This is a genomic window from Streptomyces sp. DSM 118878 (assembly GCF_052936595.1).
This window is the reverse complement of the sequence record NZ_CP193622.1, coordinates 7,189,191-7,246,861: the sequence shown is the minus strand read 5'-3', so window position 1 is coordinate 7,246,861 and position 57,671 is coordinate 7,189,191. Positions and strand designations below refer to the sequence as shown.

The following is a 57,671-nucleotide window of genomic DNA, read 5'->3' as shown; positions in this document are numbered from 1 at the left end:
GAACAGCCGCATCGCGACGTCCGGCGCGGCCTCCGGATCGAATTCCTTCCTCCGTGCCGTACCGGCACGCTCACCCTTTTGGGATCGATCAGTCAATGACATGGTGGGCGCTGCCCGGGGGCAGCGCCCACCATCACCGCCTCACCCGGCGGGCGCTCCTCTGCCGGACCCGTGGGCGCATCGCCTTGCGGGCGTCGATGGCCACTACCTCGAAGTTGTCCACCGTACGGTTCACCCGGCCGAAGAGGTTGTCCGGACCCGCGATGCAGACCTTGGTGATGCCTTGCGCTTGCATCGTTTCCACCATGTCCGGCCAGCGGATCGGGCGGTCGAAGGTGTCGAGCAGCATGGTGCGCACACCGTCCGCGTCGGTCAGCAGCTCACCGTTCTGGTCGGCGACGACCGGCAGCTTGGGGTCGGCCACCTCGAAGGTGCCGAGGACCTCCTCCTCCGCCTTGCGGCGCAGGTCGCCGAATGCCGGGGCGTGCACGGGCGGCCACATGGTGTACATGTTGTATCCCCCGAGCTCGCCGATCCGCTTCTTGAACCGGTCGAGCACGGGCTCGCGCAGGGATACGAGGTAGAAGCCCCGGTCGATGTAGCCGGAGACGTCGTGCCACTCCCCCTCGGCGTCCAGTTCGGCCAGCGCCTCCTGAAGCCGCTCCTCGGGGGTGTGGATCACGCAGTGCGTGACCGCCTCACGGTGCTCCTGGCGGAAGTACTCCTCCTCGCAGCGCGCCAGCTCGGCGGTGAGCCGCACGGTCTCCTCGAACGGCAGGGACCCCGCGTAGGTCACCGCGGCCCGCTGGCCGAAGCTCGGTCCCGCGCACAGCTCGGGCCGCACTCCCAGCGTCTCCTCCGCCCAGTCGGCGAGGGAGAGACAGACCGTCAGGAAGGCGATCTGGGTGTGCGCGCTGTACTGCTCCTCCTCGTCGGCGTCCGACTGACGGTACCGGTCGAACACGGAGTACCCCACCACCTCGTCGGCGATCGCGAGCCGACGCCGCGCATGGGGGTTGGTCAGCAGGAACTCGCCCACATCGGTGAAGCGGAAGGGCCCCATCCCGGGGAAGACCATCGCCGTACGGCTGGTCTCCGGATCGGATGTCCGCTCCTCTGTGGCCTGCGGCCCGGTGATCTGCTGCTCCGTCATGCCTTCGCTCGCGGTGCCAGGTCGAGAGCGAGCTGCTCAAGCTGTCGTTTGTCGGGCTTGCCGTTGCGGTTCAGGGGGAATCGCTCCAGGACGTGAATGCGGTTGGGGTGCTCGATGTCGGGCAGCAGGGAGGTGATCGGCTCTCGCCAGTGCCGCGGCTCGCGCTGCTGCTCGTCCTCCACGAAGAAGAAGAGCTGGCAGCCGCGCTGTTCGTCGGGGATCGGGACGACCTTGACCAGGCAGCCGGCCGCGGCCAGCTTGTGCTCGATGATCTCGGGATAGAGCGTGTGGCCGTTGCGGTGCGCCGCGGCCTTCCTGCCGAGGACGAAGAGGTTGTCCCCGCCGTCCAGATAGCCGAAGTCGCCGGTGGGGTACCAGTCGCTCCTTGCGGGGTCGATGGGGGTGACCGTGCCGTCCTCCGCCAGGTAGCCCTCCATCAGGTCGGGCGAGTGGATCTGGATCTCCCCGACCTCGCCGGAGGTGAGGACGGCGCCCTCGTCGTCGACGATCCGCAGGTTCAGGCCCTCGACGGCCCGCCCGCAGGCGACCGCGTTGTCCTCGGTCGCGAAGGCCACGTTCCCGGCCTCGGTGCTGCCGTAGCTGTCCAGCAGGGGCAGTCCGAACCGCTCGACGTAGTCGGCGACCAGGCCGGGGTCCAGCGGAGCCGCCCCGCTGCAGAACATCCGGACACCGGACAGCGTGTCCGCCAGGGCGGGCTTGCGGCCGATCATGTTGAGCATGCTGCGGTAGCTGGCCGGGGTGGCGTCGACCACCGTGGCCCCGCAGGTGCCCGCCATGGTCATCGCCCGGTCGAGCCGCCGGTAGGGCGCGATGACCAGCGAGCACTTGACCAGCCAGGCTATGAGCACCATGGACAGCCCGTACTGGTGGGAGAAGGGCAGCAGCGGCAGCAGGACGTCATCGGGGCGATGGCCCACCTGCTGGGCGTTGCGCTCCAGGTTCTTCAGGAACTTCGCCCCGGTCTTGACGATGCCCTTGGGCTCCCCGGTGGAGCCGGAGGACCACATGATCAGGCCGTCGGGCAGCTCGCACCAGGTGTCGAGGGACAGCCGCGGCTCGGCGGCGGTCTGCTCCATGGACGCCGTGAGCAGCTCGTAGACGGTGACCTGGGCCGGGCTGTTCGCGGGCATCGGCGTGTCGTCGTCGACCACGCAGATCTTGACTCCGGCCAGGTCGCAGATGCGCTGGGTGGCCTCCGCCCGCTCCTGGTGGTCGACCATGACGATCGACGCGCCGGTGTGCATCAGGGCGAGGAGGACTCCGACGAAGCCGGCGGAGTTGCCGGCCTTCAGCATGACCCGGGTGCCTTCGCCGACCCCGCGCTCGCGGAGCGCTTCGGCGATGGTCAGGGCCCTCTGTTCGAACTCGGGAAGCGAATGCACCGCTTCCGTCGCAAAGACCTTTGCGGTCATCGGGTTTCACTGAGCCTTTCTTCTTCGTGAAGTCTCTTGGGGTGGGAGCCACCCACGACGGCGAGGCTCCGCGAGCCGTGGGCCGGGACCGCGAGTCCCCCCGGAGGTCTCCGGGGGGACTCGCGGGTCATCAGGTGTCGAGGTCGCCGAGCATCATGTCGATCAGGTCGTCGTCGTCCATCGCGTCGATGGAATCCGTCTCCTTCTCCTCGGTCTCCTTCTCGGCCTGGTCCTTGCCGCTCGCCAGCTCGGTGAGCGTGTCGAGCAGACCCGCGCGGCGCAGCCGCTCCAGCGGGATCGACGCCAAGAGGGCACGGACCCTGGCCTCGTCCGGATCGACGTCCGGCTCGGCCGGGCCGTCCGTCGCCACCCGGCCGCGCAGATACTCGGCGAGCACCGCGGGCGTGGGGTTGTCGAAGATCAGCGTGGAGGGGAGGCGGAGCCCGGTGGCCGAGTTCAGCCGGTTGCGGAACTCCACGCCCGCCAGGGAGTCGAAGCCGAGGTTCTGGAAGGAGCGGTCGGGCTCGATGGACTGGGCGCCGCTGTGCCCAAGGACCATCGCCGCGCTGCCGCGCACCAGGTCGAGCAGCGCCCGCTCGAGTTCGGCCCCGGCCAGACCGGCCAGCCGGACCTTGGCCGATTCGGGAGCGGTCGCCTTCCCGCCGGCCGCCGCCTTGCTCCGCGCCCGGACCACACCTCGCAGCAGAGTGGGGATGTCGGTCTGGCCGCTGAGCGCGGAGGTCTCCAGCCGCATCGGTACGAGCAGGGCGTCCTCGCTCAGGGCGCCGGCGTCCAGCAGACGCAGACCGCCCGCGATGGACAGGGCCGCCATGCCCTCGCGCGCCATGCGCACCATGTCCGCCTGGCTGAGGGTGCCGGTCATGCCGCCGGCCTGCTCCCACGGGCCCCAGGCCAGTGAGACCGCCGGGAGGCCGAGGCCGCGCCGGTGTGCGGCGAGCGCGTCCAGGAACGAGTTGGCGGCGGCGTAGTTGCCCTGTCCCGGGCTGCCGAACACGCCGGCGACGGAGGAGAACATCACGAACTCCGCCAGGTCCGTCTCCCGGGTCAGCTCGTGCAGGTTCCACGCCGCGTCGACCTTCGGCTCGAAGACCGCGTCGATCCGCTTCGGCGACAGGGTGTCGATGACACCGTCGTCGAGTACGCCCGCCGCGTGCACGACCGCGGTCAGCGGGTGGTCGGCGGGTATGCCGGACAGCACCCGCTCCAGCGAGGCACGGTCGGCCACGTCACAGGCCGCCAGTGTCACCGACGCGCCCGCCTCGGTCAGTTCGGCCGCGAGGTCGGCGGCGCCCTCCGCGTCCGGCCCGCGCCGGGAGACAAGCACCAGGTTGCGCACCCCGCGCTCGGCCACCAGATGGCGTGCCACCTCGCGGCCCAGGCCGCCGGTGCCGCCGGTCACCAGTACCGAGCCCTCGGGGTCGAGGGTCCGGGGCATGGTGAACACGTTCTTGCCGATGTGCCGGGCCTGGCTGATGTACCGCACCGCGTCCGGGGCCCGCCGCACGTCCCACGCCGTCACCGGGATGGGGTGCAGCGCACCGCTGTCGAAGAGCTCGGCCAGCTCGACCAGCATCCGCTGGACCCAGTCGTAGTCGGCCGCGACCAGGTCGTACGCCGTGTACTTCACTCCGGGGTGGTCCTGGGCGACGACCTCGGGGTCGCGTACGTCGATCTTGCCCATCTCCAGGAACCGCCCGCCCCTGGGCAGCAGCCGCAGGGAGGCGTCGACGAACTCGCGGGCGAGCGAGTCAAGGACCACGTCCATGCCCCGGCCGCCGGTCGCCTCCATGAAGCGCGGCTCGAAGTCCAGGTCACGGGAGGAGGCGATGTGCTTCTCGTCGAATCCCATCGCCCGCAGGGTGTCCCACTTGCCGGGGCTGGCCGTGGCGTACACCTCGGCGCCGAGGTGGCGTGCGAGCTGTACGGCCGCCATGCCCACACCGCCGGTGGCGGTGTGCACCAGGATGGACTCGCCCGCCTGTAGCTTGCCGAGTTCCACCAGGCCGATGTAGGCGGTCAGGAAGACCACCGGTACGGAGGCGCCCTGCGCGAACGTCCAGCCGCTCGGCATGCGGACGATCTGCCGCCGGTCGGCGATCGCGATGGGCCCGAACGAGGCGTTGATCATGCCCATGACCCGGTCGCCGGGGGCCAGGTCGGTCACGCCCGGGCCGACCTCCAGGACCACACCGGCGCCCTCGCCGCCCATGGTGGCGTCGTCCTCGGGGTACATGCCGATGGCGATCAGCGCGTCACGGAAGTTCAGACCGGCGGCACGCACCGCGATGCGGACATATCCGGGAGCCAGCGGCGCCTCGGCCGCGGGGTCGGGCAGCAGCGAGAGGTTGTCCAGGGTGCCGCCGCCCGTGGTGCCGAGCTTCCACGCCGAGGTGCCGGCGGGGGCTTCGAGCACCCGCCCGGAGGCGTTCCTGGCGAGCCGGGGGACCAGCCCCTGGCCGGTGCGGACGGCCACCTGGTGCTCGCCCGCCGCCATCGCGGTCGTCACCACACCGGCGGCCGCGGCGGCCGATTCGGCGTGGCGGTCGAGGTCCACCAGCAGGAGCCGGCCGGGGTTCTCCGTGGCCGCCGAGCGCATCAGTCCCCACACGGCGGCGTTGGACAGTCCGGCGACGCCGTCGCCGGGTGCCGCGGCGACCGCGTCGCGGGTCACCACGACCAGCCGGGATCCGTCGAACCGGTCCTCGGCGAGCCAGGACTGCACCAGGGCCAGCGCCCGGTGGGTGGCCTTCCGGGTGGCGTCGGCGAGATCGTCGGCGTCCGGCTCCGCGCCGCACCAGGCCCAGACCACGTCGGGCACCGCGGCGCCCTCGTCGAGGGCGGTGACGAGCGCGTCCACTCCGGTGTACTCGGCGTGCCCGACACCGGAGGCGGTGAGCAGTTCGCCCACCCGCGCCCGGTCGGCGCCGACCACGGCCGTGGACACACCGGCCGCGGTCCGGTCGCCGCCGCGGGCGTCGGCGAGCACATCCCAGTGGGCCCGGAAGAGCGTTCCGTCGCCGCCGGTGGAGCGCGGCCCGGACGCGAACCGCTCGGCCGCGACCTCCCGCACCACCAGCGACTCCACCGAGGCGACGAGCGCACCCGTGGCGTCGGTCACCAGCAGCGCGACCGTGTCCTTGCCCTGCGGGCGCAGCCGCACCCGCACCCGTCCTGCGCCCACGGCGTGCAGGGTCACCCCGGTGAAGGAGAACGGCAGGGTCACGCGTCCGCTCTCGCCGCCGAAGTCGCCCATCTCCATGGCGTGCAGAGCGGCGTCGAGCAGGGCGGGGTGCAGACCGAACCGTCCGGCTTCCTGGGCGGCCGAGTCCGGCAGCGCCACCTCGGCGTAGACGTCGCCGTCCAGCCGCCAGACCGACTCCAGGCCCTGGAAGACCGGTCCGTATCCGTAGCCGGCCTGGGCCAGGCCCTCGTAGAAGCCCTCCATCGGCACCTGCTCGGCGCCCGGGACGGGCCACTGAAGCAGGCTGTCGGTGGCCGCTGCGCCGCTGTCCGCGTCGAGGACGCCCTGGGCGTGCCGCACCCACTCCTCCCCCGGCTCGTCGCTGTCGGAGCGCGAATACACGCCCAGCGGCCGTGAGCCGGACTCGTCGGCGGGGCCGACCACGAGCTGGACGCGGACGCCGCCCTGCTCCGGCAGGAGGAGCGGGGTCTCCAGGGTGAGTTCGCCGAGCCGTCCCGCGCCGGTCTCGGTGCCCGCGAGCAGGCCGAGCTCCACGAATCCGGTGCCGGGGAAGAGCACTCCGCCGGCCACGGCATGGTCGGCGAGCCACGGGTGGGTCTGCAGCGACAGGCGTCCGGTCAGCACCGTACGGTCGCCCTCGGCCAGTTCGGTGAGGCCGCCGAGCAGCGGGTGGTCGACCCTGCCGAGGCCGACGCTCCGGGCGTCGCCGGTCACGGCGCCGCCCGCCTCGAGCCAGTACCGCTTGTGCTGGAAGGCGTAGGTCGGCAGGGCGACGCGGCGTGCGCCGCGCCCGGAGTACACCGCGTCCCAGTCCACGCCGACGCCGTTCGCGTACAGGGTGGCGACCGCCTCCGCCAGCGTCTGGGCCTCGGCGCGCCCGGAGCGGGCCAGGGGCACGAAGGCCGCGTCGGCGCCGACGGCGTCCAGGCAGTCCTGGCCCATCGCGGTCAGCACGGCGTCGGGGCCGAGCTCCACGCACGTCGTCACGCCCTGGTCGGCGAGGCGGCGCATGCCGTCGTCGAAGCGGACCGCTTCCCGCACATGGCGGACCCAGTACTCCGGGGTGGCCAGTTCGGCGCCCGCGACATCGCCGGTGACGTTGGAGATGACCGGGATGGCCGGGGACGAGTACGCCAGGCAGGCGGCGATCTGGCCGAACTCCTCCAGCATGGCGTCCATCCGGGGGGAGTGGAACGCGTGGCTGACCCGCAGCCGCTTGGTCTTGCGGCCCTTGGCCTCCCAGTGGCCGGCGAGTTCGAGTACCGCGTCCTCGTCGCCGGAGAGCACCACCGAGGTGGGGCCGTTGAGCGCGGCCAGCGACACCTGGTCCTCGCGGCCCTTCAGGCTCTCGGCCACTTCCTGCTCCGATGCCTGGACGGCCACCATGGCGCCGCCCTCGGGCAGTTCCTGCATCAGCCGTCCGCGGGCCGCCACCAGGGCGCACGCGTCCTCCAGGGACAGCACCCCGGCGACGTGGGCCGCGGCGATCTCGCCCACCGAGTGCCCCATCAGGAAGTCGGGGCGCACGCCCCAGGACTCCAGCAGGCGGAACAGGGCCACCTCGAAGGCGAAAAGACCGGCCTGGGTGAACATCGTCCGGTTGAGGTCGTCACCGGTCGCGGCGGCGTCGTCCTCGGGGCCGAAGACCACGTCGAGCACGGAGGTCCCGAGGCGCACATCCAGGTAGTCGCACGCTTCGTCGAACACGTCGGCGAAGAGCGGGTAGGTCTCATAGAGTTCACGGCCCATGCCCAGCCGCTGGGCGCCCTGGCCGGTGAACAGGAACGCCACCCGCTGGGCCGTGGACCTGCCAAGGACCAGGCCCGGCGCGTCGGTCTCCTCGGCGAGCGCCGCGAGGCCGCGCAGCAGCCCCTCACGGTCGGACGCCACCACCACGCCACGGTGTTCGAGCGCGGCGCGGGACACGGCAGTGGACCATCCGACGTCGACCGGCCGCGCGTCGGGGTGGCGCACCACGTGCTCGCGCAGCCGCGCGGCCTGCGCCCGCAGCGCCTCCTCGCTCCTGGCGGACACCAGCCAGGACACGGGCTGGGAGGCCGTGTCCGCGTCGGTGTCGGCGTCCGTGGTGGGGGCCGGCTCCTGCGGCGGGGCCTGTTCGATGATGGCGTGCGCGTTGGTGCCGCTCATGCCGAACGAGGAGATACCGGCCCGGAACGGCCGCCCGGTCTCCGGCCAGGCGCGCTGCTCGGCGAGCAGCGCCACACCGCCCGACGACCAGTCCACGTGCGGGGTCGGTTCCTCCACATGCAGCGTCTTGGGCAGGATGCCGTGGCGCATGGCCATCACCATCTTGATGACGGCACCCACACCGGCCGCCGCCTGGGTGTGGCCGATGTTCGACTTGAGGGAGCCCAGCCATACCGGCTGCCCCTCCGGGCGGCTCTGGCCGTAGGTGGCGATCAGCGCCTGCGCCTCGATGGGGTCACCGAGCGAGGTTCCGGTGCCGTGCGCCTCGATCACGTCGATCTGGTCCGCGGTCAGCTCGGCGTTGGCCAGCGCCTGCCGGATGACGCGCTGCTGGGAGCGGCCGTTGGGGGCCGTCAGACCGTTGCTGGCACCGTCCTGGTTGACGGCGGAGCCACGCACGATCGCCAGGACCTCGTGGCCGTTGCGCCGGGCGTCCGAGAGCCGCTCCAGCAGGAGGACGCCGACGCCCTCGGCCCATGACGTGCCGTCGGCCTCGGCGCCGAACGCCTTGCAGCGGCCGTTGGAGGAGAGCCCTCGCTGGCGGCTGAAGAGGATGAAGTCACCCGGGGTCGGCATGGTGGCGACACCGGTGGCGAGCGCAAGATCGCATTCGCCCTGGCGCAGCGAGTGCGCCCCCTGGTGCAGGGAGACCAGCGACGAGGAGCACGCGGTGTCCACGGTCCACGCCGGGCCCTCGAAGCCGAAGGTGTAGGAGATGCGCCCGGAGGCGACGCTGCCCGCGATGCCGGTCAGCGCGTAGCCCTCCAGGCCGCTCTTGGTGCTCTGGAGGTGGGGCCCGTAGTCGTGGTGCTCCGCGCCGGTGAAGACGGCGGTGCGGCTCCCCCGCAGCTTGGTCACGTCGATGCCGGCCCGCTCGAAGACCTCCCAGCTGGTCTCGAGGAGCAGCCGCTGCTGCGGGTCCATGGCGAGCGCCTCACGCGGCGATATGCCGAAGAACTCCGCGTCGAACTCGGGCGCGTCGTGGATGAACCCGCCGTGGGTCGCGTAGCTGGTGCCGGGGCGGTCCGGGTCCGGGCTGTAGAGCGCCTCCAGGTCCCAGCCGCGGTCGGTGGGGAACGGCGTGATGGCGTCCACGCCCTCGGAGACGACCTTCCACAGGTCCTCGGGGCTGTTGACGCCGCCGGGGAAACGGCAGCTCATCCCGACGATCGCGATGGGGTCGTCCGAGCCCACGACGGCACGCGCGGGAGCGGCGTCGTCCGTGGCCACGGGGAAGATCAGCCGGTGGAGGTGGTCCACGAGCTGGCGGGGCGTCGGATACTCGAAGGCGAGCGACACTTCGAGGGTGAGCCCGGTGGCGGCGACAAGACCTCGGTGCAGGTTGACCGCCGCGAGCGAGTCCAGCCCCAGGTCGAGAAACGAGCTCTCCGCGTCGAGCGTGCGCGGTGACTCGGACCGCAGCGCCGCGGCGACGTGGGCGCGTACCAGGTCGAACAGGACCCTGCGCTGTTCGTGGTCCGGCAGTTCGTGGAAGTCCGGACCGAGTGAGGGCGGTTCAGGGCTCTCGTCCGGTCCAGCCTGCGCGATGGAATCTCCCGAGTCACTGGACCCGTTCAACATGGTGCTCACCTAACTCCTGCCTTGGGTAAAACCGTGCGTCGAAGCTGTGTGCCGCGCCGGCCTCGGCTGCGGCGTGGGGCGCCCGCCCGCGGGCCGTCGGTGCGGGCGGGCGCGTGCTGCGCTAGAGGCTGGCCACCCAGTCCTCGATGGCCTGTGCGGTGGTGCCCGCCTGCTTCTCCATCATCGTGAAGTGGGTTCCGGGTACGTCGATCACGGAGTCGGCCGGCCAGTCCGACTGCCAGCCCGCCGGGTCCGGGCCCACCTCTCCCATCGGTTCCGCCGCACGGACGAGGAGGCTGGGAACCGCGCTCTCCGGCGGCTTCCACCCCTCGAACAGATGCAGATACCAGCCCATGGCCGACATCCGGACACCCTCCATGGAGACGAGGGTGTCCCGCTCGTACATCTCGTCGAGCATGGTGTTCTCGAACTGGCCGATGCTCGCGCTGTCCGGAAGGTAGGTGTCCAGCAGGACGACTCCCGCGGGCGGTGTGCCCTGGCTCTCCAGAGCGGCGGCCACCGAGTGGGCGACCATTCCGCCGGCCGACGAACCGACCAGGACGACCGGGGCGCCGTCGGCGTACTCCGAGACGATCCGCGCCTGGAGGTGGAACAGCGCCTCCGGGGTGGCCGGAAGGCTCTCGCCCTGGACGAACCCCACGGCGGGCAGGGCCGCGACGTCCCGGCTGCCCCGGAACGGGGCGGCGAGCTGCGCGTACTGGTGGACGCCGCCCAGCGCCATGTAGGAGGAGCAGCACATCAGCCGGGGATGCTCGGCACCCCGGGAGAGCCGCACGGGCCTGAGAGTCCCCTCGAAGTCGGCCGGGTCCTCGAAGGTGGGACGCAGCCGCGCGGCGTTCACCAGCAGATCCATGCCGACCTTGGTCTTGCCCTGCGCCGCCGCCTCCCGGAACAGGGAGCCGAGGGTGTCGGGCGCGTCCGCCTGCGGCGCCGGAGGCGCGGTCGCGGGCGTCGGCGTGGCGGCCTGGGCCGATGTCGGCTCGGTCTGACGGTCGGCGGCAGCGGACGCCGTCGCGGCCGCGAGCCGGGGCCGCAGATGGGACACCAGCTCCAGGGGGCGCGGGTGGTCGAAGACGACCGTGGTGTCCAGCCGGAGGCCGGTGATCGCGGCGAGCTGGTTACGGAACTCCACCGCCGTAAGGGAGTTGAAGCCCATCTCCATGAACTCGTGGCTGGTGTCGACCCCGTCGGGTGACGTGTAGCCGAGCACCGCGGCGGCGAGCGTACGCACCAGTTCGAGCAGTGCCTCCTCGGTCTCGGTCTCCGACAGTCCGGCGAGCTGCTGCCGCAGCTGGGTGGGCTGGTCGCCGGCCTCGGACTCGACCGCCCGGGCCGTACGCCGGGCTGCGGACTCCGGGACGATGGCACGGAACACGGCGGGCATCGCGGCGCCCTGGGCGCGCAGCGCACCCAGGTCCACCCTGGTGGGGATCACCACGGCCTGGCCGGAGGTGACGCCCTCGTCGAACAGCTCCAGGCCCTCCTTGGAGGAGAGCGGCACCAGGCCCGAACGCGACACCCTGCGCAGGTCCCCCTGCCCGAGGTGGCCGGTCATGCCGCTGGCCTGTTCCCACAGGCCCCACGCCAGTGAGACACCCGGCAGCCCCTGAGTCCGCCGCCATGACGCGAGGCCGTCCAGGAACACGTTGGCCGCGGCGTAGTTGCTCTGTCCGGCCGAGCCGAGCACGCCGGCGGCCGACGAGAAGAGCACGAAGGCCGACAGGTCCATGCCCGCGGTCAGCTCGTGCAGGTTCCACGCGGCGTCCACCTTCGCCCGCAGCACCGGCTCGACCCGCTCGCGCGTCATGGAGGCGAACAGCCCGTCGTCCAGCACCCCGGTCGCGTGCACCACGGCGCTCAGCGCGAACTCCTCGGGCAGCCCCGACAACACCGCGGCGAGCGCCTCACGGTCCGAGGCGTCACACGCCGCGATCATCACCTCGGCGCCCGCGGCCTCCAGTTCGGCCCGCAACTCGGCCGCGCCGTCCGCGTTCACGCCACGGCGGGACAGCAGCACCAGCTTCCCGACGCCGTGCCGGGTCACCAGGTGCCGGGCCACCAGACCGCCCAGCACACCCATGCCGCCGGTCACCAGCACCGCGCCGGAGCCGAACGTCGCCGACTCGGGAGCGTCGCCCGAGGGCAGCGCCCGGGCCAGGCGCGGCACGCGGACCTCACCGGAGCGCACCACGACCTGCTCCTCACCGGAGGCCGCCACACCCGCGAGGAGTCCCGCCGACTTCTCGACATCGTCGGTGTCGACCAGCACCACCCGGCCCGGGTTCTCCGACTGCGCCGAGCGCACCAGTCCCCATACGGCCGCGCCCGCCAGGTCCGTGACACCGTCACCGGTGTCCACGGCGCCGTGCGTCACCAGCACCAGCCGGGTCGCCGCGAACCGCTCGTCCGCCAGCCACGACTGGACGGTCTCCAGCGCCTCGGCGACCCGCGCATGCACCTCGTCCACCACGGCCGCGCCGCCCGGGGCCACCGGCAGCACCACCATGCCGGGCATGAGCGTGCCCGACGACACGGCGTCGCCGAGCGCCACCGGGTCCGTGTACACGTCGACGGTGACGCCCGACATCTCCAGCGCGGCGCCCACGCCGAGGAGGTCGTCGCCCAGTACCGCCGCCCAGCCCTGCGCCACGCTCTCGGTGGGCTTGACCGCGTCCGCCGTCCACTCCATGTGGAACAGCGCGTCACCGTTCGTCCGGCCCGCGTTCCGCAACGCCTGGGCCTGGATCGGCCGCAGGACGAGGGAGTCGACCGAGGCCACCGGGCGGCCCGAGGTGTCGGCTATCGCCAGGGACACCGCCTGCCGCCCGTCCGGGACCATCCGGACCCGGAGGGCTCCCGCGCCGACGGCTTCGAGGGAGAAGCCCTTCCAGGAGAACGGCAGCAGAGTGCCCGCGCTCGGCGCGTCATCGCCTCCGCGCATCGCCTTGCTCACGCCGATCGCGTGGAGGGCCGCGTCGAACAGGGCCGGGTGCAGGCCGAAGTACTTCGCGGTGCCGAGCTGCTCCTCGGGCAGTTCCACATCGGCGAACACCGCGTCGCCGCGCCGCCAGGCGCGCCGCAGCCCCTGGAACGCGGGGCCGTAGCGCAGCCCGTGCTCGGCGGCGTGCTCGTACCCGCCGGAGATGTCGACGGGCTTGGACCCGGAGGGCGGCCACTTCTTGAAGTCGAAGGAGGCCGCCGGGCCGGGCGGGGTGAGCACACCGTGTGCGTGCCGCACCCATGGATTGCCCAGGTCGGCCCGCTCCTCGTCGGACTCGATCCGCGAGAAGACGCTCACCTCGCGGTGGCCCGCGGCGTCGACGTCCCCCACCTCGACCTGGATCTGCACCCCGCCGCGCTCGGGCACCACCAGGGGCGCCTCGAGCACCAGCTCCTCGACGCGGGCGCATCCCACCTGGTCCCCCGCCTGTACGGCCATCTCCATGAAGGCCGTGCCGGGCACCAGCGCCATGCCTTCCACCGAGTGGTCGGCGAGCCAGGCGTGCGTGGCCATCGACAACCGTCCGCTGAGCAGCACCCCGCCGCCGCCGGCCAGCGAGACCACGGCACCCAGCAGGGGGTGCCACACCGGTCCGAGGCCCACCGAGCCCGCGTCGCCGACGCCCGCCGTCGTGTCGAGCCAGTAGCGCTGGCGCTGGAAGGCGTAGGTCGGCAGCTCCACCCGGCGGGCGTCACGCCCCTGGAACACCTTCTCCCAGTCGACGACGGCCCCGCTGATGTGCAGCTCGGCGGCCGAGGTCAGGAACCGCTCCGGGCCGCCCTCGTCGCGCCGCAGCGTGCCCACGACCACCGCCCGCGCCTCGGCGGCCTCCACCGTCTGCTGCACGGGCAGGGTGAGCACCGGATGCGGGCTCACCTCGACGAGCACCGTGAGGCCGTCCTTGAGCAGGGTGCGGGTGGTGGCCTCCAGCTCTACGGTCTGCCGCAGGTTCCGGTACCAGTACTCGGCGTCCAGACCGGCGGTGTCCACCACTGCACCGGAGACCGTCGAATAGAACGGCACCTCCGAGGAACGCGGCTCGATGTCGACCAGGGCCTTCAGTAGCTCCTCGCGGATCTCCTCCACGTGGGCGGAGTGCGAGGCGTAGTCCACCGGAACCCGGCGGACCCGGACCTCCTCGCCCTCAAGCTGGGCCACCATCTCGTCCAGCGCACCGGGATCACCGGAGACGACGACCGAGCCGGGGCCGTTGACCGCGGCGACCGAAATGGCGCCGTCCCAGGCGGCGATGCGCTCCTTGACCTGGTCGACCGGCAGCCCGACCGACACCATCCCACCACGGCCCGCCAGACCGGCGGCGATGGCCTGCGACCGCAGCGCCACCACCTTGGCGGCGTCCTCCAGCGACAGCGCGCCGGCCACACAGGCCGCCGCGATCTCACCCTGGCTGTGACCCATCACCGCGTCCGGCTCGACGCCCACCGAACGCCACAGCTTCGCCAGCGACACCATCACCGCGAACAACACCGGCTGAACGACGTCCACCCGGTCGAAACCGGGAGCGCCCTCGGTACCGCGCAGTACGTCCGTCAGCGACCAGTCCACATGAGCCGACAGGGCCGCCTCGCACTCGCTGATCGCCTCGGCGAACACCGGCGAGGAGTCCAGCAGCCCCACCGCCATCCCCGCCCACTGGGCGCCCTGCCCCGGGAACACGAAGGCGGTCCTGCGTCCCTTCGCCGCCTGCCCCCTGACCACGCCCGGGGTCACCTCGCCCTGAGCCACGGCCAGCAGGCCCCGCAGAAGGCTCTCGCGGTCGTCGCCGATCACCGCCGCGCGGTGCTCGAACGCCGACCGGGACACGGCCAGGGAGTAGCCGATGTCCGCCACCGACGCCCCCGCGAGTTCGTCGTCCTGGGCGGAGCCCTGGGCCGTCAGACGGGCGTGCAGCCGCTCGGCCTGCGCCCGCAACGCGGCCTCGCCCTTGCCGGAGACCAGCCAGGGCACGACGGGGGCGGCGACCGGGGCGGGGGCCTCGGCTCCCGGGCCCTCCTGCGGATCGGCCGGTGCCGGCTCCTCGGCTTCGGGGGCCTGCTCGATGACGGTGTGCGCGTTGGTGCCGCTGATCGCGAAGGAGGAGATCGCCGCCCGGCGGGGCCGGCCCGTCTCCGGCCAGGGCCGTGCCTCGGTCAGCAGTTCCACGGCCCCCGCCGACCAGTCCACGTGCGGGGTCGGCTCGTCGACGTGCAGCGTCTTCGGCAGGACGCCGTGCCGCATCGCCATCACCATCTTGATGATCCCCGCGACACCCGCCGCCGCCTGCGCGTGACCGATGTTCGACTTGATGGATCCCAGCCACAGCGGCCGGTCCGCCGGCCGGTCCTGGCCGTAGGACGCGATCAGTGCCTGCGCCTCGATCGGGTCACCCAGCGTGGTACCCGTACCGTGCGCCTCCACCACGTCGACGTCATCCGGGGTGAGTCCCGCGCTGTCGAGCGCCTGCCGGATCACCCTGCGCTGCGACGGGCCGTGGGGGGCCGTCAGGCCGTTGCTCGCGCCGTCCTGGTTCACCGCGGAGCCGCGCATCACCGCCAGCACGGGGTGGCCGTGGCGGCGGGCGTCGGACAGCCGCTCCACCAGGAGCACGCCGACGCCCTCGGACCAGTTGGTGCCGTCCGCGGCGGCCGCGAAGGGCTTGCAGCGGCCGTCGGAGGCGAGCCCCCGCTGACGGCTGAACTCGGTGAACGTTCCGGGTCCTGCCATGACGGTGATGCCGCCGGCCAGGGCGAAGTCGCACTCGCCCTGGCGCAGCGCCTGCGCGGCCAGATGCAGCGTCACCAGGGACGACGAACACGCCGTGTCCACCGTCACCGCGGGGCCTTCGAGGCCGAGGACGTAGGAGATCCGGCCGGAGGCGACGGCGGGCGTCTGCCCCGTCATCAGATGGCCTTCGACCTCTTCGGCCTCGATCGGGCCGGCCGCGCCGTACCCCTGGAAGGCGGCGCCCATGAACACGCCGCCGGTGGTGCCCCTGACGGACAGCGGGTCGATGCCCGCCCGCTCCAGGACCTCCCAGGACACTTCGAGCAGCAGCCGCTGCTGGGGGTCCATCGCCAGCGCCTCACGCGGGGAGATGCCGAAGAACACGGGGTCGAACTGCGCGGCGTCGTGCAGGAACCCGCCCTCGTTCACATAGCTCGTGCCCTGGCTGTCGGGGTCCGGGTTGTACACCTCCTCGTGCCAGCCGCGGTCCGTCGGGAAGGGTGAGAGTCCGTCGGCGCCGTCCGCGACCATCTTCCACAGCTCCTCGGGAGAGCTGATCCCGCCGGGGAAGCGGCAGCTCATCGCGACGATCGCGATGGGCTCACGCTGCTTCGCCTCCACCTCCTGAAGGCGCTGCCGGGTGCGGTGCAGATCGGTCGTCACCTTGTTGAGGTAGTCGCGGAGCTTCGTCTCGCTCACTGTGTGCCGTCGCTTTCTTTAAAGTCAGGGGGGTCAGAGGGCGCTGGACGCCGGTTCAGGACAGCCCGAGTTCGTTGTCGATGAAGGCGAACAGTTCGTCGTTGGACGACGATCCGATCCGTTCGACCACCTCGGCGGAGCCGGAGTCGTCGGAAGCCTCGGCCAGCTTCTCCAGGAGCTCCTTCAGCCGTCCGGCCACCTTCGTGCGCGCCTCGCCGTCGTCCATCACGTGGGAGAGCAAGGGCTCCAGCCTGTCGAGCTCGGCGAAGACCAGGGGCTCGCCCGTGCCGCCGTCCGGCAGGAGTTCCTCCCGCAGGTGGTCCACCAGCGCCGTGGGGGTCGGGTGGTCGAAGACCAGCACCGCCGACAGCCGAAGACCGGTCTCCGCGTTGAGCCGGTTGCGCAGTTCCACCGTGGTCAGCGAGTCGAAGCCCATCTCCTTGAAGGCCATGTCGGGCTCCACCGCCTCCGCCGAGCCATGGCCGAGGACGGTGGCCACCTGCACCCGCACCAGGTCAAGGAGCGCCCGGTGTTGGTCGGCCGCGGAGAGACCGGCCAGGCGGTCCCGCAGCGACCCGGTGCCGGTGTGCGTGGTCTCCGACGCCGCGGCCCGGCGCCGGGGCACCCGCACCAGGCCGCGCAGCAGCGCGGGGACGTCGCCGGTCTGGGCCTGGACGCGCAGGGCGGCGAGGTCCACGTGGGTCGGCACGAGCACGGTCTCGTCGGTCCTGAGCGCGTCGTCGAACAGCGCGAGGCCCTCCCGTGAGCTGAGCGCGTTCAGTCCGGCTCGCGCGATGCGCTGGAGGTCCGCCTCGCCGAGGTCCCCGGTCATCTCACTGCGCTGCTCCCACATGCCCCAGGCCAGGGAGACCGCGGGGAGGCCGAGCCCGCGCCGCTGGTGTGCCAGGGCGTCCAGGAAGGCGTTGGCCGCGGCGTAGTTGGCCTGGCCGCCGCCACCGAAGTTGGAGGAGGCCGAGGAGAACACCACGAACGCGGAGAGGTCGAGGTCGCGGGTCAGCTCGTGCAGGTGCAGCGCCGCGTCCACCTTCGGACGCAGCACCCTGTCCACCCGCTCCGGCGTCAGCGACTCCACCACACCGTCGTCCAGCACACCCGCCGCATGCACCACGGCCGACAACGGATACTCCGACCCGATCCCGGCCAGCAGACCCTCCACCGCCGCACGATCGGCGACATCACACGCCACCGCCCGCGCCTCGGCACCCAGCCCCGCCAGCTCCGCCACCAACTCCACCGCACCCGGCGCCTCCGCGCCACGACGACTCGTCAGCACCAGAGAACGCACACCGTGCTCCACCACCAGGTGACGGGCCAGCAACGCACCCAGACCACCCGTACCACCCGTGATCAGCACCGTGCCACCGCCGTCGAACGGCGGGGTCCCCGGTTCGGGCAGGTCCTCGGCCGGGACCACGCGGGCGAGACGCGCCGCGAGCACCCGTCCGTCCCGCACGGCCACCTGCGGCTCCTCGGCGGTCAGCGCCGCCCGTAGCGCCGATGACACGTCGCCGTGGTCCTCCGGGTCCAGGTCCACCAGCAGGAACTTCCCGGGGTGCTCGGTCTGCGCGGAGCGCAGCAGGCCCCACACGGCGGCCTCGGCCGGGGTGCGCACCTCACCGGAGGACCGGGCACCCATCGCACCGCGGGTCACGAACACCAGGTAGGAGTCGCCGAACCGCTCGTCGGTGACCCACGACCGCACCAGTTCCAGCGCGCGGTACGTGGCACCACGTACCCGTCCCGCCAGATCCGCCCCGTCGTCGATGCCGGCCGCCTCCGCGGCGCCCGCCACCATGACGACGTCCGGCGGCGTGGCCCCGGAGTCGACCGCCTCGCGCAGCGCGGCCAGATCCGCGTACGACACCACGTCGGCACCCGCGCCCTCCAGACCGGAGCGCACCCCCAGGCCGTCCGTGCCAAGGACGGCCCACGTTCCCTCGGAGGCCGGAGCCGGCGCGCCGACGGGGACGGGGGTCCAGTCCAGGCGGAAGAGCGAGTCATGCCCGGCCGCCGTGGAGCCGGCCGCCGTCTGGATCTGGCCCTCCGCCACCAGCCGCAGCACCAGGGAGTCGACGGTGGCCACGGCCCGGCCGCTGGTGTCGGCCACCGCGAGGCCGATCGAGTCGGGCCCGAGCGAGCTGAGGCGCACCCTCAGTTCCGAGGCTCCCGTGGCCCGCAGCGATACGCCGGTCCAGGAGAACGGGAGCCTGGCCAGCCCCGCCTCCTCCTGCGGCACGAACATGACGGCCTGGACCGCCGCGTCCAGCAGGGCCGGGTGCAGTCCGAACCGTTCCGCGTCCGACGCGTTCTCCTCGGGCAGACGCACCTCGGCGAAGACCTCGTCACCACGGATCCACACCGCTCGCAGCCCCTGGAAGACCGGGCCGTAGGCGAAGCCGCCCGCGGCCATTCGGGCGTAGACGTCCTCGATGTCGATCCGTTCGGCGCCCTCCGGGGGCCATACGGCGAGGTCGGCCAGGCTGGTGTCGTCCTGCGCCCCGCTCCGCGCGAGCAGACCGGAGGCGTGCTGTGTCCACGGCTGCTCCATGGTGGAGTCCTCCGGCCGGGAGTACACGTTCAGCGAGCGTGTGCCGTTCTCGTCCGGTCCGCCCACCGCCAGTTGGAGGTGGACCGCGCCCCGCTCGGGCAGGGCCAGCGGCGCCGTGAGGGTCAGCTCCTCGACCCGGTCGCATCCCACCTGGTCGGCGATGTGCAGGGCCAGTTCGAGGAAGGCGGTGCCGGGCAGCAGGATCGTGTCCTGCACCATGTGGTCGACGAGCCACGGGTCGGTCTGCGGCGAGAGGCGGCTGGTGAACAGGAAGCCGTCCGCGTCGGGCAGTTCGACGGCGGCGCCCAGCAGCGGATGCGTCGGCGGGACGAGCCCCACGGCGGTCACATCGCTGGCGAACGACGACAGGGCCTCCAGCCAGTAGCGCTCGCGCTGGAAGGCGTAGGTGGGCAGCTCGACCCTGCGGGCGCCGCGCCCGGTGAAGATCCGCTCCCAGTCCACCGCGACGCCGCCCACGTGGAGCTCGGCCAGCGCCGTCGTCAGCGACCGCGCCTCAGGGCGGTCCTTGCGCAGCACCGGCACCAGGACCGGCTCGGCGGTGCCCTCGGGGTCCGCCACGCAGTCCCGCGCCATCGCGGTGAGCACACCGTCGGGGCCCACCTCGACGAACCGGGTCACGCCCAGCTCCTCAAGGGCCCGCACCCCATCCGCGAACCGCACGGCCTCGCGCACATGCCGCACCCAGTACTCCGGCGAACACACCTCGTCCGCGCCGGCCGACCGGCCCGTCACATTGGAGACCAGCGCGATGGCCGGCGAGGCGAAGGTCAGCTCTTCGACGACCTTGCGGAAGTCGCCGAGCATCGCGTCCATGCGGGGCGAGTGGAAGGCATGGCTGACCCGCAGACGGCGGGTCTTGCGGCCCTGCTCCGACCACTGGCCTGCGATCTCCAGTACGGCGGCCTCGTCGCCCGCGATGACCACGGCCGTCGGGCCGTTGACCGCGGCGACACTCACTTCGGCCTCACGACCGGCGAGCGCCCCCGCGATCTCTTCCCCGGACGCCTCGATGGCGACCATCGCGCCGCCCTCCGGCAGCGCCTGCATCAGCCGGCCACGCGCCGCGACCAGCGTGCACGCGTCCTCCAGCGAGAACACCCCCGCCACATGCGCGGCGGCGATCTCACCGATGGAGTGGCCGATCAGCACGTCCGGCCGGACACCCCAGTGCTCAAGGAGCCGGAACAGCGCCACCTCGACGGCGAAGAGCGCGGGCTGCGTGAACGCCGTCCGGTCCAGCAGCTCGGCGTCCGCACTGTCCTCCGCCGCGAACACCACATCCCGCAGCGGACGGTCCAGCAGCACATCCAGATGGGCGCACACCTCGTCCCACGCGTCGGCGAACACCGGGAACGCCTCGTACAACTCCCGGCCCATGCCGAGCCGTTGGGCGCCCTGACCGGAGAACAGGAACGCCGTCTTGCCGGCCGCCCCCGCCATGCCCCGCACGACGCCGGGCGCGGTCTCACCCTTCGCGAGGGCGTCGAGGCCACGCAGCATGTCCGCGCGGTCCTCGCCCACCAGGGCGGCTCGCTGATCGAAGAGCGACCGGGTCGTCGCCAGGGAGTAGCCGACGTCCACCGTGGGCATGAACTCCTCGGTGAGCGTGGCGAGTTGGTTCCGCAGCCGCTCGGCCTGGCCCCGGAGGGCGGCGTCGGTCCTGCCGGAGAGGATCCACGGCACCGGGAGCCCGGTGGTGTCCGGGGCGGCCGTGGCCCGCGGCGGCTGTGGCTCGTCGGCGACCGGCGCCTGCTCGATGATGGTGTGGGCGTTGGTGCCGCTCACACCGAAGGCGGACACCGCCGCCCGGCGCGGATGGTCCGTCTCCGGCCAGGGCACCGTCTCGGTCAGTAGCTCGACGTCGCCCGCCGACCAGTCCACATGCGGTGTCGCCTCGTCCACGTGCAAGGTCTTGGGCAGGACGCCCTCGCGCATGGCCATCACCATCTTGATGACGCCCGCGACGCCTGCGGCGGCCTGTGTGTGCCCGATGTTCGACTTGATGGCGCCCAGCAGCAACGGCCGACCCTCGGGGCGGCCCTGGCCGTAGGTGGCAAGGAGTGCCTGCGCTTCGATCGGGTCGCCGAGGGGCGTGCCGGTGCCATGGGCCTCGACCACGTCCACATCGGCGGAGGCCAGCCGGGCACCGGCCAGCGTCTGCTCGATGAGCCGCTGCTGCGACGGGCCGTTGGGCGCCGTGAGGCCGTTGGAGGCGCCGTCCTGGTTGATCGCCGAGCCCCGGACGACGGCCAGTACCTGGTGGCCGTTGCGCCGGGCGTCGGACAGCCGCTCCACGAGGAGCATGCCCACGCCCTCGGACCAGCCGGTGCCGTCGGCCGATGCCGCGAACGCCTTGCAGCGGCCGTCGAACGACAGCACGCGCTGGGCGCTGAACTCGACGAACGTGCCCGGCGTGGCCATGATCGTCACACCGCCGGCCAGCGCCACGGAGGACTCCCCCTGGCGCAGTGACTGGCAGGCCAGGTGCAGGGCGACCAGCGACGACGAACACGCGGTGTCCACCGTGACGGCCGGGCCCTCGAAGCCGAAGGTGTAGGAGATACGGCCGGAGGAGACGCTGGGGGCGCTGCCGAGCCCGAGATACCCCTCCACTCCTTCGGCGTCCCTCAGGACGCGTGAACCGTAGTCGTGGTAGTTGGAGCCGATGAAGACGCCTGCCTGGCTGCCGCGCAGCACCGTGGGGTCGATGCCGGCGCGCTCGAACGCCTCCCAGGACGTCTCAAGGAGCAGCCGCTGCTGAGGGTCGATCGCCATCGCCTCGCGCGGCGAGATCCCGAAGAACGCGGGGTCGAAGTGGCCGACCTCGTCGAGGAAGCCGCCCGCCCGTACATAGCTGGTACCGGACTTCTCGGGATCCGGGTCGTAGAGGCTGTCGATGTCCCAGTCGCGGTCCTCGGGGAACCCGGAGATCACATCGCTCTCGGTCATCAGCAGGTCCCACAGCGCCTCGGGGGTACGTACCCCGCCGGGGAACCGGCAGCTCATGCCGATGATGGCGATCGGCTCGTCGGTGGCGACGGGGTTGTCGAGCGCCTCCGGCCGCTTGGGCGCGGCGGCGGTGGCGCCCCCGGTGACCGGCTGCTCGCCGAACATCTCGGTGTGCAGGTACCGGGCCAGAACGGTGGCGGTCGGGTAGTCGAAGACACAGGTGACCGGCAGCCGGAGGCCGGTGACCACGCCGAGGCGGTTGCGCAGTTCGACGGCGGTCAGCGAGTCGAAGCCGAGGTCGCGGAAGGCGCGGTCGGCCTCCACCGCGTCGGCGCTGTCGTAGCCGAGGACGTCGGCGGCCTGGTTGCGCACCAGTTCCTGGAGGAGTTTGGGCTGCTCGGCGGGGGACAGTTCCGCCAACTCCCGGCGCAGCGCGGAGATCGCGTCGTCGCCGTCGCCCGCGTCCGCGCCAGTGGTGGCGGCGGGGCGGTTCAGCTCGGGCACCTCGCGGAACAGCGCGTTCGGGCGTGAGCCGACGAATTCCGGCTGGAAGCGGTCCCAGTCGATCTCGGCGATGACCAGGAACGTCTCGTCCAGTTCAAGCGCCTGCTGCATTCCGGAGATCGCCAGCTCGGGCACCATCCCGACCACGCCGGAACGGTCCATCCGCTCGCCGACCTCGCCGGATCCGAGGCCGCCGCCGGCCCAGGCGCCCCAGGCGATGGAAGTGGCCGGAAGGCCGTCCGCGCGTCGCTGCAACGCCAGCGCGTCGAGATAGGCATTACCCGCCGCGTAACTCCCCTGGCCCGGGCCACCCAACGTGCCCGCCGCCGAGGAGAACAACACGAACGCCGACAGATCCATCCCCGCCGTCAGCTCATGCAGATTCCGCGCCGCATCCACCTTCGGACGCAACACCCCAGCCGCACGCTCCACCGTCAGAGCATCCACCACACCGTCATCCAGCACACCCGCCGTATGCACCACGGCAGTGAGCGGCAACTCCTGCGGAATCTCTTCCAGCACCGCAGCCAGCGCATCACGGTCGGCCGCATCACACGCCACCACCGTCACCGAAGCACCCAGGCCCTCCAGCTCCGCCTTCAGCTCAGCGGCACCCCCGGCCTCCATCCCACGACGACTCGTCAGCACCAGATGCTCGGCACCCGTACGAGCCAGCCAACGAGCCACATGGCCCCCCAGCGCACCCGTACCACCGGTCACCAGCACCGAACCGCCCGCACGCCACCCCTCAACACCCGCGGCCTCACCCACGGAAGCCCGCACCAACCGCTTGACGAACACACCAGAACCACGCACCGCGACCTGGTCCTCACCGTCCACACCCGCCAGCACCCCGGCCAGACGGACCAGCGCTCTGACGTCCACGGTCTCGGGCAGGTCCACCACACCGCCCCAGCGCTGGGGATACTCCACCCCCACGATCCGGCCCAGGCCCCACACCATCGACTGCACCGGACTCACCAGCCGGTCGGAGCGACCCACCGACACCGCACCCCGGGTGCCACACCACAGCGGAGCCACCACACCCGCATCACCCAGCCCCTGGACCAGCCCCACCATCGCGGCAAGCCCAGCGGGAACACCCCCGAAGGACTCGTGCCCCGACTCATCCAACGCCAGCAGCGAGAACACACCCGCCACACCCGACGACTCCACCCCGGCCTCGTCGAGCACCACACGCAGCCGCTCCGCGACCGCCTCGCGGTCGTTGCCCGATGCGTCAAGGACCACCCGGACGATGTCGGCCCCGTTCGTCTCCAGCCCGTTCACCGTGGCGGACACGAGGGCGTCATCGGCGTGCGAGGCGGGAAGAACGACGAGCCAGGTGCCCGAGAGCGTCGACTCGGACGCGGACGCCAGGGGCTTCCAGACCGCCTGGTAACGCCAGCTTTCGACCGTGTTCTGCTCACGCCGCTGACGGCGCCAGGACGACAGCGCCGGAAGCAACGCCGTCAACGACGACTGCTGCTCCTCGCCCTCCACCTCCAGCGTCCGCGTCAGCGCCTCCAGGTCCTGGCGTTCCACCGCGTCCCAGAAACGCGCGTCCACCGCGTCCGCGCCCAGCGCGTCGCCGGTGGCCGACATCTCCCAGGCCGGCACGTCCAGCCAGTAACGCTGACGCTGGAAGGCGTACGTCGGCAGCTCCACCGGGCGGGGGCTCCGGCCCCCGGTCAGGGCGGTCCAATCGACCGTGACTCCGCGCACGAACACCTCGGCGGCGGAGGTCAGGAACCGCTCCAGGCCGCCTTCGTCGCGGCGCAGGGTGCCGACGACCACGGCTTGCACCTCGGCGGCCTCCACCGTCTGCTGCACCGGCAGGGTCAGCACCGGGTGCGGGCTCGCCTCGATGAACACGGTGTGACCGTCGTCCAGCAGGAGGCGAGTCGTGGCCTCCAGCTCGACCGTCTGCCGCAGATTGCGGTACCAGTACTCCGCGTCCAGAGCGGCCGTATCCACCAGCCCACCGAACACCGTCGAATAGAACGGCACCTCGGAGGTACGAGGCTTCAGGTCCGCCAAGACCCTCAGCAACTCCTCGCGGATCTCCTCCACATGCGCGGAGTGCGACGCGTAGTCCACCGGAACCCGGCGAACCCGGACCTCCTCGCCCTCAAGCTCGGCGACCATCTCATCCAGCGCACCCGCGTCACCGGACACCACGACCGAACCCGGGCCGTTGACCGCCGCAACGGATATCGCACCGTCCCAGCCAGAGATACGCTCCCGCGCCTGATCGACCGGAAGCCCCACCGACACCATGCCACCACGGCCGGCCAGACCCGCCGCGATCGCCTGGGACCGCAGGGTCACCACCTTCGCGGCGTCCTCCAGCGACAGCGCACCCGCGACACACGCCGCGGCGATCTCGCCCTGGCTGTGGCCCATCACCGCGTCCGGCTCGACACCCACCGAACGCCACAGCTTCGCCAGGGACACCATCACCGCGAACAACACCGGCTGAACGACATCCACCCGGTCGAAACCGGGAGCACCCTCGCCACCGCGCAGTACGTCCGTCAACGACCAGTCCACATGAGCCGACAACGCCGTCTCACACTCACCGATCGCCTCCGCGAACACCGGCGAGGACTCAAGGAGCTCCACCGCCATACCCAGCCACTGCGCCCCCTGACCCGGGAACACGAACACCGAACGGCCGGCGTCGCCGGTTCTCCCGCGTACCACTCCGTTCGACGTGACGGTGTCCTCGGCTATCGCCTCAAGGCCCTGGAGGAGCACCTCATGGTCGGCTCCGGTCACCACGGCCCGGTGCTCGAAGGCGGACCGGGTCGTGGCCAGCGAGTGAGCCACCTCCGCCACGTCCAACTCCGGGCGCTCGGCGAGGAATTCACGCAGCCGTCCGGCCTGCGCACGCAGCGCCTCCGCGCTACGGCCCGACACGGGCCACGCCACCGGACCGCCGGCGGCCTCGGGGCCGGCCTCATCGGCCTCATCGATCTCCGCCGGATCGGCCTCGGGAGCCTGCTCAAGGATGGTGTGCACGTTGGTGCCACTCATGCCGAACGAGGACACCGCGGCGCGCCGCGGGTGCTCCCGGTCCGGCCACGGGATCGGGTCGTGCAGCAGGGAGACGGCGCCGCCGGTCCAGTCGATGTGCGGCGAGGGCTCGTCCGCGTGGAGCGTCTTGGGCAGCACGCCCGCACGCATGGCCATCACCATCTTGATGACACCCGCGACACCGGCGGCGGCCTGTGTGTGCCCGATGTTGGACTTGATGCCTCCCAGCCACAGCGGCTGGTCCGCGGGCCGGTCCTGCCCGTACGTGGCCATCAGCGCCTGCGCCTCGATCGGGTCGCCCAGCGACGTACCCGTGCCGTGCGCCTCGACCGCGTCCACCTCGGCGGCCGACAGCCGGGCGCTGGTCAGCGCCTGGCGGATGACCCGCTGCTGCGAGATGCCGTTGGGGGCCGTAAGGCCGTTGGACGCGCCGTCCTGGTTGATGGCCGAGCCCCGGACGACGGCCAGCACCTGGTGGCCGTTGCGCTGGGCGTCGGACAGCCGCTCCACGAGCAGCATGCCGACGCCCTCGCCCCAGCCCGTGCCGTCGGCCGCGGCGCCGAACGGCTTGCACCGGCCGTCCGCGGCAAGGCCGCGCTGCCGGCTGAACTGGACGAACGCCGACGGGGTGGACATCACCGTGACACCACCGGCCAGCGCGAGTGTGCACTCACGCTGGCGCAGCGCCTGGACGGCGAGGTGCAGGGCCACGAGGGACGACGAACAGGCCGTGTCCACGGAGAGCGCGGGGCCCTCCAGACCCATGGTGTAGGAGATCCGGCCGGAGACGATGCTCGCCGCGTTGCCGGTGCCCGAGTGGCCCTCGACATCCTCCAGGCTCTCGGTCGCGCCGAGCGTGAGCATGGAGTAGTCCTGGCCGTTGGTGCCGACGAACACACCGGTACGGCTGCCCCGCAGGGACATCGGGTCGATGCCCGCGCGCTCGCACGCCTCCCAGGACGTTTCGAGCAGCAGCCGCTGCTGGGGGTCCATCGAGAGCGCCTCACGCGGGGAGATCCCGAAGAACGCCGGGTCGAACCGGTCGGCGTTCTCCAGGAAGCCGCCCTCGGTCGTATAGCTGGTGCCGGGACGGTCCGGGTCCTCGTCGTAGAGGGCGTCGATGTCCCAGCCCCGGTCCATGGGGAATTCCGTGATCGCGTCGGTACCGTCCGCCACCACGCGCCACAGGTCTTCGGGAGAGCTCACCCCGCCGGGGAACCGGCAGCTCATGGCGACGATCGCGATCGGTTCCTGGTCCGCCGACTCGGCCTCGAGCAGGCGCTGGCGAGTCTGCTGGAGATCCGCAGTCACCCGCTTGAGATAGTCGAGAAGCTTCTCTTCGTTCATTGTCATGTCACCCATGGAAGTAGTAAGGAACGACCCTCTGGAACCGACCGCGCCAGCTCAGGAGATCCCGAGCTCCTTGTCGATGAAGTCGAAGATCTCGTCCGACGTCGCCGACTGGATCTTGTCCGAAACGGCCTTCTTGCCCGAGGTGGGCGATTCCTGCTCCGCCTCTCCCCACTTCAGAAGGAGCGTCTGTAGACGCGTGGTGATCCTTGGCCGGTCCACGTCGTCGGCGGAGATCGTGGCCATCGCCGCTTCGATCCGGTCCAGCTCACCGAGGATCGGTGTGGCCGCCGAGACCCCGTCCTCGATGACATCGGTACGCAGCCGCCGGGCGAGCGCCAGGGGCGTCGGGTGGTCGAAGACGATCGTCGCGGACAGGCGCAGGCCTGTCGCCGCGTCGAGCCGGTTCCGCAGTTCGACGGCGGTCAGCGAGTCGAAGCCGAGTTCACGGAAGGCCCGCTGGGACTCGACCGACTCCACCGAGGGGAAGCCGAGTACGACGGCCACCTGGGTGGTGACCAGGTCGAGCAGCGCTCGTTCCTGCTCCGCCTCCGGCAGTCCGGCGAGCCGCTCACGCAGTTCCGAACCACCGGTCTCGAACCGCGCGGTGGTACCGCCGGCGGTCGCGGCCTCCAGGATCCGCCGCGCCTCGGGCATCTCGTCCAGCAGCCTGCTGGCCCGTACGGCGGTGTAGGACGGGACGAACCGCTCCCAGTCGAGGTCGGCGACGGCCAGGTGTGTCTCCTGGAGGTCGAGGGCCTGCTGGAGTGCCATGACTGCCAGCTCCGGCGTCATCGCGGCCATGCCGCCGCGCCGCAGCCGGTCCTCCAGCGCCCCGTCGACCGCCATACCGCCCTCGGCCCACGGGCCCCACGCCACCGAGGTGGCGGTGAGACCCTGGGCCCTGCGCTGCTGCGCCAGGGCGTCGAGGTAGGCGTTGGCCGCCGCGTAACTGCCCTGGCCGGCTCCGCCGATCGCCCCGGCGAGCGAGGAGAACAGCACGAACGCGGACAGGTCGAGGCCCTGGGTGAGCTCGTGCAGATGGCGGGCCCCGTCCACCTTGGGACGCAGCACGCCCGCCACCCGCTCCACCGACATCGAGTCCAGGACGCCGTCGTCCAGGACGCCCGCCGCGTGCACGACGGCGTTCAGCGGATACCGCTCGGGGATGGCGGCCAGTACGGCGGCCAGGGCGTCGCGGTCGGCGGTGTCACAGGCCGCGACGGTCACCTCGGCGCCCAGGGCGGCGAGTTCGTCGCACAGTTCGGCCGCGCCGGGGGCGTCCATGCCACGCCGGCTGGTGAGCACCAGGTGTTCGGCGCCGGCGCCCGCCAGCCACCGGGCCACCTGGCTGCCCACTCCCCCGGTGCCGCCGGTCACGAGCACCGAGCCACGCGCGTTCCACGGCCGGGCCGTGGTCCGCGGCGCGGCGGCCCGCACCAGGCGCCGGGTGAACACGCCGGACGTGCGCACCGCCACCTGGTCCTCGAACTCGCCCGCGCCGCCGCCCAGCACACCGGACAGCCGGTTCGCGGCCCGCTCGTCGAGTGTCTCCGGGAGGTCCACCAGACCGCCCCAGAGCTTGGGGTGCTCCAGTCCGGCGACCCGGCCGAGGCCCCAGATCTGCGCCTGGGCGGCGCTGCGCAGGGTGTCGGATCCGGTCACCGACACGGCGCCCCGGGTCGCCACCCACAGCGGGGCCTCGACACCGGCGTCCACGAGTGCCTGGAGCGCGACGAGGTTCAGCGCGAGCCCTCGCGGCACCACCGTGTGCCCGGCGCAGGGGTCCTCGTCCAGGGCCAGCAGGGAGAGCACCCCGCCGATGGCCCCGTCGGACGCGGCTTCGACCGCGCTGCGCAGCCGCTCGGCGACGGCCGCGCGGTCGATGTCCACCGCACCATCGAGCACGATCCGCGCCACGTCCGCGCCCTGCCGTTCGAGCATGGTCACCGCGGAGGTGACCAGCGCGTCGTCGGCGTACGGCTGGGGGACCATGACCATCCAGGTGCCGGTCAGTGCCCGCTCCGAGAGCTCGGACACCGCGTTCCACGCGATCTGGTAGCGCCAGCCGTCCACCGTGGACCGCTCGCGGTGGCCCTTTCGGTACGACGAGAGGGCGGGGAGCACCTCGGTCAGCGAGGCGTTTCCGTCCACGTGCAGCGCGGTGGTCAGCGCCTCCAGGTCCTCGCGCTCGACCGCGTCCCAGAACCGGGCGTCGACCGAGTCCACGGAGGCGGAGGGGTCGGAGGGGTCGGAGGCACCGCCCTCGGGGGCATCCAGCCAGTACCGCTGCCGCTGGAACGCGTACGTCGGCAGCTCGACCCGCCGGACGTCCTGGCCGGCGAACAGGGCCTCCCAGTCGACGGTGGCGCCGTGGACGTGGAGTTCGGCCAGGGCCGTCGTCAGCGCCTGGGTCTCGGCGCGGTCCTTGCGCAGCGCGGGCACCACGACGGGGGCCGAAGTCTCCTCCGCCGTCAGGCACTCCCGCGCCATCGCCGCGAGCACACCGTCGGGGCCGACCTCGATGAACCTGGTCACGCCCGCGTTCTCCAGGGAGCGCAGCCCGTCCAGGAAGCGTACGGCCTCCCGCACATGGCGCACCCAGTACTCCGGCGAGCACACCTCGTCGGCGCCCGCCGACTTGCCCGTCACGTTGGACACCAGGGCGATGGCGGGCGGGGCGAACGACAGCTCTTCGACGACCTCGCGGAAGTCCTCCAGCATCGCGTCCATACGGGGAGAGTGGAAGGCGTGGCTGACCCGCAGGCGGCGGGTCTTGCGGCCCTGCTCCGACCACTGGCCTGCGATCTCCAGTACGGCGGCCTCGTCGCCCGCGATGACCACGGCCGTCGGACCGTTCACCGCGGCCATGCTCACCTCGGCCTCACAACCGGCCAGCGTTTCGGAGACCTCCTCCTCGGACGCCTCGATGGCGACCATCGCGCCGCCCTCCGGCAGCGCCTGCATCAGCCGGCCACGCGCCGCGACCAGCGTGCACGCGTCCTGGAGCGAGAACACCCCCGCCACATGCGCGGCGGCGATCTCACCGATGGAGTGGCCGATCACCACATCCGGCCGGACACCCCAGTGCTCAAGGAGCCGGAACAGCGCCACCTCGACCGCGAACAACGCGGGCTGCGTGAACGCGGTCCGGTCCAGCAGCTCGGCGTCCGCGCTGTCCTCCGCCGCGAACATCACGTCCTTCAGCGGACGGTCCAGTACGACGTCCAGGTGCGCGCACACCTCGTCAAGGGCGCGGGCGAACACCGGGAACTGCTCGTACAACTCCCGGCCCATACCCAGGCGTTGCGCGCCCTGGCCCGAGAACAGGAACGCCGTGATCCCCGTCGGGGTCGCGACCGAGCGGACGACGCCGGGGGCGTCCTCGGCGGTGGCGACGGCCTCAAGGCCGCGCAGCAGCTCCGCACGGTCCGCGCCGGTCAGTACGGCACGGTGCTCGAACACCGAACGGGTGGCGACCAGGGAGTAGCCGACGTCCTTCAGGCTCAGCTCCGGACGTGCGGTCAGCTGTGCCCGCAGCCGCCGTGCCTGGGCCCGCAGCCCGTCCGCGCTCCGGGCGGAGAGCGTCCAGGGCGCCGGGCCGCGGTCGTCGGGAGACGCCGGCTCGGCCGGTCGTGTGTCCTCGGCGTCCGAGGGTGCCTGCTCGATGATGGTGTGGGCGTTGGTGCCGCTCACGCCGAAGGCGGAGACACCGGCCCGGCGCGGCTGCCCGGTCTCGGGCCACTCGGTGGCCTCCGTCAGCAGCCGCACCTCACCCGCCGACCAGTCCACCTGCGGTGAGGGCTCGTCCACGTGCAGCGTCTTCGGCAGTACGCCGTGCCGCATCGCCATCACCATCTTGATGACACCGGCGAGTCCGGACGCGGCCTGGGTGTGGCCGATGTTCGACTTCAGCGCGCCCAGCAGCAGCGGGCGGCCCTCGGGCCGCTCCTGACCGTACGTGGCAAGCAGCGCCTGCGCCTCGATCGGGTCACCCAGCGACGTGCCGGTACCGTGCGCCTCCACCACGTCCACCTCGGCCGCCGACAGGCTGGCACTCGCCAGCGCCTGCCGGATCACCCGCTGCTGCGAAGGACCGTTCGGCGCCGTCAGACCATTGCTGGCGCCGTCCTGGTTGACCGCCGAACCACGCACGATGCCCAGCACCTGGTGGCCGTTGCGCCGCGCGTCCGACAGCCGCTCCACGAGCAGCACATCGGCGCCCTCGCTCCATCCCGTACCGTCCGCCGCCGCCGCGAACGGCTTGCAGCGGCCGTCGGGCGCGAGCCCGCCCTGCCGGCTGAACTCGACGAACGCCATCGGAGTGGCCATCACCGCCACACCGCCGACCAGCGCCATGTCGCACTCGCCCTGCCGCAGCGACTGGCAGGCCAGGTGCAGGGCCACCAGCGACGAGGAGCAGGCGGTGTCCACCGTGATAGCGGGGCCTTCCAGGCCGTAGGTGTAGGCGAGACGGCCGGAGACGACGCTGCCGGCGTTGCCGGTCAGCAGATGGCCTTCGACGTCCTCGGGCACCGTCTCCAGGTTGGTGCCGTATCCGGAGCCCGAGAAGCCGACGAACACACCGGTCTGGCTGCCCCGCACCGATGCGGGGTTGATGCCCGCCCGCTCGAACGCCTCCCAGGAGGTCTCCAGGAGCAGGCGCTGCTGCGGGTCGGTCGCCAGGGCCTCGCGGGGCGAGATCCCGAAGAAGCCGGGGTCGAACTCGCCCGCGTCGTAGAGGAATCCGCCTTCCCTGGCGTAGAACGTGCCCGGCCGGTCCGGGTCGGGGTCGTACATGCCCGACAGGTCCCAGCCGCGGTCCGAGGGGAACGACGAGATGGCGTCACCGCCGCCGTCGATCAGCTGCCACAGGTCCTCCGGGCTCCGCACCCCGCCGGGCAGGCGGCAGCTCATGGAGACGATCGCGATGGGCTCGTCGTCCGCGCCGGAGCCCGTGGGGCCCCCGGCGCCGGTGGCCGGCGCCTGGGACGTGGCGCCCAGTACCTCGGTGCGCAGGTGCGCCGCGAGCACGCCGGCGCTGGGGTAGTCGAAGACCAGCGTGGCGGGGAGGCTGAGACCGGTCTCGGCGGCCAGCCGGTTGCGCAGGTCTACCGCGGTCAGCGAGTCGAAGCCCAGGTCGCGGAAGGCCCGGTTCGGCTCGACCGTCTCGGCGGAGGAGTAGCCGAGTACGGAGGCGGCGTGCCTGCGCACCAGGTCGAGCAGCGCCCGGTCCCGCTCGCCCTCGGTGAGCGGCTTCAGCCGTTCACGCAACTGGGCCCCGGCGGCGTCGGCGCTCTCGCCGTCGCCGCCCTTCGTCTCCAGCGCCCGTACCTCGTCGAGATCGCTCAGGAACGGGCTGGGCCGGACCGCGGTGAACGAGGGCGCGAACCGCTCCCAGTCCACGTCGGCGACCGTGACGACACCGTCGCCACCCGCCACCGCGCGCTCCAGGGCGGCGATCGCCAACTGGGGTGCCATCGCGGGCAGTCCGCGCCGCGCGAGCTGCTCCCCGGCGTCGCCTCGGGTGGCCATGCCGTCCTCGGCCCACGGGCCCCAGGAGACGGCGGTGCCCGCGAGGCCCCGCGCACGGCGCCTCTCGACCAGTGCGTCCAGGAAGGCGTTTCCGGAGCCGTAGACGCCCTGGCTGCCGCCGCCCCACACACCGGAGATGGAGGAGAAGACCACGAACGCGTCGAGTTCACGGTCGCCGAGCAGCTCATCCAGGTTGACGGCGCCCGCCACCTTGCCGGACACGACCGTCGCCGCGTCGGCGAGCTCCGTCTCAAGGAGGGTGGCCGCGAGCGTGACGCCCGCCGCGTGCACCACCGCGGTGAGCGGCCGGTGCTCCGGTACGGCGTCCAGGACGGCGGCGAGCGCGTCGCGGTCGGCCGCGTCGCACGCGGCCACCGTCACCTCGGCGCCCATGCCCTCCAGCTCCGCCTTCAACTCGGCGGCGCCTTCGGCGTCGAGACCGCGGCGGCTGGTCAGCACCAGGTGCTCGGCGCCGCTGCGGACCAGCCAGCGGGCCACCTGCCCGCCGAGCCCGCCCGTGCCACCGGTCACCAGTACGGTGCCGCGCGCCCGCCACGAGGTCCCCTCGCCGACGGCCGCGGCCGAGCGCGCCAGACGGCGTACGAAGACACCGGAGCCGCGCACCGCGACCTGGTCCTCGCCGCCCTCGACGGACAGCACACCGGCCAGCCGTTCCGCGCCGCGCGGGTCCAGTGTCTCGGGCAGGTCGACCAGACCGCCCCACAGGGGCGGCAGTTCCAGACCGGCCACCCGGCCAAGCGCCCAGACCATCGCCTGCGCCGGGCTGGTGAGCCGGTCGGAACGGCCCACCGAGACGGCGCCGCGCGTACCGCACCACAGCCGGGCCGGGAGATCGGCCTCGACCATGGCCCGCACCAGCACCAGGGTCAGCGCATAGCCGCCGGTCAGCGCCGGATGGCCGGGGCAGGGCCGCTCGTCAAGGGCGAGCAGCGACAGCACACCGCCCAGCTCGGGCGCCTCGGCGGCCACCACGCGCAGCCGCTCCGCAAGGACGTCCGTGTCGAGGTCCCGCTCGTCCACGACGACCGGGACGACACTCGCGCCATGCCGTTCGAGCCCGGCGACGACGCCCGAGACCAGTTCGTCGTCCTCGGCGTGGGACGCCGGAACCACCACGAGCCACGTCCCCGACAGCGAGCCGTCGGCGGCGTCGGAGAGCGGCTTCCACGAGACCCGATAGCGCCAGCCGTCGATCGTGGACCGGTCGCGGTTGTCGCGGTGATACGCGGACAGGGCAGGCAGCACGGCGCTCAGCGGCGCCTCGCTGTCGACCGCCAGCGTCCCCGCCAGCGACTCCAGGTCCTGGCGCTGCACCACGTCCCAGAACCGCTCGTCGACGGAGCCGGCGCCATCGGCCACGCCTCCGCCGGGCGGCAGGCCGAATCCGTCGAGCCAGTAACGCTCGCGCTGGAAGGCGTACGTCGGCAGCTCGACCCGGCGGGCGCGACGGCCCTCCAGGGTGATGGCCCAGTCGACCTTGGTGCCACGCGCGAACACCTCGGCGGCGGAGGTCAGGAACCGGTCCAGGCCGCCTTCGTCGCGGCGCAGGGTGCCGATGACCACGGCTTGCGCCTCGGCGGCCTCGACGGTCTGCTGAACAGGGAGCGTGAGTACGGGATGCGGGCTCACCTCGACGAACACACCATGCCCGGCATCGAGCAGGACGCGGGTCGTGGCCTCCAGCTCGACCGTCTGCCGCAGATTGCGGTACCAGTACTCCGCGTCCAGAGCGGCCGTATCCACCAGCCCACCGAACACCGTCGAATAGAACGGCACCTCGGAGGTACGAGGCTTCAGGTCCGCCAGGACCCTCAGCAACTCCTCGCGGATCTCCTCCACATGCGCGGAGTGCGACGCGTAGTCCACCGGAACCCGGCGAACCCGGACCTCCTCGCCCTCAAGCTCGGCGACCATCTCATCCAGCGCACCCGCGTCACCGGACACCACGACCGAACCCGGGCCGTTGACCGCCGCAACGGATATCGCACCGTCCCAGCCAGAGATACGCTCCCGCGCCTGATCGACCGGAAGCCCCACCGACACCATGCCACCACGGCCGGCCAGACCCGCCGCGATCGCCTGGGACCGCAGGGTCACCACCTTCGCGGCGTCCTCCAGCGACAGCGCACCCGCGACACACGCCGCGGCGATCTCGCCCTGGCTGTGGCCCATCACCGCGTCCGGCTCGACACCCACCGAACGCCACAGCTTCGCCAGGGACACCATCACCGCGAACAACACCGGCTGAACGACATCCACCCGGTCGAAACCGGGAGCACCCTCGCCACCGCGCAGTACGTCCGTCAACGACCAGTCCACATGAGCCGACAACGCCGTCTCACACTCACCGACCGCCTCCGCGAACACCGGCGAGGACTCAAGCAGCTCCACCGCCATACCCAGCCACTGCGCCCCCTGCCCCGGGAACACGAACACCGAACGGCCCCGCACGTCGGCCACGCCACGCGTCACACCCGAGGCCACCTCTTCGCCGGCCAACGCACCCAACCGCGCCAGAAGCTCCTCACGATCGGCACCCGTCACCACCCCACGGTGCTCGAACACCGAACGCGACGTCGCCAGCGAGAACGCCACATCGGCGGCGCTCAACTCGGGGCGCTCGGCCACGAACTCCCGCAGCCGACCCGCCTGCGCCCGCAGCCCGGCCGCGCTGCGGCCGGACACCACCCATGCCACCGGACCATCGGCGACCTCGGCCTCGGGCTCCTCCGCCTCCTCGGCTTCCGGAGCCTCCTCCAGGATCGTGTGCGCGTTCGTCCCGCTGATGCCGAACGAGGACACACCCGCCCGCCGGGGCTGCTCGGTCTCGGGCCAGGCGGTGGCCTCGGTGAGCAGCCGGATGTCGCCCTCGGACCAGTCCACCTGGGTGGACGGCTCGTCCGCGTGGAGGGTCTTGGGCAGCACGCCCTCACGCATGGCCATCACCATCTTGATGACCCCACCGACACCGGCGGCGGCCTGGGAGTGGCCGATGTTGGACTTCAGCGAGCCCAGCCACAGCGGCCGGTCCTCCGCCCGCTCCTGGCCGTAGGTGGCAAGCAGCGCCTGCGCCTCGATCGGGTCACCCAGCGCGGTGCCCGTACCGTGCGCCTCCACCGCGTCCACGTCGGCCGGTGTCAGACCCGCGTTCTTCAGTGCCTGGCGGATCACCCGCCGCTGCGAGGGGCCGTTGGGCGCCGTAAGACCGTTGCTCGCGCCGTCCTGGTTCACCGCACTGCCCCGCACCACGGCCAGCACGGGGTGGCCGTTGCGGCGGGCGTCCGAGAGCCGCTCCAGGAGGAGCAGGCCCACGCCCTCGGCCCAGCCGGTGCCGTCGGCGCCCGCACCGAACGCCTTGCACCGGCCGTCGGGAGCGAGCCCGCCCTGCCGGCTGAACTCCACGAACATGCTGGGGGTGAACATGACCGCGACGCCGCCCGCCAGGGCCAGCGAGCACTCCTCCTGGCGGAGCGCCTGGCAGGCCAGGTGCAGGGCGACCAGCGACGACGAGCACGCGGTGTCCACCGTCACGGCGGGCCCTTCCAGGCCCAGGGTGTAGGCCACCCGGCCGGACACCACGGAGGTGGCGTTGCCCGCGAGAAGGAGCCCCTCGACGCCTTCGGGCATCTCGCTCACTCCGGCGCCGTAGCCGGAGGACGAAGCGCCGACGAACACACCGCCTTGGCTGCCCCGCACCGACGCAGGGTCGATCCCGGCGCGCTCGAACGCCTCCCACGCGGTCTCGAGCAGCAGCCGCTGCTGCGGGTCGGTGGCGAGTGCCTCCCGCGGGCTCATGGAGAAGAAGCCGGGGTCGAAGTCGCCCGGTGTGTCCAGGAATCCGCCCTCGCGGACGGAGAAGGTCCCGGACCGCTCCGCGTCGGGGTCGAAGAAGCCGTCGACGTCCCAGCCCCGGTCGGGCGGGAACTCGGTGATGCCGTCGCCGCCCTCGGCGACGAGCCGCCACAGCTCCTCCGGAGTCTTCACGCCTCCGGGGTACCGGCAGCTCATCGCCACGATGGCGATGGGCTCCCGGTCCCGCTCCTCCACCTGTCGAAGTCGCCGACGAGCCTGACGCAGGTCAGCCGTCACCTTCTTGAGGTAGTCAAGGAGTTTTTCGTCTTCCGCCACTATCCCCAGCCCCTTGAAACACTCTGTGAGTTCCAGCTCGCCACGTCAGGACATTCCGAATTCGTCGTCGATGAGTTTGAAGATCTCGTCGGCGGTGGCCGATTCGATCTCGCTGCCGTCCTCCAGGTCGTCGTCCGCCGCTGTCACGGCGCCGGGCACCTGGCCGGTACCGCCGGCGGACCACTTCGCCACCAGCCCCTGGAGCCGCGTCATGACCTGGGCGTGCGTGTCGCTGTCGGATGTGAGCGCCGCCAGGGTGGATTCCAGCCGGTCGAGTTCCCCGAAGACGTGCTCGGTCGCGGGCCCGTCGGCGGGGATGACTTCCTCGCGCAGGAACCGTGCGAGCGACGCCGGCGTCGGGTAGTCGAACACCAGGGTCGCCGGCAGCCGCGTTCCGGTGATCGCGTTGAGCCGGTTGCGCAGCTCGACGGCCGACAGGGAGTCGAAGCCCAGGTCCTTGAAGGCGTGTCCGGGTTCGATCGCCTGCCCCGACGCGTAACCGAGGACGACGGCCACCTGGTCGCACACCAGGTCCACCAGGACGCGCTCGCGCTCCGTCTCGGACTTTCCGGCCAGGTGCTGCTTGAGCGCGGCGGCCGGGTCGGCCGTGGTGCTCGTGGCCGCCGACTCCGCGGTCCGGCGCGCGGGTGCGCGCACCAGGCCGCGCAGGAGCGTGGGTACCGGCTCGCCCACCGAGGACATGTCCATCGTCATGGGCACCAGGACGGCACCGTCGAGATCGCGGGTCGCGTCGAACAGCGCGAGCCCGGCCTCGGGGGTGAGGGCGACCATACCGGTCCTGGTCATCCGGGTGACGTCGGCGTCGGCCAGTTCGGTGGTCATACCGCCGTCCTGCGTCCACGGCCCCCATACGAGGGAGGCCGCCGCGAGGCCCGCGGCCCTGCGGTGCTGCGCGAGGGCGTCCATGAAGGCGTTGCCCGCCGCGTAGTTGGCCTGGCCCGCGCCGCCGAACGTTCCGGAGACGGAGGAGAACAGGATGAACGCGGAGAGGTCGAGGTCGCGGGTCAGCTCGTGCAGGTGCAGCGCCGCGTCCACCTTCGGACGCAACACCTTGTCCACCCGCTCCGGCGTCAGCGACTCCACCACACCGTCGTCCAGCACACCCGCCGCATGCACCACGGCCGACAACGGATACTCCGACCCGATACCGGCCAGCAGACCCTCCACCGCCGCACGATCGGCGACATCACACGCCACCGCCCGCGCCTCGGCACCCAGCCCCGCCAGCTCCGCCACCAACTCCACCGCACCCGGCGCCTCCGCGCCACGACGACTCGTCAGCACCAGAGAACGCACACCGTGCTCCACCACCAGGTGACGGGCCAACAACGCACCCAGACCACCCGTACCACCCGTGATCAGCACCGTGCCACCGCCGTCGAGCGTCCTCGGCATCGTCAGCGCCACCTTGCCGGTGTGGCGTGCCTGGCTGAGGAAGCGGAAGGCGTCGGGTGCCCTGCGGACATCCCAGGTGCGTACCGGCAGCGGTCGCAGTACCCCTGCCTCGAACAGCGAGATCAGGTCGTTCCACATCTCGTTGATGCGGTCGGGGCCCGCCTCGATCAGGTCGAACGCCTGGTAGGAGACACCGGTGTACTCGGCGGCCACCTCTTCCGGAATCCGGATGTCGGTCTTGCCCATCTCCAGGAACCTGCCGCCGTTCGGCAGCAGCCGCAGGCCCGCGTCGACGAACTCCCGCGCCAGCGAGTCGAGCACCACGTCCATGCCACGCCCGTCGGTCGCTTCGAGGAAGCGCTTCTCGAAGTCCAGCGTCCGGGACGACGCGATGTGCGCGTCGTCCAGACCCAGTGACCGCAGGGTGTCCCACTTGCCCTCGCTCGCGGTACCGAAGACCTCGGCGCCGAGATGCCGTGCCAGCTGGAGCGTGGCCATGCCCACACCACCTGCGGCGGAGTGCACCAGCACCGACTGACCCGCCTTCAGGCCGGCCAGGTCCACCATGGCGTAGTAGGCCGTCAGGAACACGATCGGGGTGGAGGCCGCCTGCTCGAACGTCCAGCTCTCCGGGACCCGGGCGACAACGCGCCGGTCGGTGATGGCGAACGGGCCGAACGAGCCGCTGAAGATGCCCATCACCTTGTCACCGGGGACGAGGTCCTTCACCGCGGAGCCGACCTCGGTCACCACACCGGCACCCTCACCACCGAGCGGCCCGGCCTCCCCGGGGTACATCCCCAGGGCGTTGAGCACATCGCGGAAGTTCAGGCCCGCGGCGCGCAGCGCCACCCTGATCTCGGTCGCGCCGAGTTGCTCCGTGGCGTCGGGGCTGGGCAGCAGCGCCAGGTTCTCCAGGGTCCCCTTGGCGTGCATGTCCAGCCGCCAGTCCCGCACCCCGGCGGGCGGCAGCAGCGCGGTGCCCGAGGAGACCCGGGCCATGCGCTGGCCGAGCACCGTGCCCTCGCGGACCACGGCCTGCGGCTCGTCGGTGGCGAGCACCGCGGGCAGTGCCGCCTTGGACGCCTCGTCCTCGTCGAGGTCCACCAGGACGAAGCAGTTCGGGTTCTCCGACTGCGCGGACCGCACCATGCCCCACAGCGGGGCGTGGATCAGGTCCGGGGTCTCGTCGCGGTCCTCGGGTGCCATGGCGCCCGAGGTCACGAAGACCAGCCGGGAGGAGTCGAACCGGCGGTCGCCGAGCCAGCCCTGGATCATGCCGAGCGTGTGGTGCGTCACCGCGTGGATGGCGTCCACGGGCTCCAGGCCCCGCTTGGTCTTGCCCCTGCCCTTCGCCCTACCCTTCGCCTTGCTCTTGGGCTTGCCCTGCGCCGCCTCGTCGTCGAGGCCCGGCGCGTAGGAGACCAGCACGGCCTCCGGGGCGGCGGCGCCGCCGTCGATCGCGGCACCCAGGGCGTCGAGATCGGCGTAGGCGGTCACCTGGGCTCCGGCGATCGCGCCGGCGGCCAGTGCGTAGTGGTCGGTGCCCACCACGGCCCAGGTGGCCGTGGCCGCGTCCGCCGGGGAGACGGCCGGCACGGGGGTCCAGTCCAGCGTGAACAGCGAGTCGCGGAACGCCGATGTCCTGGCCGTGTCGATGTGGTCCACGGATACCGGGCGCAGCACGAGGGACTCGATCGATGCCACGGGGCGGCCTGTTCCGTCGGCCACCGCGAGGGAGATGGAGTCCGGCCCCAGCTGGGTGAGGCGCACCCGCAGCGTGGACGCGCCACCGGCGTGGAGCGACACCCCGCTCCAGGAGAACGGGAGCCGGGAGAGCCCGACGTCCTCCAGGGCGACGAAGGTCACCGCCTGCACGGCGGCGTCCAGCAGCGCCGGGTGGAGGCCGAAGTCGGCCGCCAGGGACGCGTGCTCCTCGCCGAGGCTGACCTCGACGTAGACGTCGTCGCCGGCGCGCCAGGCGGCCCGCAGGCCCTGGAACACCGGGCCGTAGGCGAAGCCGGAGGCGGCGAAGCGCTCGTAGAAGTCGCTGATGTCCAGCGCTTCCGCGTCCGCCGGGGGCCATACGCCCAGGTCGAACGACGGCTCGGGGCCGGCCGGGGCCAGCGCGCCGGCCGCGTGCTGCGTCCACGGTTCGCCCGAGGAGGCGTCGGCCGGGCGGGAGTAGAGGCCGATCGAGCGGTGGCCCGTCTCGTCCGCGTCATCCACCCACAGCTGCACCTGGACCTGTTCGTTCTCGGGCAGGACCATCGGGGTGGCCAGGGTGACCTCCTCGACCCGGCCGCAGCCGACCTGGTCGGCTGCGCGGATGGCCAGTTCGAGGAATCCGGTCCCCGGGAACAGGGCCGCGCCCGCGATCGCGTGGTCGGCCAGCCAGGGCTGGCTCTGCACCGACAGCCTGCTGGTGAACAGGAATCCGTCGCTGCCCGCGAGTTCGACCCCGGCACCCAGCAGCGGGTGGTTGGGGGAGCTGAGTCCGACGGAGGCGACGTCCCCGGTCATGGGGCCGCCGGCCTTCGGCCAGTAGCGCTGCCGCTGGAACGCGTAGGTGGGCAGCTCCACCCGCCGGACGTCGTGTCCGGCGTACGCCGTCGACCAGTTCACGGTGGTGCCGTGGACGTGGAGTTCGGCCAGCGCCGTGGTCAGCGACTGGGTCTCGGGGCGGTTCTTGCGCAGTGCGGGGACGAGGACGCGTGCGCCTGCGGCCTCGTCGGCCGTCAGGCAGTCCTGCGCCATCGCGGTGAGCACACCGTCGGGGCCCACCTCCAGGAACGAGGTCACTCCGAGCTTCTCCAGGGCCCGTACCCCGTCGGCGAACCGCACGGCCTCACGCACATGGCGCACCCAGTACTCCGGCGAGCACACCTGCTCCGCGCCCGCCGACGCACCCGTGAGGTTGGAGACCAGGGAGATCGACGGTGCCTGGAAGGTCAGCCCTTCGACGACCTCGCGGAAGTCGTCCAGCATCGCGTCCATACGGGGCGAGTGGAAGGCGTGGCTGACGCGCAGTCGACGGGTCTTGCGGCCCTGTTCGGCCCAGTCCTCGGCGTTCTCCAGCGCCGCGGCCTCATCACCCGCGATGACCACGGCGGTCGGGCCGTTGACGGCCGCGATGCTCACCTCGGCCTCACGGCCGGCGAGCGATCCGGCGATCTCCTCCTCGGACGCCTCGATGGCGACCATCGCGCCGCCTTCCGGCAGCGCCTGCATCAGCCGGCCACGCGCCGCGATCAGCGTGCACGCGTCCTCCAGCGAGAGCACCCCGGCCACATGGGCCGCGGCGACCTCTCCCACCGAGTGGCCGATGAGCACGTCCGGGGTGACACCCCAGTGCTCAAGGAGCCGGAACAGCGCCACTTCGACGGCGAACAGCGCGGGCTGCGTGAACGCCGTCTGGTTCAGCAGCTCGGCGTCCGCGTCGCCCTCCGCCGCGAACATCACCTCTCGCAGCGGGCGGTCCAGTACGACGTCCAGGTGGGCGCACACCTCGTCCAGGGCGCGGGCGAACGCCGGGAAGGCGTCGTACAGCTCCCTACCCATACCGAGGCGTTGCGCGCCCTGGCCCGAGAACAGGAACGCCGTCTTTCCGGCCGTGCCCACCGATCCCTGGACGACCCCGGGGGCCGTGGCGCCCGAGGCGATGGCGTCGAGACCGCTCAGGAGCGCGTCCCGGTCGCCGTTCAGGAGGACGGCGCGGTGGTCGAAGACGGACCGGGAGACCGCGAGCGAGTAGCCCACGTCGGCCAGGTCGAGCTCGGGGTGGTCCGCCAGATGGTCGTGCAGGCTGCGCGCCTGCGCGCGCAGCGCGTCGGCACCCTTGCCGGTGACCGTCCAGGGGAGCGTTCGCGAACCGGCCGGGAGGCCGTCCGTGACGACCCGCGACACCGTCTCGGGCTCCTCGGGTTCCGGTGCCTGCTCGATGATGGTGTGGGCGTTGGTACCGCTGATGCCGAACGAGGAGATTCCCGCCCGCCGCGGTTCGCCGTTCTCCGGCCATGTGGTCGGCGCGGTCAGCAGCTGGACCTCGCCGGCCGTCCAGTCCACGTGCGGTGTGGGCTCGTCCGCGTGGAGCGTCTTCGGCAGCACGCCCTCACGCATGGCCATCACCATCTTGATGATTCCCGCGACACCGGCCGCGGCCTGCGTGTGACCGATGTTCGACTTGATCGAGCCCAGCCACAGCGGCTGGCCCTCGGGCCGTCCCTGGCCGTACGTGGCAAGGAGCGCCTGCGCCTCGATCGGGTCACCCAGCCGGGTGCCGGTGCCGTGTGCCTCGACGGCGTGCACCTGGTGGGCGGCGAGGTCGGCACTGGCCAGGGCCTGCCGGATCACCCGCTGCTGCGACGGCCCGTTGGGGGCGGTCAGGCCATTGCTGGCGCCGTCCTGGTTGACGGCGGAGCCGCGCACGATCGCCATGACCGGGTGGCCGTTGCGCCGTGCGTCCGACAGCCGCTCAAGGAGCAGCACGCCGACACCCTCGCCCCAGCCCGTGCCGTCGGCCGATGCCGCGAACGCCTTGCAGCGCCCGTCCGACGACAGCCCCTTCTGGCGGCTGAAGTCCACGAACGAGCCCGGGGTGGACATGATCGTGACACCGCCGGCGAGCGCCATGGAGCACTCCCCCTGGCGCAGCGACTGCACGGCCATGTGCAGTGCCACCAGGGACGAGGAGCATGCCGTGTCCACCGTGACGGCCGGTCCTTCGAGGCCGAAGGTGTAGGAGACACGGCCCGACACGACGCTGCCCGCGTTACCGGTTCCGAGGTAGCCGTCGGGGCCGCCCGGGGCGGTCAGCAGCAGGCCGATGTAGTCCTGGCCGTTGCTTCCCGCGAAGACACCGGTCCGGCTTCCCTTGAGCGACGTGGGGTCGATGCCCGCCCGCTCGATCGCCTCCCAGGACGTTTCGAGGAGCAGCCGCTGCTGCGGGTCGATGGTCAGCGCCTCGCGGGGGGCGATCCCGAAGAACGCCGGGTCGAATTCATCGGCGTCGTAGACGAAACCGCCGCCGCTGGCGTAGCTGGTGCCCGTGTTCTCCGGGTCCGGGTCGTACAGGTCGTCCAGGTCCCAGCCACGGTTGGTCGGGTAGGCGCTGATCACGTCGCTGCCCTCGGAGACCAGTCGCCACAGGTCCTCCGGAGTGCGCACACCGCCGGGGAAGCGGCAGCTCATCGACACGATCGCGATCGGGTCGTCGTCCACGACCGTGCCCGTCACCACCGGCTGCTCATCGGCCGGCGCGGGCGCGGTGCCCAGCACCTCGCCGAGGATGAACCGGGCGAGCGCCGTGGGCGTCGGGTAGTCGAAGGCCATGGTGACCGGAAGGTTCACACCGGCCGCCGCGCTGAGCCCGTTGCGCAGCTCCACGGCGGTCAGCGAGTCGAAACCGATGTCCCTGAAGGCCCGCTCCGGCTCGACCGCGTCGGCGTTCGGGTAACCGATCACCTCGGCGGCGTGGGTCCTGACGAGGTCGAGGACCTCCACCTCGCGTTCGACGGCCGACAGCCCTTCGAGGCGTACGGCCAGCCCGGAGAGGGCCGCGCCCAGCTCGGCCTCCGCCTCCTCCAGGGCCCGCCTTACCTCCGGCAGCTCGTCGAGCAGCGGACGCGGCCGGGCCGAGGCGAACCCGGGGGCGTAGCGCGCCCAGTCCACATCGGCGACGGTGATGTCCACCTCGTCGTGGTCGAGCGCCTGCTGAAGGGCCTCGACGGCGAGTTCGGGCACCAGCGGCGGCATACCGCGCCGCTTGAGCTGGGCCGCGGTGGCGTCGTCGACCAGACCGCCACCGCCCCAGGCGCCCCACGCCACCGAGGTCGCGGCCAGCCCCTGGGCCCGGCGCTGCTGCGCCAGGGCGTCGAGGAAGGCGTTCGCGGCGGCGTAGCTGCCCTGACCGGCACCACCGACGGTTCCGGCGTAGGAGGAGAAGAGGATGAACGCGGACAGGTCCAGGTCCTGGGTCAGCTCGTGGAGGTTCACCACGGCGTCCACCTTGGGCCGGAAGACCCCCTGCGTCCTGGGGACGGTGAGGGTGTCGACGAGGCCGTCGTCCAGCACACCGGCCGCGTGCACCACGCCGGTCAGCGGGTACTCCGCGGGCAGCCCGTCGAGGAGCTCCCGCAGCGCGTCACGGTCGGCGGCGTCACAGGCGGCGATGGTGACCCGCGCGCCGAGGGCGGTCAGTTCGTCCCGCAACTCGGCCGCGCCGGGGGCGTCAGGGCCACGGCGGCTGGTGAGCACCAGGTGCTCGGCGCCGCCACGGGCCAGCCAGCGGGCGAGACGGCCACCGAGGGCGCCCGTACCACCGGTGATCAGGACGCTGCCGCGAGGCTGCCAGGCGCGGGCCGGCCGGGCGTCGCCCAAGGGCGCCCGGACCAGCCTCCGCGCGAAGACCCCGGAGGCGCGTACCGCCACCTGGTCCTCGTCGCCGGACCGCCCGATCAGGCCGACCAGACGGTTCAGGGCCCGCTCGTCGAGCGCGTCCGGCGACTCGGGGAGGTCGACGAGACCGCCCCAGCGCTGTGCGTACTCCAGGCCGACCACTCGGCCCAGACCCCACACCAGGGACTGCTTGACGCTGCCGACCCGGTCGGAGCGGCCCACGGACACGGCACCGGTGGTGGCGAGCCACAACGGCACATCGATGTCGATGTCGGCGAGCGCCTGGACCAGGGCCACCGTGCCGGCGAAGCCGCGCGGAACGCCCGGGTGTCCGTCAAGCGCCTCCTCGTCGAGCGCGAGCAGGGAGAGCACTCCGTCGATCGCGAGCGTCCCGTCCTGCTCGGAGCCGTCCGTGGCGGACGTGCCGGGGGCCGCGGCCCGCAGGAGTCCGGTCAGCGAGGACCGCTCCGGCTCCGTCGCGTCCAGGTCGACCCGCACCGTGCGGGCACCGTGGCGCTCCACGTCCCGTGCGATGCGCTCCGCCAGTTCACGGGCGGCGTCGACCGGCGGGACGACGATCATCCAGGTACCGGTGATCGGGGCGCCCTGCTCCTGCCCGGAGCCGGACAACGGCTGGTCGATGAGGGGCTTCCAGTTGATCCGGTAGCGCCAGTTGTCGACCGTGGAGCGGTCACGCCTGCCTCGCCGGTACGACGACAGGGCGGGCAGTACCGCGCTCAGCGGGGCCTCCCCGTCGAGCTCCAGCGTCTGCGCGAGCCCTTCGAGGTCCTCGCGCTCGACGGCCTCCCAGAACCGGGCGTCGACCGAGTCGGCCTCGGAGACGGGGCCGTTGCCGAACCCGCCGTCCTCACCCGGCTGCGGCCAGTACCGCTGCCGCTGGAAGGCGTACGTCGGCAGGTCGACCTGCCGGCCACCGTGCCCGGCGAACACCTTCCGCCAGTCGACGTCGCCGCCGTTGACATGAAGCTCGGCTATCGAGGTCAGGAACCGCTCCGGACCGCCCTCGTCGCGGCGCAGAGTACCGATAACCACGGCCTGCGCCTCGACGGCCTCCACCGTCTGCTGCACGGGAAGGGTGAGTACGGGATGCGGGCTCACCTCGATGAACACACCATGCCCGGCATCGAGCAGCAGGCGGGTCGTGGCCTCCAGCTCGACCGTCTGCCGCAGGTTCCGGTACCAGTACTCGGCGTCCAGAGCAGCCGTATCCACCAACCCACCGAACACCGTCGAGTAGAAGGGCACTTCGGAGGTGCGGGGCTTCAGGTCGGCCAGGACCCTCAGCAACTCCTCGCGGATCTCCTCCACATGCGCGGAGTGCGACGCGTAGTCCACCGGAACCCGGCGGACACGAATCTCCTCGCCCTCCAGCTCGGCGACCATCTCATCCAGCGCACCGGGATCACCGGAGACGACGACCGAGCCGGGGCCGTTGACCGCGGCGACCGAAATGGCGCCGTCCCAGGCAGCGATACGCTCCCGCGCCTGGTCGACCGGAAGCCCGACCGACACCATGCCACCACGACCGGCCAGACCGGCCGCGATCGCCTGCGAGCGCAGGGTGACCACCTTGGCGGCGTCCTCCAGCGACAGCGCACCCGCCACACACGCCGCGGCGATCTCACCCTGGCTGTGACCCATCACCGCGTCCGGCTCCACACCCACCGAACGCCACAGCTTCGCCAGCGACACCATCACCGCGAACAACACCGGCTGAACGACATCCACCCGGTCAAAGCCGGGAGCGCCCTCGGTAGCGCGCAGTACATCCGTCAGCGACCAGTCCACATGAGCCGACAACGCCGTCTCACACTCACCGATCGCCTCGGCGAACACCGGTGAGGACTCAAGCAGCTCCACCGCCATACCCAGCCACTGCGCCCCCTGACCCGGGAACACGAACACCGAACGACCAGGTGCTTCGATGGCGTTCGCGCGGACCGCACCCGGCGTCCTCGCGCCCTCGGCCATCGCCTCCAGGCGTTCGAGGAGTTCCTCACGGCCGGTCCCGGTCACGACGCCCCGGTACTGGAACGCGGACCTGGTCGTCGCCAGGGAGAGCGCCACATCGGCGGCGCTCAGCTCGGGGCGCTCGGCCACGAACTCCCGCAGCCGCCCGGCCTGGTCCCGCAGCGCGTCGCTGCTCTTGCCGGACACGGCCCACGCCACCGGACCATCGACGACCTCGGCATCGGCGTCGTCGGCCGCCTCGGCCTCCGGCGCCTGCTCCAGGATCGTGTGCACATTGGTGCCGCTCATACCGAACGCCGACACACCCGCGCGACGCGGATGCCCCGTCTCCGGCCACGGCCTGGCCTCGGCCAGCAGCTCGACATCGCCGGCCGTCCAGTCCACCATCGGCGAAGGCTCGTCGATGTGCAGCGACTTCGGCAGTACGCCGTGGCGCATCGCCATCACCATTTTGATGACGCCACCGACACCGGCGGCGGCCTGCGAATGGCCGATGTTGGACTTGATGGCGCCCAGCCACAGCGGCTGGCCCTCGGGGCGTTCCTGGCCGTACGTGGCAAGGAGCGCCTGCGCCTCGATCGGGTCACCCAGCGACGTACCCGTGCCGTGCGCCTCGACCGCGTCGATCTCGGCGGCCGACAGGCGGGCGTTCGCCAGTGCCTGCCGGATGACCCGCTGCTGCGAGGGGCCGTTGGGCGCCGTAAGACCGTTGCTCGCGCCGTCCTGGTTCACCGCGCTGCCCCGCACCACGGCGAGGATGGGATGTCCGTTGCGGCGGGCGTCCGAGAGCCGTTCGAGGACGAGCATGCCGACGCCCTCGGCCCAGCTCGCGCCGTCCGCGGCGGCCGAGAACGGCTTGCTGCGGCCGTCGGAGGCGAGCGCGCGCTGGCGGCTGAACTCGATCAGCGACATCGGGGTGGACATCACCGTCACACCACCGGCGAGTGCCAGGTCGCACTCGCCCTGGCGCAGCGCCTGCCATGCGAGGTGCAGGGCGACCAGCGACGACGAACACGCCGTGTCCACCGTCACCGCCGGCCCTTCGAGGCCCAGGGTGTAGGAGATACGGCCGGAGAGCACGCTGGGCGAGACTCCGGTGCCGATGTAGCCCTCGACGTTGTCCTGGGACCCGGCGAGGACACCGCCGTAGTCCTGGTAGGTCACGCCCGCGTAGACACCGGTCTGGCTGCCCTTCGCGGAGACCGGGTCGATACCGGCCCGCTCCAGCGCCTCCCACGAGGTTTCGAGCAGCAGCCGGTGCTGCGGGTCCATCGAGAGCGCCTCACGCGGCGAGATCCCGAAGAACGCCGGGTCGAACTGGCTGGCGCCGTGCAGGAAGCCGCCTTCCCGCGTGTAGCACTTGCCCGGCTCGTCCGGGTCCGGGTCGTAGAGGTTCTCCACGTCCCAGCCACGGTCGGTCGGGAAGGGAGAGATGCCGTCCCGGCCTTCGGCGACCAGGTTCCACAGGTCCTCGGGGGTGGTCACCTCTCCGGGGTAGCGGCAGCTCATTCCCACGATCACGATCGGATCGTCGTTGCCCGCCACCGCGACCGGCACCGGCCGCACCTCTCCGGTCCGCGCGCCGAGAATCTCGGCGCGGGTGAACTTGGCGAGTTCGGCGGGGGTCGGGTAGTCGAACACGGCCGTCGCCGGGAGCCGCAGGCCGATGGCCTTGGTCACGCGGTTGCGCAACTCGACGGCGGTCAGCGAGCTGAAGCCCAGGTCCTTGAAGGCCTGCGAGCCCTGGACGGCGCCGGCCGAGGCGTGTCCGAGCACCGCCGCGACATGCGTACGGATCACGTCGAGCAGCAGCCGGTCCTGCTCGGGCTCGGAGAGCCCGGCCAGCCGCTCCCGCAGCGCGGCGAGCGGCCCGGAGTCGGGTCCGCCCCGCTTGGCGGAGCGCCGTGCGGTCTTGCGGCGGCGTGACGGCTTGGCGGAGGAGGTCTCCTCCACAGGGATTTCGGCGACCGCCTCGGGCGAGACGGCGGGCTCGGGCAGAGTCTCGGCCACGGCGACCACGTCGACCGCGTCGGCCGCGTCGACCGCCGGGGTGGTCTCCGGCTGGCCCGGGGCGAGCTGGCGCAGGGTCAGCGTGTCGGCGGTGACCACGGTTTCCCCGGCTCCGTCGACCGCGGTCAGGGAGAGGGTCTCCGGACCCGTACGGGCGAGCCTGACGCGCAGCGCGGAGGCACCGGACGCGTACAGCGATATCCCGGCGAGGCTGAACAGCATGCGCCCGCGGCCCACACCGTCCAGGACGCCGAGGCCGAGCGGCTGCAACGCGGCGTCCAGGAGTGCGGGGTGCAGCCCGAACCGCTGGGCGTCCACGACGGACTCCTCAGCGAGGCTGACCTCGGCGAACACCTCGTCGTCGCGCTGCCACACCGCGCGGAGGCCACGGAACGTGGGGCCGTAGACGAGACCGTCGCCGGCGAGCAACTCGTACAGGCCGTCCACCTCGACGCGCTCGGCGCCGGGCGGGGGCCACGCGGCGAAGCCCGCCGCCGCGTCGGCGGTCGTGGCGTCGTCCGGCTCCGGGGCGAGCACACCGCTGGCGTGGCAGATCCATTCGTCCGCGTCCTCGTCCGCGTCCTCGCCCGCGTCCTCGCTCACACGTGAGTACATCTCCAGCGAACGGGTGCCGGTCTCGTCCTCCTCGCCGAGGACGAGCTGAATCTGGACGCCGCTCCCTCGGGGGATGGCCAGCGGCGCCTGGATGACGAGTTCTTCCACATGGCCGAGGCCGACCTCGTCACCGGCGCGAATGGCCAGTTCGACGAGGGCCGTGGTCGCCAGGACCGCCTCGCCGCGCAGGACGTGGTCCGCCAGCCAGGGCTGGGTGTGCAGCGAGAGGGTTCCGGTGAACAACAGGCCGTCGGCGCCCGCGAGAGGGACGGCTCCGCCGAGCAGCGGGTGGTCGGCGGGGTCGAGGCCGAAGGCCGCGGCGTCGCCCGCCGAGGTACCGGCCTCCAGCCAGTAGCGCTGGTGCTGGAACGCGTAGGTGGGAAGGTCCACGCGGCGGGCGCCGCGTCCTGCGAAGAAGGCCCGCCAGTCGACGGTTTCGCCGTGGACGTGGATCTCGGCGAGGGCCGCGACGAGTGCTTGGGTCTCGGGGCGGTCCTTGCGCAGCACCGGGACCGACAGGGGGGCCGGTGTGTCCTCGGCCGCGATGTCGTCGGCCGGTCGGGTCAGGCAGTCCTGGGCCATGGCCGACAGCACGCCGTCGGGGCCCACCTCGATGTACGCGGTGACGCCCTGCGCTTCGAGGGCCCGCACCCCGTCGAGGAAGCGGACGGTCTCCCGCACGTGGCGCACCCAGTACTCCGGCGAGCACACCTCGTCGGCACCGGTCTGCTCACCCGTGACATTCGAGATGAACGCGACGGACGGGCTGTTGTAGGCGAGCGTCCGCGCGACCGCACGGAAGTCGTCCAGCATGGCGTCCATGCGGGGCGAGTGGAAGGCGTGGCTGACGCGCAGGCGGCGGGTCTTGCGGCCCTGCTCCGACCACTGGCCTGCGATCTCCAGTACGGCGGCCTCGTCACCCGCGATCACCACGGCCGTCGGACCATTGACCGCCGCGATGCTCACCTCGGTCTCACGACCTGCGAGCGATCCGGCGATCTCCTCCTCCGACGCCTCGATGGCGACCATCGCGCCGCCCTCCGGCAGCGCCTGCATCAGCCGGCCACGGGCGGCCACCAGGGCGCACGCGTCCTCCAACGAGAACACCCCCGCCACATGGGCCGCGGTGATCTCACCGACGGAGTGACCGATCAGCACGTCCGGGGTGACACCCCAGTGCTCAAGGAGCCGGAACAGCGCCACCTCGACGGCGAACAGCGCGGGCTGCGTGAACGCCGTCCGGTCCAGCAGCTCGGCGTCCGCGTCGCCCTCCGCCGCGAACATCACGTCCTTCAGCGGACGGTCCAGTACGACGTCCAGGTGCGCGCACACCTCGTCCAGAGCCTGGGCGAACACCGGGAACGCCTCGTACAACTCCCGGCCCATACCGAGGCGTTGCGCGCCCTGGCCGGTGAACAGGAACGCGGTCTTGCCACCGTTGGCGGCCTGCCCCTGGACGATTCCGGGGGTGTCGTCGCCCGCGGCGAGGGTCTCCAGGCCGCGCAGCAACGTCTCGCGTTCGGTGCCCAGCAGCACCGCGCGGTGCTCGAACACCGATCGTGTGGCGACCAGCGATGCGGCGATGTCCAGAACGCCGTGCTCGGCCCCGTCGATCAGGTGGGTCCGCAGCCGCTCGGCCTGGGCGCGCAGGGCTTCCGGGCTCCGGGCGGAGAGCGTCCAGGGGGCCAGGCCGTGGTCGTCGGCGGGGGCCGGGGCGGGCTGCGCCTCGTCCTCGGCCGGCGGGGCCTGCTCGATGATGGTGTGGGCGTTGGTGCCACTCACGCCGAAGGCGGAGACACCGGCCCGGCGCGGCTGCCCGGTCTCGGGCCACTCCGTGGCCTCGGTCAGCAGCCGCACCTCACCCGCCGACCAATCCACCTGGCTCGACGGCTCATCCACGTGGAGGGTCTGCGGCAGTACTCCGTGCCGCATCGCCATCACCATCTTGATGACACCGGCCACGCCCGCGGCGGCCTGCGTGTGACCGAGGTTCGACTTGAGCGATCCCAGCCACAGCGGCAGGTTCTCCGGGCGCTCCTGGCCGTAGGTGGCAAGCAGCGCCTGCGCCTCGATGGGGTCACCCAGCGTCGTACCGGTGCCGTGTGCCTCGACCACCTGGATGTCGGCGGCCGACACCCCGGCGTTGGCGAGGGCCTGCCGGATCACCCGCTGCTGGGACGGCCCGTTCGGCGCCGTCAGACCATTGCTGGCGCCGTCCTGGTTGACGGCGGAGCCGCGCACGATCGCCAGCACCTGGTGGCCGTTGCGCCGGGCGTCGGACAGCCGCTCCACGAGGAGCATGCCGACACCCTCGGACCAGCCCGTGCCGTCCGCGGCGTCCGCGAAGGGCTTGCAGCGGCCGTCGGGGGCCAGGCCACGCTGGCGGCTGAACTCCACGAAGGCGGCCGGGTTGGTCATCACGGTGACACCACCGGCGAGCGCCATGTCGCACTCGCCCTGGCGCAGCGCCTGGGCGGCCTGGTGCAGGGCGACCAGCGACGAGGAGCACGCCGTGTCCACCGTCAGCGCCGGCCCCTCAAGACCCAGCGTGTAGGAGATACGACCGGAGACGACCGAGGTGGCACTGCCGGTCAGCAACTGCCCTTCGAGCCCCTCGGGGATCTCGTGCAGTCCCGTTCCGTAACCGGAGGTCGCGGCGCCGACGTAGACGCCGATCTGGTTGCCGCGTACGGACGCCGGGTCGATACCGGCGCGCTCGAACGTCTCCCAGGACGTCTCAAGGAGCAGCCGCTGCTGCGGGTCCATGGCGAGGGCCTCACGCGGCGAGATCCCGAAGAAGGCGGCGTCGAACTCGCCCGCCCCGTCGAGGAATCCGCCCTCGCGGGCGTAGAACGTGCCCAGGCGCTCCGGGTCGGGGTCGTACATCCCGTCGACATCCCAGCCCCGGTCGGAGGGGAAGTCCGTGATGGCGTCCGTGCCGGCCGCGACGAGGTTCCACAGGTCCTCGGGGCTTCCGACGCCGCCCGGGAAGCGGCAGCTCATCCCGACGATCGCGATCGGGTCGTCATCGACCGGGACCACCGCAGCCGAAGGCGCAGTCACCTCCCCTTGCGTACCCAGCACCTCGGCACGCAGGTGGTCGGCCAGTACCGCGGCACTCGGGTAGTCGAAGACCAACGTGGCCGGCAGCACCAGCCCCGTCTCCGCGTTCAACCGGTTACGGAACTCCACCGCGGTGAGCGAGTCGAAGCCCAGCTCCTTGAACGCCCGCCCCGGCTCAACCACCTCGGCACCCGCGAAACCGAGCACCGCGGCGGCGTGAGCGCGCACGAGGTCGAGCAGGGTCCGGTCGATCTCGGCCTCGGTGAGCCCGGTCAGGCGCTCCCGCAGTGCCGATCCGCCCTCGGCGTGGCTCTTCTCGCCGGCATGGGCCTGCTCCAGGGCCGTTATGACCTCGGGCAGTTCGCCGAGGAGCGGGCTGGGCCGCCCCATCGTGAACGTGGGCGCGAACCGCTCCCAGTCCACATCGGCGACCGTCACCACGCCGTCGTCACCCGCAACCGCTCCGTGCAACGCCGCAAGCGCCAGATCGGGTGCCATCGCGGGCAGACCGCGACGGGCCAACTGGTCGCCGCCGTCGCCGGCCGCCATACCGCTTTCCGCCCACGGCCCCCAGGCCACAGCCGTACCGGCAAGACCCCGACCCCGACGGTCCTCCACCAACGCGTCCAGATAGGCGTTGGCCGCTCCATAGGCAGCCTGTCCACCACTGCCCCACACACCGGCGATCGAAGAGAACACCACGAAGGCGTCCAGCTCACGGTCGCCCAGCAACGCGTCCAGGTTGACGGCGCCGGCCACCTTGCCGGAGATCACAGCGGCGGCATCGGCCACCGTCGTCTCGGCCAGCGGCCCCGCCCCATTGGCGCCCGCCGCATGGACCACCGCCGCAAGCGGATACTCCTCAGGCACGGCATCCAGCACCGCGGCCAACTGGTCACGGTCAGCCACGTCACAGGCCGCCACGGTCACCCGGGCACCCAGGGCCTCAAGTTCCTCACGCAGCTCGGGCGCACCCGGCGCCTCAAGACCACGACGGCTGGTCAGCACCAGATGCTCGGCACCGTTGCCCACCAGCCAGCGGGCCACCCGGCCACCCAGCGCACCCGTACCGCCGGTCACCAACACCGTGCCACGCACCCGCCACGGCGTCGCGTCGGCGACAGGCGCCGCCGACCGGGCCAGACGACGTACGAACACACCGGAGCCGCGCACCGCGACCTGGTCCTCGGCAGCCTCACCGGCCCCGCCGGACAGCACACCCGTCAGCCGTGCGACCGCACGCTCATCCAGCGCCTCGGGCAGATCGACCAGACCACCCCACAGCCCCGGCAGCTCCAACGCGGCCACCCGGCCCAACGCCCACACCATCGCCTGCGTCGGACGACTGAGCCGCTCGGAGCGGCCCACCGACACGGCGCCCCGCGTACCGCACCACAGCGAGGCCTCGATGCCCGTGTCCGCCATGGCCCGCACCAGGGTCAGCGTCAAGGCGAGACCGCTGGGCAGCTCGGGGTGCCCGGAGCAAGGCTCCTCGTCCAGGGCGAGCAGCGACAACACACCACCCACAGCGGGTGCTTCGGCGACCGCCGCACGCAGCCGCTGCCCCAGCGCCTCGGCATCGAGGTCGCGCTCGTCCGCCACCAGCGACACCACTTCGGCGCCATGACGACGGAGCCCGGCGACGGCCTCCGTCACCAAGTCGTCCTCGGCATGCGATGCCGGAATCACCACCAGCCACGTCCCCGACAGCGACCCACCGGCCACGTCCGGGACGGGCTTCCACGCCACGCGGTAGCGCCAGTTGTCGATCGTGGACCGGTCACGCCTGTTGCGGTGGTACGTGGACAGTGCGGGCAGCACCGCGCTCAGCGGCGTCTCGCCGTCGACGTCGAGTGCCTCGGTGAGCGCTTCGAGATCCTCGCGCTCGACCGCTTCCCAGAACCGCGTGTCCACCGAGTCGGCGGCGCCCTGTGCGTCCGAGCCGCTCGGGGAGAGGGACACCTCGGGCCAGTACCGCTCACGCTGGAAGGCGTACGTCGGCAGCTCGACGATCCGCGCACCGCGCCCGGCGAAGACGGACTCCCACTCCACCGAGGCTCCGTGGACGTGGAGTTCGGCCAGCGCCGTCGTCAGCGCCTGGGCCTCGGGGCGGTCCTTGCGCAGGACCGGCACCACGGCCGAGGCCGCTGCCTCGTCCCGCGTCAGGCAGTCCCGCGCCATCGCGGACAGCACACCGTCGGGGCCGACCTCCAGGAACCTGGTGACGCCCTGGGCGCCGAGCGCCCGCATGCCGTCCGCGAACCGCACCGCCTCCCGGACATGGCGCACCCAGTACTCCGGCGAGCACACCTCTTCGGGGCCCGCCGCCTCGCCCGTCACATTCGAGACCAGGGCGATGGCCGGTGCCTGGAAGGACAGACCGGTGACGACGTCACGGAAGTCGTCCAGCATGGCGTCCATGCGGGGCGAGTGGAAGGCGTGGCTGACGCGCAGACGGCGGGTCTTGCGGCCCTGCTCCGACCACTGTCCTGCGATCTCCAGTACGACGGCCTCGTCACCCGCGATCACCACGGCCGTCGGACCGTTCACGGCCGCGATGCTCACCTCGGCCTCACGACCGGCGAGCGATCCGGCGATCTCCTCCTCGGACGCCTCGATGGCGACCATCGCGCCGCCCTCCGGCAGCGCCTGCATCAGCCGGCCACGCGCAGCCACCAGGGCGCACGCGTCCTCCAGCGAGAACACCCCCGCCACATGCGCGGCAGCGATCTCACCGATGGAGTGGCCGATCAGCACATCCGGCCGGACGCCCCAGTGCTCCAGGAGCCGGAACAGCGCCACCTCGACGGCGAACAACGCGGGCTGCGTGAACGCGGTCCGGTCCAGCAGCTCGGCGTCCGCGCTGCCCTCGGCCGCGAACATCACGTCCTTCAGCGGACGGTCCAGTACGACGTCCAGGTGCGCGCACACCTCGTCAAGGGCGCGGGCGAACACCGGGAACTGCTCGTACAACTCCCGTCCCATACCCACGCGTTGCGCACCCTGACCGGAGAACAGGAACGCCGTCCTGCCACCCGTTACGGCCTGCCCCTGGACGACTCCCGAGGCGATGCCGCCCTCCGCGACGGCCCGCAGGCCACGCAGCAGGGTCTCCCGGTCCTCGCCGACCAGCACGGCACGGTGCTCGAACACCGACCTGGCCGCCAGCGTGTGGCCGACGTCCAGCGCCTCGATGTCCTCGCGTGCCGCCACGTCCCCGTACAGCCGCTCGGCCTGCGCCCGCAGCGCCTCCCGGCTCTTCCCGGAGACCAGCCACGGCACCACGTCCGTCGACACCGGTGTCCCGGGCCCGGCCGCTTCCGAGGCCACGGCCTCTTCCGGCTCGGGGGCCTGCTCGATGATGGTGTGGGCGTTGGTCCCGCTGAGCCCGAACGAGGAGATACCCGCCCGGCGCGGCTGCCCGGTCTCGGGCCACTCGGTGGCCTCGGTCAGCAGCCGCACCTCACCCGCCGACCAGTCCACCTGGCTCGACGGCTCATCCACGTGGAGGGTCTGCGGCAGTACTCCGTGCCGCATCGCCATCACCATCTTGATGACACCGGCCACGCCCGCGGCGGCCTGCGTGTGACCGAGGTTGGACTTGATGGCGCCCAGCAGCAGCGGGCGGCCCTCCGGGCGTTCCTGGCCGTAGGTGGCAAGGAGCGCCTGTGCCTCGATCGGGTCACCCAGCGTCGTACCCGTGCCGTGCGCCTCTACCGCGTCGACCTCGGCGGCGGACAGTCCCGCGCTGGCCAGCGCCTGGCGGATCACCCGCTGCTGCGAAGGACCGTTGGGCGCCGTCAGACCATTGCTGGCGCCGTCCTGGTTGATGGCGCTGCCGCGGACCACCGCAAGGACCGGGTGGCCGTTCCTGCGCGCGTCCGACAGCCGCTCCACGAGGAGCATGCCGACACCTTCGGACCAGCCCGTACCGTCCGCGCCCTGCGCGAACGGCTTGCAGCGGCCGTCGGGGGCCAGGCCACGCTGGCGGCTGAACTCCACAAAGGCGCCGGGGGTCGACATGACCGACACACCACCGGCGAGCGCCAGGTCGCACTCGCCCTGACGCAGCGCCTGCACCGCGAGGTGCAGCGCGACGAGCGACGACGAGCACGCCGTGTCCACCGTCATCGCCGGCCCTTCGAGGCCGAAGGTGTAGGAGATACGCCCGGACACCACGCTGGCCGCACTGCCCGTACCCACATGGCCACCGAAGTCCTCGACGGCGTCGAGCATGATCGCCGAGTAGTCCTGGCCGTTGGTGCCGACGAACACGCCGGTACGGCTGCCACGCAGCGCGGCCGGTCTGACGCCCCCGTATTCGAACGCCTCCCAGGACGTCTCAAGGAGCAGCCGCTGCTGCGGATCCATGGCGAGGGCCTCGCGCGGCGAGATCCCGAAGAAGGTGGGGTCGAACTGGGTCGCCCCGTAGAGGAATCCGCCCTCGCGGGCGTAGAACGTGCCCGGGTGCTCGGGGTCCGGGTGGTACATGCCCTCGACGTCCCAGCCCCGGTCGCCGGGGAACCCGGCGATGCCGTCGCCGCCCTCGGCCAGGAGTCGCCACAGGTCCTGCGGGTTCTCCACGCCTCCGGGGAAGCGGCAGCTCATCGCCACGATGGCGATGGGGTCGTCGTCGTCCGGCCGCACGTGGTGCGAGACCGCCGCAGTGGCGGTCCCGGCGTGTGCTCCGCCCAGCTCCTGGCGGAGCTGGTCGGCGAGCACCTCGGCGGTCGGGTAGTCGAAGATGAGGGTGGCGGGCAGGCTCAGGCCGGTGGCCAGGTCGAGCCGGTTACGCAGCTCGATGGCCGTGAGGGAGTCGAACCCGAGGTCCCGGAAGGCGCGGCCCGGCTCGACGGAGTCCGCCGAGAAGTGGCCGAGTGCCGAGGCCGCGTGGGTGCGGATGAGGTCAAGGAGGAGGAGGCGCTGTTCCTCGTCCGACTGTCCGGCCAGTTGTCCGCGCAGGTCATGGCCCGGTCCCGCCTGGCCGATGGTCCCGGCCGCGGCGGTCAGGAGTTCACGTGCCTCGGGGATGTCGCTGACGAGGGCGCTGGGTCCTGCGCTCAGCATGGAGGCCATGCCGGTCCAGTCGATGTCGGCCACGACCAGCGCGGCCTCGTCGTGGCCGGCGGCCCAGCCCAGCGCATCCAGGGCCAGCGAGGGAGTCATGGGGGGCAGTGGCCCGCCGCGCGCCCGCTCTCCGGCTCGGCCGCTCGCGGCCATTCCGCTCTCGGCCCACGGGCCCCAGGCGACCGCGGTGGCGGCCAGGCCCTGGGCCCGGCGCCGCTGTGCCAGCGCGTCGAGGTAGGCGTTGGCCGCGGCGTAGGCGGCCTGGCCGGCGCCGCCGATGGCACCGGCGAACGAGGAGAACAGCACGAACGCGTCGAGCGGGAGCTCGGCGGTCAGTTCGTGCAGGTGGCGTGCGCCCTCGGCCTTCGCGGCCAGGGTCCCGGCGAGTTGGTCGACGGTCAGGCCGTCGAGCACACCGTCGTCGAGGATGCCCGCCGCGTGCACGACGGCGGTCAGCGGATGCCGCTCCGGTACGGCGGCCAGCACCTCGGCCAGGGCGTCCCGGTCGGCGGCGTCGCAGGCCACCACGGTCACTTCGGCGCCGAGTGCCTCCAGTTCCGCGGTCAGTTCGGAAATGCCGTCGGCCGACGGGCCTCGACGGCTCGTCAGGATCAGGTGCTCCGCGCCCTCGCGCACGGCCCAGCGTGCCACCTGGGCGCCCAGGGCGCCGGTGCCGCCGGTGATCAGCACAGAGCCGCGGGGGCGCCAGGCGCGCTCCGCCGACCCGTTGCCGGCCGTGACGCGGGTCAGGCGCCGGGCGTACGCTCCGGATCCGCGTACCGCCACCTGGTCCTCGCCGTCTCCGGCGGACAGTGCCCAGGCCAGTCGTGCGGCGGCGCGCTCGTCCACGGTCTCGGGCAGATCGACCAGACCGCCCCAGCTCCGGGGGTGCTCCAGGGCGGCCACGCGGCCGAGGCCCCAGATCTCCGCCTGTACGGCGCTGGTGAGCTGGT

The 57,671-nt window shown here is 72.2% G+C and carries 7 protein-coding genes and 1 pseudogene (2 of these 8 cut by a window edge); all 8 read right to left on the bottom strand.

The window, feature by feature from the left end; all coding sequences use genetic code 11:
* Positions 1-96 carry the start of a TetR/AcrR family transcriptional regulator gene (locus ACRAKF_RS31470; RefSeq protein ID WP_447041075.1) on the bottom strand. The gene continues 546 nt to the left of window position 1, outside the view, so only the first 96 of its 642 coding nucleotides appear in the window; the start codon lies at positions 94-96; its stop codon lies beyond the left edge, outside the window.
* Positions 97-133: 37 nt separating this feature from the next.
* Positions 134-1,153 (bottom strand): ACP S-malonyltransferase, encoded by a 1,020-nt coding sequence (locus tag ACRAKF_RS31465; RefSeq protein WP_447041074.1) that lies wholly within the window; start codon positions 1,151-1,153, stop codon positions 134-136.
* Complete coding sequence (locus ACRAKF_RS31460; protein WP_447041073.1) at positions 1,150-2,586, bottom strand: class I adenylate-forming enzyme family protein; 1,437 nt, start codon at positions 2,584-2,586, stop codon at positions 1,150-1,152. Before ACRAKF_RS31460 ends, ACRAKF_RS31465 begins: the two co-directional genes overlap by 4 nt.
* A gap of 130 nt (positions 2,587-2,716) precedes the next feature.
* A complete protein-coding gene (locus ACRAKF_RS31455; protein WP_447041072.1) occupies positions 2,717-9,607 on the bottom strand; it encodes an SDR family NAD(P)-dependent oxidoreductase in 6,891 nt (2,296 codons plus the stop codon).
* Positions 9,608-9,719: 112 nt separating this feature from the next.
* Positions 9,720-16,043 (bottom strand): annotated as a pseudogene (locus ACRAKF_RS31450) (type I polyketide synthase); the annotation flags it as partial.
* A 55-nt stretch (positions 16,044-16,098) separates the two neighbouring features.
* On the bottom strand, positions 16,099-26,472 hold the full coding sequence (locus tag ACRAKF_RS31445; protein ID WP_447042262.1) for a type I polyketide synthase: 10,374 nt from the start codon (positions 26,470-26,472) through the stop codon (positions 16,099-16,101).
* Between the two features lie 57 nt (positions 26,473-26,529).
* Positions 26,530-36,159, bottom strand: coding sequence for a type I polyketide synthase (locus ACRAKF_RS31440; protein ID WP_447041071.1), 9,630 nt, complete (start codon positions 36,157-36,159; stop codon positions 26,530-26,532).
* 45 nt (positions 36,160-36,204) lie between these two features.
* On the bottom strand, positions 36,205-57,671 hold the 3' portion of the coding sequence (locus tag ACRAKF_RS31435; RefSeq protein ID WP_447041069.1) for a type I polyketide synthase. 3,370 nt of this gene lie beyond the right edge of the window; 21,467 of the gene's 24,837 nt are visible here — the last part of the coding sequence; its start codon lies beyond the right edge, outside the window; its stop codon occupies positions 36,205-36,207.

Bases quoted from the DNA above. Each gene is read 5' to 3' on its own strand.
- ACRAKF_RS31445 (WP_447042262.1), bottom strand. From the start codon at position 26,472: ATGAACGAAGAGAAGCTTCTCGACTATCTCAAGCGGGTGACTGCGGAT.
- ACRAKF_RS31460 (WP_447041073.1), bottom strand. From the start codon at position 2,586: ATGACCGCAAAGGTCTTTGCGACGGAAGCGGTGCATTCGCTTCCCGAG.
- ACRAKF_RS31465 (WP_447041074.1), bottom strand. From the start codon at position 1,153: ATGACGGAGCAGCAGATCACCGGGCCGCAGGCCACAGAGGAGCGGACA.